The 57,671-nt window shown below is 49.3% G+C and carries 51 protein-coding genes and 2 pseudogenes (2 of these 53 running past the window's edge); 14 read left to right on the top strand and 39 right to left on the bottom strand.

Annotation, left to right across the window (positions count from 1 at the left end):
* From H8S18_RS13440 to H8S18_RS13505, 14 genes and pseudogenes are all read right to left on the bottom strand, one after another.
* A protein-coding gene (locus H8S18_RS13440; protein WP_186858783.1) for a cation:proton antiporter regulatory subunit crosses the window boundary here: on the bottom strand, positions 1 to 477 show its 5' portion. It extends 264 nt beyond the left edge of the window; 477 of the gene's 741 nt are visible here — the first part of the coding sequence; its start codon is at positions 475 to 477; the stop codon falls past the left edge of the window.
* A 13-nt stretch (positions 478 to 490) separates the two neighbouring features.
* Positions 491 to 1,075 carry a flavodoxin family protein gene (locus tag H8S18_RS13445; protein WP_186858784.1) on the bottom strand — a complete coding sequence of 195 codons (585 nt, stop codon included), beginning with the start codon at positions 1,073 to 1,075 and terminating at the stop codon, positions 491 to 493.
* A gap of 134 nt (positions 1,076 to 1,209) precedes the next feature.
* A complete protein-coding gene (locus tag H8S18_RS13450; RefSeq protein WP_186858785.1) occupies positions 1,210 to 1,722 on the bottom strand; it encodes a DNA-deoxyinosine glycosylase in 513 nt (170 codons plus the stop codon).
* A gap of 128 nt (positions 1,723 to 1,850) precedes the next feature.
* On the bottom strand, positions 1,851 to 2,963 hold the full coding sequence (locus tag H8S18_RS13455) for an ABC transporter ATP-binding protein (RefSeq protein ID WP_186858786.1): 1,113 nt from the start codon (positions 2,961 to 2,963) through the stop codon (positions 1,851 to 1,853).
* A 15-nt stretch (positions 2,964 to 2,978) separates the two neighbouring features.
* On the bottom strand, positions 2,979 to 3,659 hold the full coding sequence (locus H8S18_RS13460) for a DUF624 domain-containing protein (RefSeq protein WP_186858787.1): 681 nt from the start codon (positions 3,657 to 3,659) through the stop codon (positions 2,979 to 2,981).
* Positions 3,660 to 3,669: 10 nt separating this feature from the next.
* Positions 3,670 to 4,824 carry a uroporphyrinogen decarboxylase family protein gene (locus H8S18_RS13465; protein WP_186858788.1) on the bottom strand — a complete coding sequence of 385 codons (1,155 nt, stop codon included), beginning with the start codon at positions 4,822 to 4,824 and terminating at the stop codon, positions 3,670 to 3,672.
* Positions 4,821 to 6,977 (bottom strand): DUF6259 domain-containing protein, encoded by a 2,157-nt coding sequence (locus H8S18_RS13470; protein WP_186858789.1) that lies wholly within the window; start codon positions 6,975 to 6,977, stop codon positions 4,821 to 4,823. The genes H8S18_RS13465 and H8S18_RS13470 overlap by 4 nt, the downstream gene beginning before the upstream one ends.
* A gap of 10 nt (positions 6,978 to 6,987) precedes the next feature.
* Positions 6,988 to 8,106, bottom strand: coding sequence for a uroporphyrinogen decarboxylase/cobalamine-independent methonine synthase family protein (locus H8S18_RS13475; RefSeq protein ID WP_186858790.1), 1,119 nt, complete (start codon positions 8,104 to 8,106; stop codon positions 6,988 to 6,990).
* Positions 8,107 to 8,114: 8 nt separating this feature from the next.
* Entirely contained in the window at positions 8,115 to 8,894 is a 780-nt protein-coding gene (locus H8S18_RS13480; RefSeq protein ID WP_186858791.1) for a carbohydrate ABC transporter permease, read from the bottom strand.
* Between the two features lies 1 nt (position 8,895).
* Complete coding sequence (locus H8S18_RS13485) at positions 8,896 to 9,765, bottom strand: carbohydrate ABC transporter permease (protein ID WP_186858792.1); 870 nt, start codon at positions 9,763 to 9,765, stop codon at positions 8,896 to 8,898.
* A gap of 69 nt (positions 9,766 to 9,834) precedes the next feature.
* Positions 9,835 to 11,202 (bottom strand): ABC transporter substrate-binding protein, encoded by a 1,368-nt coding sequence (locus tag H8S18_RS13490; protein ID WP_186858793.1) that lies wholly within the window; start codon positions 11,200 to 11,202, stop codon positions 9,835 to 9,837.
* Between the two features lie 274 nt (positions 11,203 to 11,476).
* Positions 11,477 to 11,773 carry an acetylxylan esterase gene (locus tag H8S18_RS14870; protein ID WP_186858794.1) on the bottom strand — a complete coding sequence of 99 codons (297 nt, stop codon included), beginning with the start codon at positions 11,771 to 11,773 and terminating at the stop codon, positions 11,477 to 11,479.
* Positions 11,774 to 11,841: 68 nt separating this feature from the next.
* Positions 11,842 to 12,132 (bottom strand): annotated as a pseudogene (locus tag H8S18_RS14875) (acetylxylan esterase); the annotation flags it as partial.
* 262 nt (positions 12,133 to 12,394) lie between these two features.
* Positions 12,395 to 13,468, bottom strand: a complete 1,074-nt coding sequence (locus H8S18_RS13505; protein ID WP_186858795.1) for a uroporphyrinogen decarboxylase family protein — start codon at positions 13,466 to 13,468, stop codon at positions 12,395 to 12,397.
* Between the two features lie 405 nt (positions 13,469 to 13,873).
* Between H8S18_RS13505 and H8S18_RS14985 the strand changes: the two genes are divergently transcribed.
* Both H8S18_RS14985 and H8S18_RS13515 read left to right on the top strand, forming a co-directional pair.
* Positions 13,874 to 15,505, top strand: a complete 1,632-nt coding sequence (locus H8S18_RS14985; RefSeq protein WP_186858796.1) for a sensor histidine kinase — start codon at positions 13,874 to 13,876, stop codon at positions 15,503 to 15,505.
* Entirely contained in the window at positions 15,498 to 16,742 is a 1,245-nt protein-coding gene (locus H8S18_RS13515; protein ID WP_186858797.1) for a response regulator, read from the top strand. The genes H8S18_RS14985 and H8S18_RS13515 overlap by 8 nt, the downstream gene beginning before the upstream one ends.
* Here the strand turns inward: H8S18_RS13515 and H8S18_RS13520 are convergent.
* The 6 genes from H8S18_RS13520 to H8S18_RS13545 all read right to left on the bottom strand — a co-directional run bounded on the left by H8S18_RS13520 (position 16,739) and on the right by H8S18_RS13545 (position 25,676).
* A complete protein-coding gene (locus H8S18_RS13520; RefSeq protein WP_186858798.1) occupies positions 16,739 to 17,245 on the bottom strand; it encodes a GNAT family N-acetyltransferase in 507 nt (168 codons plus the stop codon). The genes H8S18_RS13515 and H8S18_RS13520 overlap by 4 nt on opposite strands.
* A gap of 236 nt (positions 17,246 to 17,481) precedes the next feature.
* The gene (xylB, locus tag H8S18_RS13525) at positions 17,482 to 18,981 is read right to left on the bottom strand and encodes a xylulokinase (RefSeq protein WP_186858799.1); all 1,500 of its coding nucleotides are present in this window, start codon (positions 18,979 to 18,981) and stop codon (positions 17,482 to 17,484) included.
* Positions 18,982 to 18,996: 15 nt separating this feature from the next.
* Positions 18,997 to 19,830, bottom strand: a complete 834-nt coding sequence (locus H8S18_RS13530; RefSeq protein WP_186858800.1) for an HAD-IIA family hydrolase — start codon at positions 19,828 to 19,830, stop codon at positions 18,997 to 18,999.
* A complete protein-coding gene (locus H8S18_RS13535; protein ID WP_186858801.1) occupies positions 19,827 to 20,882 on the bottom strand; it encodes an iron-containing alcohol dehydrogenase family protein in 1,056 nt (351 codons plus the stop codon). The genes H8S18_RS13530 and H8S18_RS13535 overlap by 4 nt, the downstream gene beginning before the upstream one ends.
* Positions 20,883 to 20,947: 65 nt before the next feature.
* Positions 20,948 to 21,919, bottom strand: coding sequence for a 6-phosphofructokinase (pfkA, locus tag H8S18_RS13540; RefSeq protein WP_186858802.1), 972 nt, complete (start codon positions 21,917 to 21,919; stop codon positions 20,948 to 20,950).
* 310 nt (positions 21,920 to 22,229) lie between these two features.
* Positions 22,230 to 25,676 carry a DNA polymerase III subunit alpha gene (locus tag H8S18_RS13545; RefSeq protein ID WP_186858803.1) on the bottom strand — a complete coding sequence of 1,149 codons (3,447 nt, stop codon included), beginning with the start codon at positions 25,674 to 25,676 and terminating at the stop codon, positions 22,230 to 22,232.
* A gap of 194 nt (positions 25,677 to 25,870) precedes the next feature.
* On the opposite strand from H8S18_RS13545, the gene H8S18_RS13550 reads away from it, so the two are divergent.
* The 7 genes from H8S18_RS13550 (at position 25,871) to H8S18_RS13580 (ending at position 31,507) form a co-directional block, all read left to right on the top strand.
* Entirely contained in the window at positions 25,871 to 26,674 is an 804-nt protein-coding gene (locus H8S18_RS13550; protein WP_186858804.1) for a Cof-type HAD-IIB family hydrolase, read from the top strand.
* Positions 26,671 to 27,591 (top strand): HPr(Ser) kinase/phosphatase, encoded by a 921-nt coding sequence (hprK, locus tag H8S18_RS13555; RefSeq protein ID WP_186858805.1) that lies wholly within the window; start codon positions 26,671 to 26,673, stop codon positions 27,589 to 27,591. Before H8S18_RS13550 ends, hprK begins: the two co-directional genes overlap by 4 nt.
* Positions 27,588 to 28,502, top strand: coding sequence for a UDP-N-acetylmuramate dehydrogenase (gene murB / locus H8S18_RS13560; RefSeq protein WP_186858862.1), 915 nt, complete (start codon positions 27,588 to 27,590; stop codon positions 28,500 to 28,502). Before hprK ends, murB begins: the two co-directional genes overlap by 4 nt.
* 1 nt (position 28,503) lies before the next feature.
* Complete coding sequence (locus tag H8S18_RS13565) at positions 28,504 to 29,208, top strand: PHP domain-containing protein (RefSeq protein ID WP_186858806.1); 705 nt, start codon at positions 28,504 to 28,506, stop codon at positions 29,206 to 29,208.
* Between the two features lie 202 nt (positions 29,209 to 29,410).
* Positions 29,411 to 30,274 (top strand): RNase adapter RapZ, encoded by an 864-nt coding sequence (gene rapZ / locus H8S18_RS13570; protein WP_186858807.1) that lies wholly within the window; start codon positions 29,411 to 29,413, stop codon positions 30,272 to 30,274.
* 13 nt (positions 30,275 to 30,287) lie between these two features.
* Complete coding sequence (whiA, locus tag H8S18_RS13575; RefSeq protein WP_186858808.1) at positions 30,288 to 31,247, top strand: DNA-binding protein WhiA; 960 nt, start codon at positions 30,288 to 30,290, stop codon at positions 31,245 to 31,247.
* Positions 31,244 to 31,507, top strand: coding sequence for an HPr family phosphocarrier protein (locus tag H8S18_RS13580; RefSeq protein WP_066521753.1), 264 nt, complete (start codon positions 31,244 to 31,246; stop codon positions 31,505 to 31,507). The genes whiA and H8S18_RS13580 overlap by 4 nt, the downstream gene beginning before the upstream one ends.
* 396 nt (positions 31,508 to 31,903) lie before the next feature.
* Here H8S18_RS13580 and H8S18_RS13585 read toward each other — a convergent pair whose 3' ends face one another.
* Positions 31,904 to 33,109, bottom strand: coding sequence for an MFS transporter (locus tag H8S18_RS13585; RefSeq protein WP_186858809.1), 1,206 nt, complete (start codon positions 33,107 to 33,109; stop codon positions 31,904 to 31,906).
* A gap of 210 nt (positions 33,110 to 33,319) precedes the next feature.
* Positions 33,320 to 34,258: a LysR family transcriptional regulator gene (locus H8S18_RS13590; protein ID WP_186858810.1), complete on the bottom strand. Its 939-nt coding sequence runs from the start codon at positions 34,256 to 34,258 to the stop codon at positions 33,320 to 33,322.
* 532 nt (positions 34,259 to 34,790) lie between these two features.
* On the opposite strand from H8S18_RS13590, the gene H8S18_RS13595 reads away from it, so the two are divergent.
* From H8S18_RS13595 to H8S18_RS13605, 3 genes are all read left to right on the top strand, one after another.
* Entirely contained in the window at positions 34,791 to 35,684 is an 894-nt protein-coding gene (locus H8S18_RS13595) for a transketolase (RefSeq protein WP_186858811.1), read from the top strand.
* Position 35,685: 1 nt separating this feature from the next.
* Positions 35,686 to 36,675, top strand: coding sequence for a transketolase family protein (locus H8S18_RS13600; RefSeq protein ID WP_186858812.1), 990 nt, complete (start codon positions 35,686 to 35,688; stop codon positions 36,673 to 36,675).
* 250 nt (positions 36,676 to 36,925) lie between these two features.
* Positions 36,926 to 38,362, top strand: coding sequence for a glycoside-pentoside-hexuronide (GPH):cation symporter (locus H8S18_RS13605; RefSeq protein ID WP_186858813.1), 1,437 nt, complete (start codon positions 36,926 to 36,928; stop codon positions 38,360 to 38,362).
* A 391-nt stretch (positions 38,363 to 38,753) separates the two neighbouring features.
* Here the strand turns inward: H8S18_RS13605 and uvrC are convergent, their stop codons facing one another.
* From uvrC to H8S18_RS13690, 17 genes and pseudogenes are all read right to left on the bottom strand, one after another.
* On the bottom strand, positions 38,754 to 40,598 hold the full coding sequence (gene uvrC / locus H8S18_RS13610) for an excinuclease ABC subunit UvrC (RefSeq protein ID WP_186858814.1): 1,845 nt from the start codon (positions 40,596 to 40,598) through the stop codon (positions 38,754 to 38,756).
* 162 nt (positions 40,599 to 40,760) lie between these two features.
* Positions 40,761 to 40,962, bottom strand: a pseudogene (locus H8S18_RS14730) (IS3 family transposase); the annotation flags it as partial.
* A 541-nt stretch (positions 40,963 to 41,503) separates the two neighbouring features.
* Positions 41,504 to 42,634, bottom strand: coding sequence for a penicillin-binding transpeptidase domain-containing protein (locus H8S18_RS13620; protein WP_407926969.1), 1,131 nt, complete (start codon positions 42,632 to 42,634; stop codon positions 41,504 to 41,506).
* Positions 42,635 to 42,882: 248 nt separating this feature from the next.
* Positions 42,883 to 44,133 (bottom strand): FtsW/RodA/SpoVE family cell cycle protein, encoded by a 1,251-nt coding sequence (locus H8S18_RS13625; protein ID WP_186858817.1) that lies wholly within the window; start codon positions 44,131 to 44,133, stop codon positions 42,883 to 42,885.
* Entirely contained in the window at positions 44,123 to 44,581 is a 459-nt protein-coding gene (locus H8S18_RS13630) for an FHA domain-containing protein (protein ID WP_186858818.1), read from the bottom strand. The genes H8S18_RS13625 and H8S18_RS13630 overlap by 11 nt, the downstream gene beginning before the upstream one ends.
* A 121-nt stretch (positions 44,582 to 44,702) precedes the next feature.
* A complete protein-coding gene (locus tag H8S18_RS13635) occupies positions 44,703 to 45,239 on the bottom strand; it encodes a hypothetical protein (protein ID WP_186858819.1) in 537 nt (178 codons plus the stop codon).
* A 10-nt stretch (positions 45,240 to 45,249) separates the two neighbouring features.
* Positions 45,250 to 45,837: a DnaJ domain-containing protein gene (locus H8S18_RS13640; RefSeq protein WP_186858820.1), complete on the bottom strand. Its 588-nt coding sequence runs from the start codon at positions 45,835 to 45,837 to the stop codon at positions 45,250 to 45,252.
* A 10-nt stretch (positions 45,838 to 45,847) separates the two neighbouring features.
* Positions 45,848 to 46,696: a DUF5685 family protein gene (locus H8S18_RS13645; RefSeq protein WP_186858821.1), complete on the bottom strand. Its 849-nt coding sequence runs from the start codon at positions 46,694 to 46,696 to the stop codon at positions 45,848 to 45,850.
* A 108-nt stretch (positions 46,697 to 46,804) separates the two neighbouring features.
* Positions 46,805 to 47,806 (bottom strand): tryptophan--tRNA ligase, encoded by a 1,002-nt coding sequence (gene trpS / locus H8S18_RS13650; protein ID WP_186858822.1) that lies wholly within the window; start codon positions 47,804 to 47,806, stop codon positions 46,805 to 46,807.
* Between the two features lie 5 nt (positions 47,807 to 47,811).
* Complete coding sequence (gene thrC, locus H8S18_RS13655) at positions 47,812 to 49,302, bottom strand: threonine synthase (protein WP_186858823.1); 1,491 nt, start codon at positions 49,300 to 49,302, stop codon at positions 47,812 to 47,814.
* A gap of 254 nt (positions 49,303 to 49,556) precedes the next feature.
* Positions 49,557 to 49,967: a hypothetical protein gene (locus H8S18_RS13660; protein ID WP_186858824.1), complete on the bottom strand. Its 411-nt coding sequence runs from the start codon at positions 49,965 to 49,967 to the stop codon at positions 49,557 to 49,559.
* A 163-nt stretch (positions 49,968 to 50,130) separates the two neighbouring features.
* Positions 50,131 to 50,346 (bottom strand): hypothetical protein, encoded by a 216-nt coding sequence (locus H8S18_RS13665; RefSeq protein WP_186858825.1) that lies wholly within the window; start codon positions 50,344 to 50,346, stop codon positions 50,131 to 50,133.
* A gap of 119 nt (positions 50,347 to 50,465) precedes the next feature.
* Positions 50,466 to 52,001 (bottom strand): 2,3-bisphosphoglycerate-independent phosphoglycerate mutase, encoded by a 1,536-nt coding sequence (gpmI, locus tag H8S18_RS13670; RefSeq protein ID WP_186858826.1) that lies wholly within the window; start codon positions 51,999 to 52,001, stop codon positions 50,466 to 50,468.
* Between the two features lie 72 nt (positions 52,002 to 52,073).
* Positions 52,074 to 52,817 carry a triose-phosphate isomerase gene (gene tpiA / locus H8S18_RS13675; protein WP_186858827.1) on the bottom strand — a complete coding sequence of 248 codons (744 nt, stop codon included), beginning with the start codon at positions 52,815 to 52,817 and terminating at the stop codon, positions 52,074 to 52,076.
* A gap of 136 nt (positions 52,818 to 52,953) precedes the next feature.
* Complete coding sequence (locus H8S18_RS13680) at positions 52,954 to 54,135, bottom strand: phosphoglycerate kinase (RefSeq protein ID WP_207721774.1); 1,182 nt, start codon at positions 54,133 to 54,135, stop codon at positions 52,954 to 52,956.
* A gap of 148 nt (positions 54,136 to 54,283) precedes the next feature.
* The gene (locus H8S18_RS13685) at positions 54,284 to 55,900 is read right to left on the bottom strand and encodes a Na/Pi cotransporter family protein (protein WP_186858828.1); all 1,617 of its coding nucleotides are present in this window, start codon (positions 55,898 to 55,900) and stop codon (positions 54,284 to 54,286) included.
* Positions 55,901 to 55,925: 25 nt separating this feature from the next.
* Complete coding sequence (locus tag H8S18_RS13690) at positions 55,926 to 56,390, bottom strand: tRNA (cytidine(34)-2'-O)-methyltransferase (RefSeq protein ID WP_186858829.1); 465 nt, start codon at positions 56,388 to 56,390, stop codon at positions 55,926 to 55,928.
* A 371-nt stretch (positions 56,391 to 56,761) separates the two neighbouring features.
* Here H8S18_RS13690 and H8S18_RS13695 point away from each other — a divergent pair, with 371 nt between their 5' ends.
* Together H8S18_RS13695 and H8S18_RS13700 are read left to right on the top strand one after the other, a co-directional pair.
* Positions 56,762 to 57,136, top strand: a complete 375-nt coding sequence (locus H8S18_RS13695) for a BlaI/MecI/CopY family transcriptional regulator (protein ID WP_186858830.1) — start codon at positions 56,762 to 56,764, stop codon at positions 57,134 to 57,136.
* Positions 57,133 to 57,671, top strand: the beginning of a protein-coding gene (locus H8S18_RS13700) for a M56 family metallopeptidase (RefSeq protein WP_186858831.1). Its footprint extends 1,930 nt past the window's final position; 539 of the gene's 2,469 nt are visible here — the first part of the coding sequence; it begins with the start codon at positions 57,133 to 57,135; its stop codon lies off the right edge, out of view. The genes H8S18_RS13695 and H8S18_RS13700 overlap by 4 nt, the downstream gene beginning before the upstream one ends.

The following is a 57,671-nucleotide window of genomic DNA, read 5'->3' on the forward strand; positions in this document are numbered from 1 at the left end:
CACGCCTTTTGCGTATTGATCGATCACACTTACGATATTGACATTCCCGCGAAACATAAGTTTCCTGCCCATTTTTTCGATGATATCATTAAATTTCTGTTTGGCTCCAGGCACCCGCTTGACAATCATAAAAACTACAAAAATGATTGCCAGAATTACGGTAAGCGTCCAAAAATCTTCCCGGATTGCTTTGGGCAGGTTCATTACGACGTTCACAAAGGCCGTGACGATTGTGACGGAAAAAATATAGCCGAACAGCATAATCGTGCGGGCAAGACGCCTGCGTACAAGCTTATCTACCACGAGTTCGCTTTCTTTCGTCGTATAACCGCTGTTCGTGAGCAGCGAAATCACCTGGAATCTCGCTTTTTCCTCTGTCATGCCCGACATCCGGAACAAAATAGTAAATACATCTATAATCAGGATATAGAGGACCGCAACCGCGAAAAATAGCGAAATGGAAATGGAAAGAGTCATAATATTCCCCCTGTTACCCGATGACCTTGCCGCAATATGCGACATATTCGTCGATCGCCCAGAAAATATCATTTCCCGGACGGATATTGGATTGTTCGCCCGTACAGTGCAGAATTCCGTAGGCCGGCATTCCCGCATGCGCTACCGTTGCGGGAACAGAAAGGGAGACCATTCCCATATGCATTGCGCTCATGTGCATGGCTATCATAGAGAGGTCGCCTCCGCCGCAAGACGTAGAGGCGGTCGCAAAAGCTCCGAAATAGGTACCCGCCAGCGAAGCCGGGAGCCAAAAATCGCATAGACTGTCGAGAAATGCCTTAGCCTGCGCAGATACGTTCCCATAATAGGTCGGCGAACCCAAAAAAATAGCGTCATATTCCGGCAGGCGCTTATGCTCAACAACTGGAACGGCCTTGATTTCTTCAGCCATCTCCCGTGCCAACGGAAAAGCCTGCACGGTTTGGTCGAACAGCGGGTCTTCCACGCGAAACAAATCTGCCTTGAAGCCTTCTTTTTCCAACGCACGCACATACTCTTTCGCCATCAGCATTGTATTTCCGCATGCACTGTGAAATATAACCGCCGCTTTTTTTCCCATACTTTTTCACCTCAAGTCATTCATTATCGTATTTAAACCGGCTGCTCAATCCCTGCGCAACCGCAAGCCGCCGCCCCGGCTAAAAAATGCCCGGTTTTTCCTTTTGCAGCGAAGCCGGCGTATAGATTTTCACTTTATTCTCTGTTGAGCCATGGCAATATAACCGCCCATGCAGCAATAAGCTTTTCAAGTGTCATCGCCGCATTTGCCGGGCTTGTGGATGGAAGGCATATACTTTCCATCCCCGTATCCGCCAGGCAGTACTTCGTATAATATTCATACGCTTTTTTCCCGTTTGTAAACACCGCCCGGATATTTGCCGCCTGTAAAATCCCTGAGAAATCATTGGCTTGAGGCCGACGAATCGACGCATCCGCGCTTCCACGGATTTCACACGACTTCAATACGTCAAACACCGCAATTCCATTTTCCAGCAGGAATTCTTTTTTCTGCGGAACGCCCTGCGGGCACGGTGCATCAAGCAGGGCAGCCAGCACCTGCCAGAAGCGGTTGCGCGGGTTTCCATAATAAAACGCTGTTTCCCGTGATTTCACCGAGGGAAATGTTCCCAAGATCAATATTTTGGAGCATTGATTCCAAACCGGTTCAAGGGGATGGCAAAGCTTCTCTATTTTTTTATTTCCCATATTGTTTTATTATATCACGGTAGTTGCAGCCGTTGCAACGCATAGAAAAGCGCCCCTGCAAATGGGGCGCCCTTCACAACGAAACTCCGCAGTGCGGAGCCTATACCGGGAGAAAACCGGCAGCGCGTTTAGCACTCAATCCTTAATTCTGTTTCCCGATCAAAGAAATACAGTTTTTCCGTATCAAATGCAATACGTATAGTCTCTCCACATTGTTTTGCCGATTCCGGCGGCACCTTGGCAATCAGCTTCTCTCCACCGTAATTGAGGTATAAAAAAGTCTCGGCGCCGAGCATTTCCGTCACCTCTAAAAACGCCTCCACACTGCTGTCTTCGCGTTCCTCAGTATCTTGGCCACTGGCCATAATATTTTCAGCCCGAATTCCCATAACAATTTCTTTTCCGAGATATTCCCTAAGTGCCGTACAATCCTGATACCGCTGCCCAAGCTTGATTCGGTCTTTTTCCGTTACCGCATAATAAACGTTATTTTCTTCCTGTAACACGCAAGAAATAAGGTTCATCTGCGGCGATCCAATGAAGGTCGCCACAAAAATATTATTCGGTTCATTATAGACCTCCTGCGGAGAGCCAACTTGTTGAATGATTCCATCCTTCATAACAACGATACGCGTTCCCATAGTCATGGCTTCCGTTTGGTCGTGCGTAACATAAATGAACGTTGTCTTTAACTTATGGTACAGCTTGATGATTTCCGTGCGCATCTGCACGCGCAATTTGGCATCAAGGTTGGAGAGAGGTTCGTCCAGTAGGAACACTTTTGGATTGCGCACGATTGCCCGCCCGAGCGCAACCCTTTGACGTTGTCCGCCGGAGAGCGCTTTCGGTTTTCTGGAAAGCAAATGACTGATGTCCAAAATCTGAGCCGCTTGCTCCACCCTTTGTTTTATCTCTTGCTTGGGTAATTTCCTCAATTTCAGAGAAAAAGCCATATTGTCTGCAACGCTCATATGCGGATAAAGCGCATAACTTTGGAACACCATCGCAATATCCCTGTCCTTGGGCTGCACTTCATTTACGAGTTTGCCGTCAATATATAGTTCTCCATCCGATATCTCTTCAATTCCCGCAATCATACGTAGCGTAGTGGATTTTCCGCAACCCGAAGGACCAACCAAAACTACAAACTCATCGTCCCCGATTTCCATATTGAAATGATCTACAGCGACCACATCACCTGCATATACTTTTTGAATATTCTTTAATACAACGCCTGACATTTCAGTACCCCCCATTTATTTTATAATAGTCCTTTTCATCACAGGAAAAACATTGTGTATGATGATCAACCCCGGGAAAGATGCCCCCAGTGGAATCAAAAATAACGCCGAATACGGGAACACACAATAACATAGCAGTCCGATCGGAATCAGGAACAATAGAATCAGCGCATTGGCTTTCAGGCCAACAATTGCAAGCAGGAGGCTGTTCCTGAACATATCCTTCCATTTAAGTTCCATTGTTCCGATCATACAAAAACCGTAAAATCCTGCAAATACAACGAGCACACCAGCAATCATCAGGATACACATTGGTACAGCCGTAACAGGCATTTCCGCAAGAAAGGAATCGAGGTATTTTACCGTTAGTATAATCGTCAGGAGGCTCCCGCCGTAAAACAAATAATAAAGCGAGGAAGCCTTGAAATTTTCACGGAAGGAATGGAAAAAATCGGAGACCAGAAATATATATTCCCTTTCATCAATTTTTTTAAGAATATAGCTCATTGCGCTCGATGCAGCGCCAATAGTTACTACCGGCAGGCAGCATAACAGGAACAGTAAATTCAGCTTCACGAGGCTACGCCACTCTGTGCCAACAATATGGAAAAAAAGCGCAAACCGGTTCGCGGGCGGCTTAACTTCCCATTCTCCATTCACATTGCTTCCATAATATAACTTTCCATAAACCGACATTTTTCTTTCCTCATTGAATCATTTCTTTTAAACATTTCCTAAAATAGCAATAGTTTTTAAAGCTTACGTCCGGCGGCACCATATGGTCCGTATAAGGGATATATCCGCCAGTCCCCAGTACACGCTCCACCTTATTCATCTCCTGATGGATTGCGGCCTTGCCGTCTGCAAGCGCACGTTTATCAATTCCGCCCATCAGAACCAGCTTTGGATAGCGCTTTCTGATGATTTCCACATTCATATTTGCAGCGGCCTCAAACGGATAAAAGCCTGTTATGCCGCCTTCAAGAAACAAATCGATCAACGCTTCGAAGTTCCCGTCCGTATCCACAAAAAAATTTTCCACGCCGAGCTTCTTCATGCGCCCTGTAAGTTCCTTGTAATACGGAAGGATAAACTTCCTAAAAATATCCGGAGAAATCAGCGGTCCATTTTTGTAGGCAAGATCCTCCCAGATAAGAAGGTAATCCACATCTGTTTTGCCAAGTATCTCCGTATAAATTTCCGTGTAATAGGTGAGAAAAAAATCCAGAATCTCCGTTGCAAAATCCGGATCGTCATAAAATAGGTAAAGGGATTTTTCCAGTCCCACCATCTCACGAATCACGGAATAAAAGCCGGCGATATTTCCGCCCCCCATTTGCAGCGGATAGGTCCGATTCCTGTATGCCGCGTCCCACCCGTGCGCGTAACGCCCGGCGCTGTGAGCGCAAAAGCGCCTTCTGATATCATCAAATTCCTTTCTTCCGTGTACCGGATAATCGAGGAAGCAGGGCATGCTCCCGCCATCTTTCTTAATTTTAACGCGTTTACCATCCGGACAAATTTTCTCGATATTTTCTTTCGTTTCCGATAAAATTTTTTCTTCGAATGGCGGAATCATGCTAATGCAATCTACGCCGACCATGTGGACGCGTTCATCGAACTCAAAAAATGCTTCCACGTCCCGTCCATAATACTTTTCTTCCGTAAAGCCATCGCTTCCCGGGCATGCGCTTCCCGAAATCCACTGCGCGTTTTCCGATGAAAAAGTGCCGTGTTTTCTGGGAAGCCCTTCCGTATACCAACGCTCAATCGTATCCTTCCAGTAAGCGAATTCCCAGTTGGGTGGCGTTGCGCCCGGCTTGAAGGCAATTGTTGCAAGAAACTTTTCCCGGCTTGTCATTTCGGTTTCCTCTGTTCGATAAGCACCGCACCCAGTGCGGGAATGCAAATCCGCTCTTGCCCTGCGCATTGCCATATATCCTGCCCACATACGGTGATAGCTGTTCCTCCATCAATTCGCGCGTCTTTTATCTTTATCTGTCGTTCTTCCCCCGTCCAGTTAGCCAGCACGACTGCCGTCCGTCCATCGGGTGCACTCCACGCGCTATGAAAAACTGCTGGAAGTTCATTGCACCGTTTTCCGTATTGCCACTGCACCGTTTCTGTTTCCAGAAGTTCAGCAGGACGCTGCATTTTTCCATATACAAGCCATGCCTCTGCGACATTTCGCCGCATGGTGTTAACAGTATTGAGCATACCGACTGCCGCAGCCTGTGAACCCGGCTGCGCGTCCCATGGGGCCCAGTTATCCGTATCCCGGTTTTGCAGATTTCCATCATCCATCAATACAGCTCCGGGAATTTGACCTGTTACGAGATTTAACGCATTCTTGATTTCCAAGTGATATGGTTCCGGACCATAGCCAAACCCGCCGTTTAGCAATATATAATCATGATATAAAAATTGATAGAGCGGTACCTGGTTTTTTTCCGTATTCGGATTGCCCCGTGGGTTGACGCGCGAATCGCAGACATCAAGGCAAGGGATGAAATATTCGCAGGATGGTCCTTCTACGGAATAAACAATTTCCCGCTTCTCTTCTTTGTATGCTTGCTCTTTCAGATCCGCCATTTTTCTGAAAAGTTTCTCCAAGCTTCGTGTCATCCATCGTCCGGGCATATTTTCATGCCCATGTTTTTCTGAAAAGCATGGAAACACGCTGCACCCGTTATTCTGGTCGAGAAACTGAATCCAGTCAATTCCGTTTCTAATCATAGTTTTGATGTAGTCTGCCGCTATCTTCCGGGTACGCTCTACATGCATGCAGCTTGTATAGCTCGGTCTCCAGTCCTGATCCCAGTCCTGTTTCCATGGCGTGCCATCCTTTGTCATACATACAGTTTCTTCTCCGCGCTGTTCTTCAAAATACTTTGTACCGTCATATCCATTCCAAGCGTGCGCCACCACCCAGCGCGTTCCGTTGGAATATGTGCCCGCATGATTGCCCTTGCTCTTTTGTTCCCGTGCGAATAATTCCATTTCTTCCGCGCCGCCCACCGGAGGAAAACAATCCGGATAGACCCATGGGCCTCCCTTTTCCCAAGCCATTAGAACAGGGAGCACCGGCCCGGGCACCTGCTCATTGAACTGCATTATTTTCCGGTTTAGCCGTTCATAGGGAAGAAATCCCTGATTGACGGTTGCGGGACCGGCGTCAAGCGCTCCCTGCAGGCGGATCATCAGGAAGGTTGGCGAGTCCGCCATCCAGCGCGGAAGGTCTTTACGCCCGTAAAGCGGCCTCGCCCATGGCTGTTTATCCGACCAAGAACGATAAACCTGTGCTCCATCATACCAGTCCCCTTGAAAATCCCGCAAGCAAATATCATATTCCAGCCTGCGGTTTCCACTCCAGTCTCCCACATGTGAAAATCCGAGCCGGACTCCCTTTGCTGCGGCGACGGGCATAATTTGTTTGACATATCCTTTACTGTCTTGCGCCATCACGGCAAGACCGTTTCCATTCCTGTCATAATACGCCATAAACTGTGCGAAGGTTCGCCCCGTGTAATGGTGAAATGCCCCGTTGCGTTCCTCAAATTGCCATGTACGCGGACTGTCGGGCTTAAAATCCTGCGGCTGTGGATTGTCAAAGAGATATCCAATATTGTATGGCTGCAAAACATGTCCGCCTTCGCCATATGGCACAACGATCCACGGGTATTGTATCTGGCATATTTTATGTTGCGGGCCGTTTTCCAGAGCCAACCGAAAGCGCAGCGCACCATCCTCCATACCAATATACGATAACAGCCTGAGGCCTTCGGCAAAGCAATACGTCCAGCAATGGCTGCCATCCTGCATAGCGTAACGTATCTCGTTCGCCTGTGTTGAATCCAGATAAATAAACCGTTCCCCGTCTAAAAATTCGATGCGGAACACCGGATCCTCCGGCATATTTTTCAGTAATTCCTTGTTGTTTTTTATATAGGAAACAATCTGGCCGGTTTTCTGATCAAAAGCAGCAGTTCCTTCGTTTATTTTGAATATAATCATCTTTTCGCTCTCATACTTCCGATATTTTTTGCATGATATCATTGATTCGTCTCGCACGTTCCCAGTCCTTCTGTGTCCATTCTTCCAAGGAATTCGGATTATAAGGGTCTCCGGGCCACGCGCCTACAATCGTTAGGTCCATACGCAGGCCGTTATCCCGTGCCAGGCGAAACATCGTTTCCGCTTGTTCCACTTTCGATTGCGCGATGACCACCAATCTGCTGTCAAGCCCTGCGGCAAGAAGCTCTTCCACCGTCATCTGTCCTGCGTTGATACCTTTTATCCGTTCGAGTTGATAGAGATTGGGTAAAAGATGCCCAAAATCTCCGCAGGAATGCAGCACAATACCTCCCGTTTCTTTGCTGATACGGTTTAAATACGGTGCATAAAATTCATCAAAAAATTCCGGGGAAACCATAACAATACTATCTGCTGAAACAGCCGCGCCGTTTCCTTCAGGCGCCCAGCTCCACCCAAACAAATGGGTCCCGATAAAGCTTTCCCCGAGTGTTTCTTTTTGGCGGTTCCACAGAATCAGGAAAGCGTCCGTCGCTTTCGTCATAATTACTCCATACTCTTCAGGGTTGGTATAGGCACTGACAAAAAGATTGTCATAGCCCCATAGCTGGCCGCACACGTCGGCTGGCCCCTGCATATCGGTAATATGTATTCCAAGCCGCCCTTCTGTTTCCTCGTAGAGGTATTCCTGCATACGGATCCAATAGTCGGCCACCGATCCATCTTCAATCCGCGGCTCCCCCATCCGATATACGTCCTGCGGTTTAAATATAATTTTTTCGCTACAGTAATCTTCACCGCAAATCAATTCTTCCGCACCAAACATGCTGGGTATGGTGGATTGCTTGCAGCCCGGAAATACGGCAGGAATAAAGTCGTCTTCGAACTGTCCGCGCAAAATCAATTCATCGAGCGTTACAAGTAAACGCTGTTCCGCCGTATGCGCGTCATCATAATAATTAAAACTGATGGGGTAGTATACATAAGGATAACGGTCCTTTGGTTTTTTCCCATTCCATATATCGCTGATCCGTGCTTTTGACGCTTCTACCCGTTCCGGGGGAAAAAGCTCATCAATCCGCGCCAGCTTGTCAGCTATGATTGGTTTCATATATCGTCTTATCCTTTCACGGATCCTGCCGTAAGACCCTGTTCAAATTGTTTTTGCAAGCAGATATAGAGGATAATGATAGGCAACGCAATGATCGTAAGCGCTGCAAACATCCTTGGAAGATCGCTCATGAAAAGCATTGTAAAACTATATGGTATGACCGTCAGCGTTTGGTAAATTGGCTTTTTCAAGAACATAAATGCCAAGAGGAACTCATTCCACGCCGCGAGAAAGGTAAATACCGTTACCGCCGAAACAACGGGTGCGCACAGCGGAAGCAATATTTTCCGGAATGCCTTGAACACGGAACAACCATCCACAATTCCTGATTCGATAAGTTCCGTAGGAAGCTCATCGAAATAATTTTTCATAATGAGCAGGCTGAACGGAACTTGGAGCGCCGCATAAATTCCGATCAGTGAAAGCGGATTATTGATGAGGCCCATTGTTTTTATGAGCTGTGAAAGCGGAACAATCAGCGCCGGGGCAGGTATCATCAGGCCAACCAATACAATGAGGTACAATATATTTTTTCCGCGAAATTTAAGTTTGGAAAATGCAAATCCTGCGAGCAGCGTGACCACGAGCACCACGGCAATCGTACCACCCGTGACGACCACGCTGTTGAGAAAATTCCTCGGCAGGTTTTCCTGCTGGAGGATTGTCGCGTAATTTGCAAAACCGCCATCCTCAAATGATTTCTCGAACATGAACAGCAACGGAACAAACCACAGGAGTCCGATTACCATAAGTATAATATTTTTGCTGATTTTTCCCGCTTTGTTCATTTTATCTCTCCTTCAGATTAATCCTCAGTTGGACCGCCGTAATAATCAGCGCAAGCACTATTACAAATACCGAAATTGCCGATGCATACCCCTGTTTCATGAAATCAAACGCATTCGTGAAAATATAGGTGGAAAATAATTCCGTGGCATGGTTTGGCCCTCCCTTGGTGGTCGCCCATACCAACTCAAAATATTTAAACGAACCAATGATCCCCAAAATGATCAGGCTGAACGTCGTATTTTTGACCATTGGCACAATTACCCGGCCAAAGGTCTGAATCTTGTTGGCGCCATCTACGCGTGCCGCCTCAAGGACATCTGTCGGAATGGTCGTGAGCGCGGCATTGAACATAATCAGGTACCATCCGACGCTTTGCCAGATCTGTGCTACCATGATAGCTCCTAGCGCTGTCTTGCTGTCCCCCAGCCATGCCCGTGCAAGGTCTCCAAGGCCAATTGCCCGCAGGGCCTCGTTGACGAGGCCAGTATTCATCTCATACATCCATGTAAAGATATTGGCTACAATGATTGGCGCGAGCACCACCGGTAGGAACATCAGCGTCTTGCACAGCCGCTGTATGGGCGTATTGCCAAGTGTCGCCACCGCAAGCAACATCCCCGCCACGAGACCTACGCCGACTGTTACAATCGTGAATATTGCCGTATTGGCAAGTGCTTTCAAAAACACTTTGTCAGACATCATATCCACGTAGTTCTGCGCACCGAGAAATTCACGCTCTGCACTGATCCCATCCCATGAATAGAGGCTCGCTTCGATATTATAAGCAATCGGGTAATAGATGAACAACACAACGAGTGCGATGATCGGCACAATATAGAAATAATTGGATATTCTTTTTCTTCCCAGCAACGCAATCCCTCCTGTTTAGGCGGAAGGCAGGGCCGCTCACGCCGCCCTGCCCGCGCCGTTTCTTCCTGTTCAGCGACTAATCGAATCGCTGATTTCCTGCATTTCCTGCGCAGCCTCTTCTGGTGTCATCGTACCTTCCGCAATGGCCGCCAGTACATTCCCAAGCCCTTCCGTAAGTTCCGGATAGGCCATTTCCCGCTCGTCCACCGCTTCGTTTGCCCAGCCCAGATATTGCCCGATAATTTCCTGACAGTTTTCCGGCCAATCGCCTCCAAGCGCCGTCACACCTTGTTTCACAGGCAGATCCATAAGCGTGGTATCAAGATATTCCTGTGCGTAATCATCTGCGAAGAACTTGATGAATTTCCACGCCGCTTCCTTATTTTCACAATCCTTGGAGATGCACAGCACTTGTCCTACCGTATCCCACAACGCCGCAGGCTGGCCGTCGCCGTTCATGTCGGGCATACGCATGACGCCCCAGTTCCCTGCTTCCGCCTGATCCTTTGCGATATTCCAAATATTATACTGCCAGCTTCCAAAAGGAATCATGGCCCCTTCCTGATCGAGGAACAGGGTGTAGGCGTCGTTATAGGCGGGCATCCCAAGCGCGCCGTCTTGGAAGATGCCGTCATCAAAATACTTCTTCCACCATTCGAACGCTTCCACCATTTCCGGATCCGTCCATTTTCCTTCGCCTTTTGAAACAGCCATCATTTTACCCGGCGCAAGGTCATTGACGATCGTATGGTAAAAATCGATATTCGTCCATGCGTCGCGGGCTCCTTGCATCATGGGCATCTTGCCATTTGCGCGAATCGTGTCGCAAGCCGCTTTAAGCTCGTCATAGGTCGTGGGGACTTCGATTCCCATTTCTTCAAACATATCCTTGTTGTACCAAACAGTCCCGCCAAGGCTATACTGCATGGGCATGCCCATTACATCGCCATCCATATTGGTTGCGAGCTCAATTGCACGGGGGGTAAACATCTCCTTCCATCCCTCCCCGTATTCCTCTTCTGCAAACGGGGCGACAGGGGTAAAAAACTGCGTATACTGGTTAATGCTCGCACCTGGCTGAAGTCCGACGATATCCGCCGCCTCGCCTGCCGCAATATCCGATTTCATTAGCGTATAATGATCCGCAAAGGGTACCATTTTGACTTCTACTTTGATATCCGGATATGTCTCGTTAAACCGGGCGATCATATTTTCCATGTCCGCCTCTGTCGGGGTCCAGGATTGAAAGGTCAGTACTGTTTGCCCGCCGGAGCTGGAAGTTTCTCCAGAAGACTCGTCCGTTGCCGCCGCGTTGCTTCCGCTGCTTTCCGCTGCGGCCGCATCTCCCGAAGGCGCTTCCGTAGTAGGTGTGCAGGCTGCAAAGCAAAAAGCCGCCGCCAGCAAAACGCACAAGAGTACCAGTATTTTCTTCTTCATTTTGATACCTCCAATATAGTTTGATAGTTTCATGTAAACGCATGATGAAACGCAATGTCTAAAAATAGCAAGGATTATGACCTGTCCCCTGCTGTATTTTTATCATAAGCTCCCGCGACCCGTCCGTGAATAGAGAAAAGAGACCTGTTTCTTTGGAATTTTTTACCTGCCCCCGTCCCAACCTGTCATTCATGGTAAAAAATTCACTATGTTTGTAGACATTTGACTCTATCCTGCTTGCTGCAGACTGGTTAAAAACTGAAAGATTCTCTCGTTATATCCATGGGATGACAGGTTCGTGGCCAAAATCCGGATAGACGATCATCTCCTTTTTCGATTCTATTTTATTATATACGGCATATACAGCGAATTGCGTTTCCAACGGACAGTTGCAGTCCGCAAGGCAGGCCACAAACATCACTTCCACCCGAATGTTTCCGGCAAAATTCTGTGTATCAATATATCCAAGGCGTAAAAATATTTTCTTCTTCCTTTTGCGCATCGGATCGAACCTTCGAAAAAAATCATTGAGTTCCGCGCATAGGCCTCCGCCTTCCCGAGTAGTTTCCATACGTTTTTATAATCTGCTAAAAACGGAAATACCGCAGCAGCCAATTTAATTTGCGGAACAAGAGCCGCTCACACAAGCGATAGCGTGCCGGCTTGGGAATATTCGTCTACACCCATATGGCTAAGGTCATTTTCTTCCATTTGTGCGATAAGATACATAAGCTGCACTGCATCCAGAAAAACTGAACGATAAAACCATTTCTTGGGAGCCGTTTCAGTAAGGCCGCGAATAAAATGCCCGTGGTAAGTATATCCCCGGACGCCACCAATATCTTCCGATCTCTGGCATTCGGTTGCAGCCACGCTGTAACTCGCCGCAGTATAAGGAAGTATGGCGCTATAGTCTCGTGCACTTTCCGTATAGCCGTGGAAAAAGTACCACTAAAAGTTTGCCACAATTCCTGTCCGGACATAAATATTTTGCATAGACACGCGCCCCTCTGGTTCCCGTAAAATAAAAACATCAGTTATAAGGAACAAAGAAAGCATTCTTTTTCATAATCAATCGGGAATCAATTTCCCGCATTTCACGAAGTCTTTTCTTCTAATCGCGTTCAAAATCCCCATGTTTTGGGCTGACCCCGGCATAACGCAACAGCGCCTGAATATCCCGTTTCATAAATTATACCTCCATACCCGCTTCACGTAGCATGGCGAGAACATTTTCAAGTTTCGCCGTATTTTCCAGCTCTGTCGTCGAACCGATAAAGTAACCCGCTCCCGCTTCCGCAATCGTTTCTTTGCAGATCCTCTTTACCTCCTCCGGCTCCCCGCCGGATAAAAGCTGGCTCATATCAATTCCGCCCGCCAAAAATAAACGGCTGCCATATTGTCGCCGCAGTTCCCGTACCGCCATGCCTGCCGCCGTCTCAATAGGATTAAGACCGTCTATTCCCGTTTCCAGCAAATCGTTCATGACAGGCATCAAATATCCGTCGGAATGAAAGAGGCATTTGATCCCATGCTCGTGGTAGGCCGCGTTCAAAAGCTTTAGTCTGGGAAAAAATTCTTTCCGCAGCCATTCGGGGGAATGCAGCAGAGTTCCTTTCATAGCAATATCTCCATAGGTGAGCGCACAGGGTGAGAGAGACGCGTCCGCAACAGCGTGGATCATCCGTATCTCCATTCGTGTATGCAAATCCAGATATGCTGCAATTAATTCTGGGCGGTCTGCAGACAGGTAGGAGAACAGTTCCAGACCCAACCTGTAACGTAATTCGTCAAGCCCTGTGCCGCTTTGGCGCAGGAGCACGACCGTATCATCTCCGATGTATCTTTGTATCTGCCGGAACCGCGTAAGGAATGCCTCGCATTCAGCGGAAATATCCTCGTTTTTGTAAGTCTGTTCCATACGTTCAATCTTTTGTTCCAGCCACTGCTCCGCTTCCATAACGCAGTCAAACGGCCGTTTCTCTATTCCAAGCTCGATCCATCTTTCATAAAGTTCAACAAATCCATCTTCATCCTCCCGGCGGCCCGGGGTACGCGGCCCAGCATCCGCACTCCGGGTCATATCCAGCATGGAATGGATTGTCTGGCATTTGAGGCGTATTCCCGCTTCCCCTACAGGCGCATATTTTCCGGTAAAATATTTGATGCAGCCATCATGCAAAAACAAGTCGTAGACCGGGGTCCGGTCCGTCTCCTGAAAGGCCATCGTGGCTTCCACGCGCTCCCGTTTACTCATTTTTTCCATATCATTTTCCTCCTAGCCGTTTGATAACCCTATCATAAAAGATACACTCCTCCTTTCCTATAGAGGGATTCGACTCTTTTCTTGCATGTTTTTTACTTCCCGCTTGCTCCCCCCAAAGAACAAGTCAAAAATTTACTACATTTGTAAACTTTTGACCTATTTTCAGATTGCCTGTTTTTTTCGTGATATAATGATACAATAAAGATCAAGATATATTTTTCCGGTAAATAAATGAAATGTAAATGGATTTTCAAGCCGAGACAGCATTCTGTCTCCATCAACTTTTTAATAACTTCGCTTTGTCTTGCGGTTCTTTTGATCCCGCTGATCATCATCAGTTCTTTTTTTGCTGTCTCAATGCGCAAAACGCTCGAAACAAACATCCAAAAAGATCTGGATAACTTTGTGAACCAATCGACCGAAGCCCTGGAAACAGATTTTCGTTCCGTAAAAGAAATGTATTATACCCTGATGAGCGATCCTATTGTAAACACCGAATTATACCGTGAAATTACAGACAAGGAGACCGATCCAGACATTTTATATGAAAATATCAATTCACGGCTGCGGCGGCTTACCTATTACAACAACGCGTGGAACTCGCATTTGCTGCGCTATATTTCCTTGATCTATAACGAAAATGATTACAACAGCATCAATAATTTTTCCGCTGGGAGTATTGACGGAATCCGCACAAATCAAACTGTAGGTTCCTTTTATTCCACATTTCAGGACTTTATTGCGAATGGCACGCGTATCAACACAATTTTGTTCTCTGCCGACTCGACTGATCCCCTAATCTATTTTGCACAGGATTATTACGAAATTGCCGACTATAAGATTAACGGAACTATCGTGATGGGCGTCAGCAGTGAACAGCTTGCACGCGCCTTCAACAGTATCTTGAAATATGATGGAGCGTTGGGCATTGTTTACGATGAGAAAGGCCGGATTTTATGCAGCACTGCACAAATCACTCCGGGAACGCAAATTTTCGACGCCTCTTTCGGAGAGGTACCTGTTTCAAGAATGCTGCAGGATTCCTCTTCATATTTTATCAACACGACTTCCCTTTCCGGCTACAACCTCTATTCCGCGGTTATTATCCCCAACCGGGCGGTGTTTCAGGATCTCGAAACACAAATGGGCGGCTATATCCTGATTATCTTGGTGCTGGCTGCCGCTTTTATTCTCCTGGGGCTGTTTATTTCCCGCAAAATTATTAATTATATTAATTCATTGATTTCACAAATGGAAATGATTCAGGCCGGACACTATGAAATCACTGTCCCAAATTATGGAATTCGTGAACTTGATACGCTTTCCGCCATTTTCAAGAAAACCTCCTCCAAAATTGGTTATCTGATCAACGAGGTATATACTAATGAACTTTTATTGCGTGAGGCTGAATTAAAAGCGCTTCAGGCGCAAATCAATCCTCATTTTTTGTTCAACACATTGCTGTGTATCAGTTGGAACGCAAAATCAAACGGAGATGAAAAAACGTCCCGAATGATTGATGCATTAAGCGAACTTTTGGACTCCAAAATGTCCTTTACCGAAAATTCCAAGGTAACGGTAGCATATGAAATCGAACATGTAAATTTCTACCTTTTCCTACAAAAAACGCGATTCGGAGACAAGCTACGCTTTCATGTGGATATTCCCGAAGATTTTCTTCCGCTCCTGATTCCCAAACTGTGCCTCCAGCCTATTGTGGAGAACGCTGTAGTACACGGCCTGGAAAACAAAACCGGAATGGGTTATGTGACTGTAACGGCGAAAATCAACGCCGGTATGCTTATTTTTACCGTAGCGGATAACGGCGTCGGAATGGATCCATCCAGGATGGACCTCGACGCAGATGAGCCGTGCGGCGCGCGCCCCGAGCATCACAATATAGGCCTCAAAAACACCAATAAGAGAATCCGGCATTTATATGGCGAACCGTATGGAATCACCATTCGCAGCAGCGAAAATTTTGGTACGCTCGTTGTGATTAAGTTGCCGGTCGACAGGGAGAGTGAGCATGTATAACATTATGATCGTTGACGATGAACCTATCCTTCGGAATGGAATCAAAAATTTTATTGACTGGCAGTCCCTCGGCTGTGAGGTGTGCTGTCTTGCTGAAAACGGAGAGGACGCGCTCCGGCAGTTCCCGCAGTATTCTCCTGATATCTTGATTACAGATATTAAAATGCCGGGAATCGACGGGCTTGAGCTTACCCGTCGCTTAAGCGAGCTTTCTCCTAAAACCAAGGTCATTATTCTTACCGGTTATTCCGATTTTTCTTATGCGCAGAAAGCAATTCGCTACAGCGTTGTCGATTTTGTTGTAAAAAACAATCCTGCTCCCAAAATATGTGAAGCTGTGAAAAAAGCAATCTCGCTTATTGAAAAGGAACGGAAAGATCACCAGTTTTTCGGAGAGTTGGAAGAAATCGTGAGTCAAAGCTATGATGATCTGAAAACAAAGTTGTTTCTCGATATCATCAACCAGAATATTCTCCTGCCCGAAACGATTGAAGAAAAGGCCGCCCATCTGGGCGTCAGCCTTTCCGCATACCGTTTAGCGGTGATCGGCATTCCCGACGTGCCGCCTGAAGCAAATCCCCAACAGGTCCGGCAGTCTGTCCGTAACTTTTCCCTTTCTCTTTTGCTTTCCTTCAAGCCTTTTGCTTTCACCCTCAATGCACAGACGTTATGCCTGATTCTTATTCCAACGGAAGAAAGTGGGGATTTGAACAAACTATGCGGACAAATTGTCTCTACTTTATTCGATATCACAGGTTTTCGCGTACGTATCGGCGTCAGCGAAATCAAGGAAAGTATCCTCGACTTTTCCACGGCCTACAGGGAGGCGCTTTCTGTAAAGCGCGACCAGCGCCGGAATATGGCCCCTCGGTTCCTTTATCACCGGGAAGATGCCGATAATGCGCAAAATCCGACAATCAGCGAAGCGCTGCGGTTTATTCACGCACACTACAAGGAGGACATTACCCTTCGCCAGATCTCGGATGAGCTCCATCTGAATGCAAGCTATTTAAGCCGCCTTTTTAAAAAACATATGAAGGAAACTATCGTGGGGTATATTACCCGTTACCGTATTGAATGCTCCAAAAAGCTGCTCCTGCATTCAGATGCACGCCTGTATACGATCGCTATAGAAGCAGGCTTTAACGATGCAGCATATTTTTCAAATATCTTTAAAAAATATACTGGTTATTCTCCATCGGAATATAAAAACAAATTTTCTGAAAAAGAGCATTAGCGGCGGAGCAACGCATACATGCATGAATCCTGTAGCATACCGTTTTTATAAACGCTGCTGCGCAGGACGCCTTCCAGGGTAAACCCGGCCTTTTCGAGTACGCGCCGTGAAGCCCGGTTCCCCGCAAAGGGCTCCGCGAAAATCCGCTCAATATCATATTTTGCAAATACATACCGGCACATGCGGATTACCGCTTCACTCATGATTCCCTGCCCCCAGAACGGTTCCCCCAGCCAATAGCCAAGTTCTGCGCTTTTTTCGTATACGTCAGTTCCAAAAAACATACCGATGCTTCCCGCCGCATGGCCGTTCACAAGGATTGCGCGCGTTACCTGCCTGTCTCCCCCCTTTTCGATACATGCGCGGATATACGCTTTGGCATCCTCCAATGTATACGGATGGGGAAATGCATTCCTTAAAGCAGCCGCAATTTTTTCATTATTCGCGTATTCCAGAATAGACGCGGCATCCTCTGGTTTCCATTTTCTCAATACAAACTCCATTTTTCCGCCTCTTTCCTATTTTTCCCATCGTATCATCCCGCAAGGGAGTGCGTCAATCAAAATATCGGTCCCATTTTTCAGACAAATGCTGCGCTGTTGGCCGACGAATAACCGGGCGCTGCCGTTCTCAGCATAACCGCGGCCGACGGTGCTCCGCCGCCTTAACGAAAAAGACGGAAAGGCCATGGAAAACAAAAAGCTTTCCCTTCCGGAAAAGCTTTTTGTTTTCTTTTTTCTTATTCTGCAGACAGCCTGAACGTATCCTTGAGGTCATAATATAACTTATCATATATCTTCTTGACCTTCTGGTACTTTTCATGGTTTCCCGCAACAGGCTCTACAACCTCTTTCACTGAATGCACCTTTTCCGCATCATCGAGATTCTTATAAATCCCTTCACCTACGCCGGCCACGAGCGCACCGCCATATGCCCCGCCTTCTGCCGCTCCCGCGAGGATCTTCACCGGGAGGTTGAAAATATCAGCCACGATCTGTTTCCACAGCTTCGAATTCGCCCCGCCGCCCGAAAGAATCACTTCCTTGATCTCAAGGTCTGGATTGGTGTTGAGAATCAACTCATACATCTGGTATAAACCGAACGTTACACCTTCCATGACCGCGCGGGCCATATCTCCCTTGTTCGAAAGCAGGGACAACCCATAGAATACGCCCCTCGCATCCGGATCCGGATAAGGACAGCGTTCCCCGGAAAGATAGGGCAGGAAGATGATTCCGTTAGAGCCAATGCTGGATGCCTCCGCACCTTCGTTGATTTCTTTGAACGGCTCTGCGCTTTCCGCATAGAACGTATTTTTATACCATTCCATCGAACCCGCACATGAAAGTTGGCAGCCGAACGCCATGTATTTTCCTGCCGCATTATTGCAGAAGAACTGGAGCTTCCCGCCCTCGTTCTTGCCGAAACTGTTCATCGCCGTTGCTACCACGCCGGAAGTACCCATTACGACGCCAAGCGTGCCTTCCTTGATGATGCCCATCCCCGTATTCTGAATGACCGCGTCTCCGCCGCCGCCATAAACCGGAAGGCCTTCCGGTATTCCCGTTTCTGCTGCCGCCTGTGCCGTCACATGGCCAGTTACTTCATCAGACTCGTATACCTTCGGGAATATGGAGAGGTCGAAACCCAGCTTTTCGATCAGGTCATCCGCCCATTTGCGTTCCTTTACGTCGAAAAGTCCTGTGCCCGAAGCCTCGGAGGCATCCGTTGCGATTTCGCCTGTCAGGCAATAGCGGATGTAGTCCTTAGGCATCACAAATTTTGCGATGCGCGCAAAACTCTCCGGTTCGTGCTTTTTGACCCACAGGAGCTTCCCGCCCGTAAAGCCGGTAAGCATGGTATTGTTGGTATAACCGACGAGCCCGTCCAGCCCGCCTGCCGCTTTGATGATCTCTTCGCATTCTTCGCCTGTACGCTGGTCGTTCCACAGGATTGCATTGCGGACTACTTGATTGTCCTTATCAAGCGCTACAAGGCCGTGCATCTGCCCTGAAAGGCCAATCGCCACAAGGTTTTCTTTTTCCACGCCGTCAAGCAGCTCTTTGAACGCGTCTTTCGTGCCCTTCCACCAGTCTGCCGGTTCCTGCTCCGACCATGCCGGTTTAGGCGTATAAAGCGGGTAAGATTTCGTTACCGAACGAATAACCTTCCCTTCCTCGTCTATGATCAGGCATTTTACGCCGCTCGTGCCTACGTCAATTCCCATTAAATATTTCATCTTGGTATCCCTCCTCTATTTAATTGCCGTATAGATATCATACACGCTGTCCAGGATATAATCCGGGGCAACGTCGCCTTCCTCAATGTCCTGATAGGAAATTTCTCCAGAAAGCACCGCGATGCCCACAATGCCTCCATTTACCGCTGTTTTGACGTCCGTATACAGGCGGTCGCCCACCATTGCCGTTTTTTCCCGCTGGGACCCCGTTTTGGCTAAAATATAATCCACCGTCTCTTTAAACGGCTTACCCACAAATTTGGGTTCAATGCCCGTTGCGTGTGTAATCATGCATGCCATCGACCCGCAATCCGGGCAAAACTTTCCATCCTCGAGCGGGCAAACCCTATCAATATTGGTCGCAAGGAAAGGCACCCCCGCTGTAATGAGCCGCGAAATTGTATCTGCTTTTTCAAAATTAAAAGTCTTGTCAAATCCCAGCACGGCAAAATCCGCCGTTTCCGTATCGGGAGGAAGCAGCGTAAAACCCGCTTCCGCAAATTGCGCCTCAAGTTCAGGCGTTCCCGCGAGGTAGATCCGCTGTCCGCCGTGTGTTTTAAGATAATGGATCATCACATCGCCGGACGTCATGATGTTCCCGCGCGTCATACCCGTAAACCCGAGCCGCTCCAGCTTTTTGACATAATCCTCCGGTGCTTTGGAAGAATTATTTGTAAAAAAGTAAAACGGCACGCCGCTCTGCTGCATATATTCGATGTATTCCTTCGCGCCGGGAATCAGGTTTTCCCCAAGATTGATGGTTCCATCCATATCAAGGACAAAGCACTCGATATCCCGAAGCGCCGTTGCTTTAGGGTTTACCCTGCCCCGCTTTTCACTGCCAGTCATTCCTGTCCTCCGTAAACCGCATCATAAATTTTTTTCAGGTAGGCGTCGTCGTATGGAATCTCGTCAAGGATCGTGTACCTGTTTTTACGTGTCGTGCGCGCCGTGCGCATAACCTGTACATAATCTTCATAGGCAAGGCCCAGTTCCTCAAAGCTCGTCGGCAAGCCTGCCTGCCTGAGGTAACCGCGGATAAATTCATAATTCCCGCCGTAAAGATATTCTACAAGAATGCTCGCCACCGCAGTCTGTATGCCATGCAAGGTTCCTTTTCCGGTTGCGTCGACCGCATGGCTGATAAGATGTTCCGCACCGCTTGACGGCCGTGTGTTTCCCGTGATGTTCATCGCCAGCCCCGAAAGAACGACGGATTCCGCAAGCTGCGTAAGAAATGCCGTATCCCGGATATCCGGATGCGTATACTGCAAAATGGCGCGTACTGCCGTACCCGAAATGATATAGGCAAAATCGTCCATTTTTGCTTTGCCCGCCTGAACCGCCCGCTCCCAGTCCCGCAGGGCCGTAATGTTGGAAACAAGGTCCCCGAGGCCCGCGAGGATCAGCTTTTCGGGCGCTGTTTTGATGATATCAAGGTCCATAATGATATAGGACGGTATTTTGCAGTCAAGACTGCGCACCGAATTGTGGTCGCATTTCAAAACGGCGATCGGCGAGGCGACGCCGTCATGGGAAATAGACGTCGGAATGCTGATGAATGGCCGCTTCGACATAGACGACGCATATTTACCTACGTCCAGCACCTTGCCGCCGCCCATGGCGATAACCGCATCAAAATCGCGGTTTACGATATAATAAGACTTTAAAAACGCCTCCCGCAGGGATCCGGCGTGTACAAATTCCCGTTTGACTTCCCTGCAGTGGTTTTCCAAAAACGCATAAACATCCTGCCCGTAAAGTTCATCGACAATCCGGTCGACAATCAGCATCACACGGTCGGCCGGTTTCAGAAACTCTTTCAGGCGCGGGTACAATATCCCGCTGCCTATTTTTACACTTTCCGGTACTGCGAACGTATTGATGGCACTCCACCTCACAAAAAACTTACATAGTCAAAAAAGGCTTTCAAAAAGCCTTTTTCGATCTATTTCCTAAAACTTGCTTACTGCATATTTTCCGACATGATTTTGAACTCATCGTAGAGGTCTTTCCGGAAAATCAATTCCTTGGAGAGCGCTTCGTCGATATCTTCATCAATAATCCTGTTATCCTGAATCCCTACGACGCGATTGCCGATTCCTTTTTCAAGAAGCTGGACTGCACGCACACCCATACTGGTAGCGCGGAGCCGATCTGCCGCGGACGGCGTACCGCCGCGCTGGATGTAACCAAGCACAATAGCTTTGGCATCCAGTTTCGCTTTTGCCCGCATATAATTCGCAACCGCTTCGCCCTTGCCTGCGCCTTCCGCGATCAGTACGATGCTCGTCATATTCCCTTTGATGCGGTTGCTAATAATTTTATCGCAAATATAATCAATGTCAAATTCGACTTCCGGAATGATGATATGTTCCGCTCCGCCTGCGATGCCCGCGTAAAGCGCAATATCTCCGCACTTATTGCCCATGACTTCGATGACGCCCACACGCTCATGTGAATTCATGGTATCGCGGATTCGTGACATCTCGCCTACTACGCCGTTGACCGCCGTATCGAAACCGATGGTAAAGTCCGTATAGGCAAGGTCGTTGTCTATCGTACCCGGGATGCCGATGGTCGGTACTCCGAGATGCGAAAGCACTTTCGCTCCCTGGAACGAACCGTCGCCGCCGATCACGACCACACCCGAAATATCGAACGCCTTGATGACCTGAAGCGCTTTTTGCTGGCCTTCCTGCGTTTTAAACTCCTCGCAGCGCGCCGTTTTCAGGATTGTACCGCCTTTTTCAACGATACCAGCCACATCTTCCGTTTTTATGCGGTCCACACGGCCTTCAATGAGGCCTGCGTATCCTTTTGTGATCCCCATCACCGAAAATCCTGCCGCATCGGCAGCCATTACCACCGAACGGATTCCCGCGTTCATGCCCGGCGTATCCCCGCCGCTTGTCAGTATTCCAATTCTTCTTTTCATAGCACAGTCACCATTTATTTAAACTTTCTTTTAAAATGCGTTTGCCTTCATGTGCGCGAGCACACGTTTATTCCATCCACCGCGGTTTTCTTTTCCATCCCCTGAAAAAAAACCGGGATTTATGCCGTTTTTTAAAACATCCGCAATCAATACGTATTCTAACAAAAATTTCAGAAAAAAACAATATAAAACGATCGAAATTGTAAAATGTTACATTGGTTTTTCTCCGGACGGCGGCGCGCCTCTTTTTCCTTCAACAAAAAAGCCCTTCCGCCGCGCAAGGCGGAAGGGCCGCAGGTTATTCCCGCTTCTATTTCACAACTACATTTTCTTTGCCAAGATATTGTTCCAATTCTTCTATCAGTTGTGCCCGGTAAGCAATACTCCGTGCGCCGCACAGCTTATATTTCTGCCCGGTCTTTTCCACATAGACCACTGCGCTGCTCCCGCCCGGATAACGGCCCATGATACGCATCAGGCCGTCGATATCACAACTTGTGCCATCTGCAATTTTGACATAAAGCTGCTTACCCGCGAAAAAAGCATCATCCGGCACATACCGCGTGATCCTCCCCGCCAGGAGTTCGATGCCGTTTTGCCCCACCGTCACCTTGCCGCTCACATTGACGATGGCATCCGTTTTCAGGAACGCCTCAGCATCGGCATATACATTCGGGAATGCGATCATATTCATTTGCGCATACAAATCCTCGAGTACAAAATTCGCCATCATCTTTTTTTGCCGGGTAGGGCGTACGCGCACCGAAGTCACGATGCCAAGGAGTTCCACCTCCCGGCCGTCATATTCATACATCGTCATCTCGTCGCCCGCAGTCTGCATGATATCCGCAATGGAAACAGGACGGTTCACCAGTACGCCCGCAAGCTCGTCCAGCGGATGACCGCTGATATAAAGGCCGGTCATTTCCTTTTCATAGGAAAGCTTTTCCGCTTCACCATATTCCGGGATATCCGGAATCTGCACCGTGAGCGGCGCAAATTCCCCTTCCATGCTGTCGAAAAGCGACATCTGTCCGGTCGCCTGCCGCTTTTTGAGCTGTGCCGCATCGGCAAGCACCTGTTCATACACGGCAATAAGCTGTGACCGCCTGACCCCGAAGCAATCAAAACAGCCGGAGAGTATCATACTTTCGAGGCGTTTTTTATTGAGGACATCCGTATTTTTTTCCACAAAATCCGTAAAATCCTGATATCCTGTGCCCCTGCGCGTAATGACCTCATCGATCGCCTCGCCGACATACGAAATAGCCGACAGCCCGAAACGGATGCATCCGTTTTCGGTGGTGAAGTGCATACCCGACTGATTGACGTCCGGCGGCAATATCTTGATCCCCTCGTTTTTGATGGTCTGGATATATTCCCCGAGCTTCTGTTTATTTGCGATAAAGCTGTTGAGAAGCGCCGTCATAAATTCAACGGGATAATAGCACTTGAGATAAGCCGTCTGGTAGGCAACTACCGCGTATGCGCACGCATGGGATTTATTGAAGGCATAGTTGGCAAACGCCATCATCTGGTCAAACAGCTCGTTCGCCGTTTTTTCATCCATGCCACGGCGCACCGCTCCTTCAACCGTAATTTTTCCATCCTGCTCTTCGCCGCGAATAAAAATCTTTCTCTCTTTTTCCAGTACGCTCTGTTGCTTTTTGCTCATAGCGCGGCGTACAAGGTCGCTCCTTGCCATGGAATAGCCCGCCACGTCGCGCACGATACGCATGATTTGTTCCTGATAGACCATGCATCCGTAGGTATCCCGGAGAATAGGCTCGAGCATCGGATGCAGGTAGTGTACGCTTTCGGGATTGTGTTTACTGCGCACATAATCCGGAATACTTTCCATTGGACCCGGACGGAAGAGCGCGTTTGCCGCCATGATATCATCAAGGCATTCCGGCCGGAGTTCTTGCAGCAGCCGGCGCATTCCGCCGCTTTCAAACTGGAAAATACCCAGTGTGTCCCCGGATGCCATGAGCTCATAAACTTTTTTATTGTTCAAATCAAGCTTATCAATGTCGAGTGTAACATCGTGGTTCTCTTCGATCATTCTGACCGCGTCGCGGATCACCGTCAGCGTCCTCAGGCCAAGGAAATCCATTTTCAAAAGCCCCATACTCTCGAGTTTTTTCATGGTATACTGCGTCATAACGCTCTCGTCTTTGGGGTTCTTTTGCAGGGGTACGTAATCCGTGATGGGCGCGTCCGCAATAACTACGCCCGCCGCATGCGTAGATGCGTGCCGCGCCATTCCCTCAAGCCTGCGCGCCACGTCGATCACCTGTTTCGCATCCGGGTTGTTTTCATATTCCGCTTTCAGCTTTGGATTGCGGTCAAGCGCCTTATCGATCGTCATTTTGAGTTCAAACGGCACCATTTTCGCAATGCGGTCTGCATCCGCGATACTCATGTTCATCACGCGCGCCACATCGCGAATCACAAGGCGGGCACCCATTGTGCCAAACGTGATGATCTGGGCTACATGGTCGCTGCCATATTTTTGCGTCACATAGTCGATGACTTCCTGCCGCCGTTCATAACAAAAATCAATATCAATATCCGGCATACTGATTCGCTCCGGATTCAGAAAACGCTCAAACAGAAGATTATATTGGATGGGATCGATGTTCGTAATACCAAGGCTGTACGCAACGATGCTGCCTGCGGCGCTGCCGCGCCCCGGCCCGACCATGATGCCGTTTTTCTTGGCGTAATTGACAAAATCCCACACAATCAGGAAATAATCCGTGAATCCCATGCTGTCAATCGTAGAAAGTTCGTAATCAAAACGCTCCCTGATTTCGGGCGTAAGATCAGGATAGCGCTCGTGCAGGCCATCCTCCGCGAGATGTTTCAGGTATTCCCGGTTGGTATACCCATCCGGCACTTTAAACTCGGGCAGATGGTTATTGCCAAATTCAAATTCAAGGTTGCATTTATCGGCAACCTCCCGCGTATTGCTGACCGCCTCCGGCACATAGGAAAAAAGCTTGTTCATTTCCTTGGGAGATTTCAGGTAGAATTCCTCCGTCTCAAACGCCATTTTGCTTGGCTGGTCAATCGTAGTGACAGTCTGGATGCACATCAGCACCTTTTGCGCGTAGGCGTCTTCCCTGTTTACATAATGTACGTCATTGGTCGCGACTACTTTAACGGAAAGCTCGTCCGCAAGCTTCAGAATCAAAGGGTTAATGCGTTGCTGCTCCGCTATGCCGTGATCCTGCAGTTCAAGGTAAAAATCTTCGCCGAACATATCTTTCAGGCGCTTCGCCATGCGCTTCGCGCCCTGATAATCATTTTGCATCAACAGGCGCTGTACGTCGCCCGCAAGACAAGCTGAAAGGCATACGAGGCCTTCGCTGTGTCCTGCCAGCAATTCATAATCGATGCGCGGTTTATAATAAAATCCTTCGAGCGAGCCTGCTGAAACAAGCTTCATCAGATTCCTGTATCCCGTCATGTCCTTGCACAGCAGCACAAGATGTGCATACTCCCGGGAAAGGGAGGTTTTTTCGAACCGGCTGCCCGGGGCCACATATACCTCGCACCCAATGATCGGCTTGATTCCCGCTTTCTGCGCCGCTTCATAAAAATCAAGCGCACCGTACATCACCCCGTGGTCTGTGATGGCGAGCGCGTCCATGCCTTCCTCTTTTGCGCGGGCTACCAGGTCGCCGATGCGCCCTGCACCGTCGAGCAGGCTGTATTCCGTATGAACATGTAAATGTGTAAAATCAATCATTTTGCGGTTTTCCTCCGTCCGTAAAGCGCCGGATTTTCTTCATTTGTTTTAGTATAACACGCTCCCTTTCCAAATTGTGTAAAAATTTCTTTAATGTTCCCGTACTGGCGCAGCGGGATTTTGCGCTTTCAAATCCCACACGGTTATTGTATAATAGAAATGTGATTTTACGGAAAAAGGAAGGCAGAATTTTTATGGCTTATAAGCTAATCGCACTCGATCTTGACGACACGTTGCTCGACAGTGAGAAACACATTTCCAAAAGGAACCGGGAGGCGCTTGCTTCCGCGCGCGCGAAAGGCGCGCGTATCATTCTCGCGTCCGGCAGGGCTTATCCCGGCGTAAGCGGGTTCAATGAAATCCTCGGCAATAAAGATTACACGATTGTCTGCGGCGGCGGGCAGGTTGCCGATCCGGACGGAAAGGTGATCTATTCCGCATATCTTTCCCCCATCACCACAAAACAGGTGATGCGCTGGGCCGTTACGCATGGGGCGTATTTCCAGGTTTACACGGACGACGGTTATTTTTTCCTCCAGAGGAACGATCATTCGGACTATTACGAAAAACTGTGCGGTTACAGCGGGATCGAAGACCCCGGCCTGATGAATACGGAAATGATACTTGCAGCCAAAATACTGCTGATCGATACGGAGGAAAAGTTGGAAGAATATCGCAGCGAGCTTTCCGCGATGTTCCCGGAACTGGTCATTAAGAAATCCCAGAGTGATTTTCTTGAGATTATGGATCCTGCGGCAACCAAGGGAAACGCCCTTGAATACCTGGCAAAAAAGTTGGGCATAGAGAAGGAGCAGGTGATGGCGGTCGGGGACAGCGAAATCGACGAGAGCATGATCCGTTGGGCCGGCATGGGAATCGCAATGGAAAACGCAGTCGATGCCTGTAAGGAAGCGTCAAATGATATCACCGGTTCGTGCAATGCGGACGGCGTCGCCCTCGCGGTGGAAAAATATATATTAAGGGTGGATACGGAATGAAACGTACGATTAAAATCGAAGACCTCGCAAGGGCGATCAGCCTGAATATCGTCTATATGGGGACGCGCGACACGGCGGAAATTGATTCGAGCGACCTTAACCGTCCAGGCCTCCAGATGAGCGGCTTTTTCGAATACTTTGCGGTCAACAGGATTCAGCTCTTCGGTATGGTGGAGATGACCTATTTGCAAACGCTGGATCCGGCAACACGGATGGAGCGGCTGGATCGTTTCTTTTCCCACCCGATCCCATGCGTGCTCATCGGCCGGAACCTGACGCCTCCGGATGAATTTCTTGATTGCGCGCGCAAATACGACGTTCCGGTATTGATGTCCGGCCTCACCACAACAAAACTTTCCCATAAAACGGCGATTTATCTCGACGCGCTCCTCGCGCCCGTGATTTCTCGTCACGGCGGATTGATGGACGTTTATGGCGTAGGTATGTTTATCACCGGCGACAGCGGCGTAGGTAAGAGCGAAACGGCGCTTGAACTTGTGAAACGCGGCCACCGTTTCGTCGCGGACGATGTAGTGGAAATCCACAAGCTGTCCGACGATACGCTGATTGGCCAGTCGCCCGATATTATCCGGCACATGATGGAAATACGCGGCCTTGGGATCATCGATGTCTCCGTTCTGTACGGAATGGGGTCGATCCGCCGCGAAAAATCAATCGAACTGGCGATTCATCTCGAGCCGGGAGATGTGCGCGATATCGACCGTCTTGGTACGGCGGACAACCACATTACGCTCCTCGGGGTAAAGGTTCCCCAGATTACGCTTCCCGTACGTCCGGGCCGGAATCTCGCGATCGTGATGGAGGTCGCGGCGATGAACTTCCGGCTGAAAAGTATTGGGCAGGGCGGCGGTGAATGGCTTGCCCAGAATATTATGGATGTGATTTCACAGGCATGAATTTAAGACACCTTACCGCTCGCTTTGTCTCCCTGCTGGGCGAAGCGGGCATTCGTGAAAATGAGCCGATGGCCGCGCACACGACTTTTAAAACCGGCGGACTGGCCGACCTGATGCTCCTCCCCCGAACAGAGGAAGGGCTTGTTTCTGTGTTGCGTGTCCTGCGTGAGGAAAATATTCCTTATCACGTGATTGGGCGCGGTTCGAATCTTCTTGTATCCGACGAGGGTCTGCGCGGAGCGGTGGTGAAGCTCGCAGACGGTATGGACAATATTGATATCTGCGGAAACACCGTAACAGCGCAAACAGGCGCGGCGCTCAAGGTTTTGTGTCTTGAAGCGATTCGCGCGGGACTTGCAGGTCTTGAATTTGCCGGTGGGATTCCCGGTGCTTTAGGCGGAGCGGTATGCATGAATGCAGGTGCGTACGGGGGGGAGATGAAAGACTATCTCACGTCTGTGCGGGTAATTGGCCGCGGGCTTGAAATTTGCGAAATTCCTGCCTCAGCGATGGATTTTTCCTACCGTCACAGCGCAATTATGGAAAAGGAATATATTGTGCTTGGCGCAACGTTTTCCCTGCCCTTTGGCGACCCCCGGACCGGGATGGAAAAAATGAACGAATTGAACGCGCGGCGGCGGGAAAAGCAGCCGCTCACCTATCCGAGCGCAGGCAGCACCTTCAAGCGCCCGCAGGGAAACTACGCGGGTACGCTGATTGAATCCTGCGGGCTCAAAGGATTCTCCATCGGCGGCGCGCAGGTTTCAGAGAAACACGCCGGGTTTATCATTAATATGGGGAACGCTTTTTCACGCGATATTTACGAGTTGATCTTGTATGTAAAAGAGGTCGTCTTAAAAGAAACCGGCGTTGTACTTGAGCCGGAAGTGAAAATGCTTGGAGAGTTTTAATGTGAAAATCATTGCGGATACACACACGCATACAGTGCACAGCCACGGCACGGGCACTGTGGAAGACAATATAAAGGCCGCTGTTGCCCTGGGGTTGAAGCGGATTACAATCAGCGACCACGGCCCCCTGCACATGTGTTATAACATTAAAGATGTGGAGGCCTACCTGCAGGATATCGAGCAGATGCGCGAAAAATACAAAGGCAACATCGAGGTGCTCGCAGGTGTGGAGATGAACCTGCTTTCTTCGGAAGGCGACGTGGATTTTCCACAGCAATGGAAAGACCGCTTTGATGTGTTCCTGATGGGCTATCATAAGCTTGTACGCTATAAGACGTTTTCCGACCGTATGAAGATGATGCTTGTAAAGCGCAGTACGGAAAAGGCGGTAGAACGTAATACGCAGGCTTATATAAAGGCTATGGACCGTTACCCGATCGATATTATTGTGCATCCAGGGTATGGTTTGCCCGTTGACCTTTTAAAGCTTGCCGAATATGCGTCCGAAAAAGGCGTTGTGATGGAAATCAATGCCAAACATCCGGAATTTACGCTGGAAGAGCTTTCTGCCTGCGCCAAAACGGGAGTAAAATTTTCAATTGGAAGTGATGCGCATTCGCCCGGACGCGTGGGCGATTTCCTGCCCGCCCTCCAGAAGGCGCAGGCCGCTGGAATCCCCGCAGAACAGATTATCAATGCGGAATAAATAAGGCGTATGTTTCCGCAAGGCGGGAAATTACCCCGTCCATGCCCTAAGGGATGTGGGGACGGGGCAAAGGATAACGGACAGGCGCATGGATTGCGCCTGGATAAACAAAAAAGTGCAGGAGCAGAAAGCCGCACGAACCGGCGGAGTTGCGCACGAGGCGCACAGCGGGCAGGAAGATGGCTTTCGATGTGGAGGTTTTATGAAATTTACAATCGTAACTGGCCTATCCGGAGCTGGGCGTTCTTCCGCGCTTCGGCGGCTTGAGGACCTCGGGTATTATTGCGTGGATAACCTAATGCCTGAATTGATTCCCCAATTTGCAAAATTATGCATGGAAAGCACGCATATCCGGGACAAAGTTGCTGTCACGGTCGATACGCGCATGGGGGATTTTTTTGACTCCATTTATGCCACCATTGACAAACTGAAAACTATGGATCTCGATCTCGATATTCTGTTCCTCGACGCTTCGGATGCTGTCCTTGTCAAGCGCTTCAAGGAAGTACGCCGAAGCCATCCCGTCTCTGGAAGCGGAGAGATCCTCTCCGGCATCCATATGGAACGCCGTAAGCTCCAGCAACTAAAAGATATGGCAAATCATGTGGTTGATACTTCTTCTTATAACGTAATGAAACTCAAGAAGATGATTGACACCATGTATTCGGGCGACCACGATACCCGGTTGCTGATTTCCATCATTTCCTTTGGGTACAAACGCGGAATTCCGCTTGATGCGGATATGGTTTTTGACATGCGCTTTATTGAAAATCCTTTTTATGTGGAAGGAATGCGCCGGCATTCCGGTCTCGACGAGGATGTGCGCGATTTTGTATTATCTTTTGAACAAACGCAGTTTTTCCTCACCGAGTTGGTTAAGATCGTCGAAACGCTTGCCCCAAGCTTTGTCAGCGAGGATAAAAACCAACTTGTGATCGGTATCGGCTGCACGGGCGGCATGCACCGCAGCGTCGCAATCGCGGAGGAATTGTATAAGCGCCTCTCTGAACGGGGTATGCGGGCGACACTTGAACACCGGGACCTTACTTTGGAAAAAAACTGCTGACCGGAGGAAAGCTATGTCGTTTTCAATGGCCGCTAAGGACGAAATCTGTACGCAGGCAGAGGAAAAAGGCTGCTGCATCATTGCGGAGCTCTGCGCAGTCACTTTAATTTGCGGGAACCTTTCCATTACGAGCGGCGGTGTGCGCATTAAATATCATACTGAAAACATGGCGGTTGCAAAGCGCATTTATGATACGGTAACACATATTTTGAAGCTTGATTCCGCCGTTGAAATCAAAGACAATCTTTTGAAAAAGAAACACAGCTATACGATCGTGGTGGAGGATGCCGCGCTTCTTCTGTCCGTACTGGGCCTCGAGGGGAATTTACTTACGGACGCCGTGCCTCCGGGCGAAGCACTCGAAAAGGAATGCTGCCGGACGGCAATTTTGCGCGGCGCCTTTTTAGGAGGCGGAACGGTTTCAAACCCCAAAAAGAATTATCACGCCGAATTTGTCGTAGGATCCGAGGCGTTTGCAAATGTCCTTCTCGGTATTCTCGAAAAAAATAATATTCGTGCAAAAATAATTCACCGCAGGCAAAATTTTGTGGTATACTTGAATGAAGGAGATGGGATTGCCGCATTACTTGCGCTCATAGGCGCTTATTCTTCTATCCTGAATCTTGAAAATGTGCGCGTACTCAAGGAAATGCGCAACAATGTCAACCGGGCTGTAAATTGCGAGACAGCCAATATCAACAAAACCGTTAATGCTGCCATGACGCAGGTTATGAATATTCATAAAATAGAACGCACAATCGGTCTTAAACGTTTGAGCGATCCACTGCGTGAGGCTGCAGAGCTCAGGCTCGCCAACCCGGAGGCGACTCTCGGGGAACTGTGCGAGCTTGGCGGTATGACTAAATCGGGGATGAATCATAGGCTTCGCAAAATCAACGCGATTGCACAGGAGCTTTATGAGGCGCCCCCAAGGCCAACCCACACTAAGCGACAAAGGGAGGATTTGAAATGATTTACAAAGAACTCATCATCAAGAACAATGACGGTCTCAAAGCCAAGGCTGCTGCCAGCTTCGTGCAGGTTGCAAACCAGTTCGATTCGCAGATCCTGATCGAATTTTCCAACAAAAAAATTAACGCCAAAAGTATTATGGGCCTGCTTTCCCTCGGGGTGAAAAAAGGCGAGTCCATTTATGTATTTGCAAACGGGGGCGATGAAAAAGACGCTGTGGAAGCACTTGCGGAGCTTGTGGAAAATAATTTTGGGGAATGAATTTCAATAAGAATCTGAAAAGGTGCGGTAACAGCAGACCGCACCTTTTTTATTGTCAAAAGCTGAACCTGGAGTGATCCGGCTTTGTTTTAAAAGAAGGAGAGCGGCCTTCAAGGATGGTATTTTGGTCAGCCGTCCCCTTCTTTTTCAATTAAACCATGTGACAGAAGGCATAGCATGGATTGGGGATTTTTATCATTCGCATCCACTTATCCGGGTGGTGTTCCCGGCTTCATTTTATGCCGTATCACGCGGAGCAATCTCCCTTTTTCAATACGAAAACTATTGTGTATCGTAGTTAAAAATGTAAATTCGTTCTAAGATTTCAGTATAATCCGCTGGTTATCCTATTGCTTTCCTGCATTCTACTGGCGACCATATCGCTATTTCATGCGTTCAGCTCGCTGGACGTATTTTACTGCGGTATGTAAAAATCGCAATAATAGAGAGGATCATTACCATGCTGAATATGGTCATAGTCGCTTGCATACCGTATTCCGCCTGAAGAAAATCAAATGCTGACGAAGACGCAATCCCAAGCAGACTGCCCGTCCCGATATAGATGGCTGTTGCCCCACCCATCATTTGCGGCAGCATACCCGGCATTTGCATAATAGACGTCACCGCAGCCGCCTGGAATGCATAATAGCCCATACCGATACCAAATACACAAATATACAGGAATGCTCCGGAGGGGATTAGGGATGTTCCAAGGGCGCCGCCAAAGATAATCGCCAGCGCCGCCAACATCAGCCCCTTCGGGGATGCGCCCTTGGTAAACAGTAGTCCCCATAGGAAACTGCCTGCAATTCCGCTGACTTGCATCACGCTCGTAGCGATTCCGGCTGCTTCTGGAGACATCATGCGTTCCTGCGCAAGAAACGTCGGCAAATAAGTAGAGAAGCTATTGTAGACCCAAAGCCCACCCGCCATAGCGATGGCAATAATCCACACGTTTTTGAATTTTGCCGCTGCGATCAGGCTGGGCGCTTTTGCCTTCTCTTGCGGCAAAGATTCCTTTTTTATGTTGTGCGCCTGTTTTCCGTCAAACAGGAAGAAAATAATCGCTATTGCGATGCATAGTGTCCCCCAAAGGAGAAACATACCCTGATAGGAACCAAGTGCTTCCGTCAGCGGTACGGCAACCATGTAAGCAAGCCCCATGCCGAGCGCACTCAAGATTAGGTTCAAGCTGTTCATAAAGCTTTGCAGCTTTGCCTCGAAGCGTTCGGAGATCAGGGCATTCATGGAACCCATACTGAGACCCATGCCAATGCCTGCAAATATACGTCCTATCATCATAATACCGAACGTCGGGGCATAGAAACTGATAATGCCGTCAAGCCCCAGCATCACCGCTGAAATAGCAAGAGTTGCGCTGGCCCCCAGCTTATCGATGATAAAGCTGCCAATAAACAGTGAAACGCCCATCATAACCGTTACAATCAATAGAATCAGGCCGCTCTGCGCATAATTGAGGGACATGTCTTCCATAATCACCATGAGGATCGGAGAAGGACAGAGCCAGACCAGGCATCGCAAAATAGCGATAACGCTGAATAACATCACTAACACGATATTCCTGCTTTTTGAATATTCCATAGCTACCTTCCTCCGGATGTTCAATCAAAATATTTTTTTGTCTTTTGGGAATAGTTCCACTGTATCATATTTTTGTGACCGAAAAAAATAGTTGTTACCTATGGACTATCCATAGCAAACAGGCATGATGTGGTTCCGTAGGAAAATATCTGCTCTACGGCCGGAACATCAGCCAAAGAAAAGCCCGTAAAGGAATTGCGGGCTTTATGGTTAAAATACAGGCGCCTGTTTTCCAAATAATTTATATAAGTTATGGACAAATTGTTTTTCCGGCGTACTTAGAGGCGTTCCCTTCCTTTTCAACAAAGCCAATTCATTTACCGGGACGGGCTCCCGCTCATCCGAGATGACCGGCAACACATGGATATCCGTACCGCTGAAAAAACCACAGATCCATTTACAGGCATAGAGGAGCACATCTGTTTCATGCAGGAAGCGTTTGCAGGCGCTGGCCGTATTGACAAAAATCGTCTTATCCTCATTGAAATGGTTTTCCATCAAATTGAAATAGAGATCCTGTTTGGCCTCACTTTCCATGTCGATAATAATATTAGAGCAATTCTCCGCCTCTTTTACGGAGATCGATTTGCGATTGTAATAAGGGGATTTTGGACCGACACACACATTTGTGGGAGCCGAATCGATGATATAGGTTTCCAGATATTTAGATTCCGTATCCCGGGTGAATTCCTTGGAGTCAACGGATGAGCGGACAATGATGCCAAGATTGGCATTTCCATTCAATATGGCGCGCGTTACTCCGCCGCGGTCTGTCTCAATAATATTAAAATGAATCGCATGCCCTTCATACTGTTGATAAATCTGAATAAGAAGGTCATACAAAAATTCCATTTGCAGCGAAGCAATCGAAAGCAAATATTGCTTCGGCTGGGACTTTTTTAAAAACGTTCTTTCCAGCATATCAGAGGTTGTAATGATCCTTTTGGCATAATGCACAAATTCCTTCCCTTCCGGTGTAAGCTGGATTCCACGCGGCGTACGCACAAAAATCTGTATTCCATATTCCTGTTCCAGATTGATAATCGATTTTGTCAGGCTTGGTTGACTTAAATATAACTTTTGGGCCGCCTGTGAAATAGAGCCGCATTCGACGACCTTAAGAATATATTCCAACTGATGGATTTGCATGCTATACTCCTTTGACCGGCAATTACGGTATAGGTAAATTGAATATCCGGAATTCAATTCCCGTACGAAAAAGCCTTTATCGGTAAAATTGAGAATCTTGTAAATTATAGGATATTTTTATCATAAGAAATATTGAAATGTCTTGTCAATATGGCACGCCATAGCAAATAGCTATATCTTTCAGATAACCAAAGGATATTTGTTGTCCAGCCGAATACGTGATATGGTTGAATTACAGCAAAATCATGTAGTTTTTTTGATATCAATATCTGAAATTTTAACAGGCAGTCCAGAGTGGTAAGGCCCATTCTTTTGGAATATATAAGAGATAAGAGCTTTTTCGGTATGCAGGCACCGTGCCCGCCGAAAAAATGCATAATCACAAAATCAAATGGAATCTAAACATTTATGTACGCAAAACCAAGGCGTATGCACAGGTATTTTTTGTGTACGAAAAATACGGAACGACCAGGAAACAGTTTCTCAATGGGAAATCATGAATAAAATCAAAAAACAGAAAGGAATGAGAACAATGGCAAAAATACGCATTGACAACGTACGGGATCTGGTGCTGAAGGCAAATGAGATCCGCTCCCATCTGATCGACGAGCTGCACAGGATCGGAGGGATCCACATCGGCGGCGCTTTATCCTCGGTAAACATGGCGGTCGCCCTCTATTACAAATATATGGAGTTCGACCCGGAGGAGCTTTTGTCCGACCCGGCGCGCAACCAGTTCCTGCTAAGCAAAGGGCACGCAGGCATCCTGCTGTATGCAATCTACTGCGATATGGGAATTTATACCTACGAATTCCTTGAAACCAAATATAATACCATCGGCAATCCGTTCGGCGGGCATCCGAACCGTCACTACACCAAGGGCGTAGAAGCCTCCACCGGCTCCCTTGGTCACGGCCTTTCGTGGGCGTGCGGATGGGCGATCGCCAACAAGATGAATGGTATCAACTCCCGTCAGTATATCATCATGGGCGACGGCGAGCAAGAAGAGGGCCAGATTTGGGAGGCTGCCCTTTCAGCAGGCTCCAAAAAGCTCGACAGCATCGTCGGCATCGTGGACTTCAACCACTTCTCCGCTGCGTGGGAGACGGGAGAAAATGTGAAATGGGGCGAAAAAGGCGGCGCCGAGGGCCTTGCAGACTGCTACCGTGCCTTTGGCTGGAATGCGGTCGTGATTGACGGCACTAAAATGGCCGAGATCGACAAAGCCCTGTCCGAGCTCCCGCCGGTCACCTATGAAGGCAAGCCGAACGTTATCATTATGAATACGACAAAGGGCGAGGGCGTCGGCTACATGATGGAAAACGGCGCGGCATGGCACATCGGCGGCGTCGACGCCGAGCTGTATGTCAAGACCAAAAAAGAAATCGAAGAGTACAACGCAAAAAGATTACAGGAGGTAGAATAAGATGGCTGAATTTGATACTCAGGGCGGAAAATTTACATTTTGCTGTATCGATTATGCAAAGGCGATCGACGTTAAGGGCACTATTACTGCGGAAATACTGGACATGATAGAAGATGACGACCGCGTTATCTACGTTATGAACGATAGTGTTGCGCGCGGAACCAAGACGCGGGAAATGATGGAAAAGAAGCCCGGCCGTGTCGTAGACTTCGGTATTCAGGAGATGAACACCATCACAGCTGCGGCGGCTTTGGCTTCCAAGGGCTATCTTCCCTATTTTCAGACATACGGGCCGTTCCTCACGCTGCACGCGCTCGATCAGGTGCACAACGACATCTGCTACAATGATTTCCCGGTGCGCCTTATTTCCACGCACGCGGGCGTGTCGTCCGGCTATGGTCCGACGCACAATACAATCCTCGATTTCGCCATGTTTAACGCGATGCCAAACATGACGATGGTCGCGCCGTGCGACGCTATGATGGCGAAGAAAATGCTACGTGCGTCCCTCGACTATCCGCATCCGCTGATGATCCGCATCCCCCGCGGCGAAGAGCCGGACGTTTATACGGACGACAGCTATCAATACGAATTCGGCAAAGCCATCACCATATCCGAAGGACAGGATATCACGCTGATCGCGACCGGATCGATGGTGTTCCATTCCGTGCAGGCGGCGCGTAAGCTCGAAGCGTTAGGCTTCGACGTAGGTGTGATCGATATGCACACCGTAAGCCCGATCGATACGGCTGCGGTCATACATGCGGCAGAGCATTCGCGGGCGATCCTCACGGTAGAGGATCACTGCATTGACGGCGGCCTCGGCACGATCGTCGGCGAGGTGATCGCACGTGCAGGAATCACGACGCGGTTCAAAAAGGCGGCACTCCCAAGTGAATTCTCGCCCTATGCATATCCGGAAGAACTGTATCCGTATTACAAGCTCGATGCGGACGGTATCGCCGATACCGCGCTGAATCTTATGCGGTAAGCAAAGGCGCGCAAGCGATACCGGAGAAACAAAGGAATATTCCGCCCCTACTTTGGGGCGGAACTATTCTTTCATAAAAATAAGCACCTTTGGTTTTATTATATTTCCATCCCATCCAGCAATCAATTATGAACCGTATTTGCCTTGCTGGCGGTACTGCAATCCAACAGCAAGCACGTAATTTTAAACGAAATCTCAAAATAATAAATTCGCTGAAAGGAGTAGGCTGATTTTTCAGCCGACAGAGGATATGGCAGCTAAAAATACGACCCAACCCGCCGCAGCAGCGGCAGAACCGGTTTCAAAACCGATTTATCACGGAAAGGAAGCCGTATGGCGTAAAATGGCATTCGCCTCCGGCGATATCACCTACAACTTCCCATGGATGCTCGTAAGCTCGTTCCTGATGTTTTTCATGACAGACATCGCCCTGATACCAGCGGCGGTCGTTTCCATCCTGTTTCTCGTATGTCGCGTATTCGACGCGGTCAATGACCCGCTGATCGGCATTCTTGCAGACAGGACGCACACAAGGTTCGGACGTTATCGTCCGTGGCTGCTCGCGAGTGGTATTCCGCTTGTGGTGTCGGTCATCCTGCTGTTCTGGGCACACCCGGAATGGCCGGAAATGTCCCGCACGATTTATGGATGCGTGATGTACTGCATCGCAGTCGTATTTGCAACGATGTGGAACATCCCTTACGGCGGCCTGATGGCTTCGCTCACTCCCGACCCAACGGAACGCGCCTCCTTCGCAAGTTATAAAATATTGTTCTCATCCGTGACCTGTGCGATCGCTTCTTCGATTTTCCTGCCGCTGACCAATATGTTTGGTGCAGCAGACGGCGATCCCGTCAACGGATACCTGATCGGGGCGGTCATCGTCTGCGCATTGGCGGTGCCGTTCATCTTTACCTGCTTTTTCGGGACGAAAGAAGTGGTTCACCCGCCGAAAAACCAGAAAATCAAAGCAAAAGCTCTGTTTCAAGTCATCGGAAAGAATCCGCCTCTGCTTATCGTTGTCGTATCTTTCTTCATCTTTGGCTTCATCTCTTACGGCAGGATGACCGTCGCTGTCTATTATTTCCAGTACAACGTCGGTGATCCAACCGGAGGCTTATTTTCGATCTATGCCCTGCTGAATGGTGTATTGGCCGGCATCATGGCTTTCTTCGGTGCACGTCTGATGAAAGTCTTCAAAAGCAAGCGGAATACGATCCTGTTCGGTTATATGGCGATGGCGATCCTCTGCATTATCACATACCTCATGGATCCTGCCACGGTATCTTCCACCACAATCATGGTTCTGCTCCTCGCGAGCGGCCTTGTCAGCGGGATCAGCTCTTCCATGATCTATGCAATGGTACCCGATACAGTAGAATACGGCCAATGGAAGTCCGGTATCCGTGCCGATGGTTTTGTCTATTCGGGCACATCGTTTATGCTGAAGCTGGGCGGGGCAATCGCCCCCACGCTGCTCGCGGCACTTATCGCTATGGCTGGCTATGTCCCGGGGGCAGCGCAGAATGCAGACACTCTGAACGTCATGAACAGCATGATGAACCTGATGCCCGCAATTTTAAGCATTCTCGGTTTTGTTATCTTCCTGTTCTACAAGCTCGACGGTAAGATGCATGCCCGTATCCTTGCAGACCTTGAAGCAAGGGGAGACCAACTGATGGATTGATTATATCAATCCTTGATACCATAATGCCATCTATTTCAAACAAAACGCCCGGAGAATTCTCCGGGCGTTTTGTTTGTGCGGTAAAGCCGTAAAATTATAAATCCAAATCATTAATTTTCCATTTTTCCACAGCTACATGCCTTTCTTTTCCTTCGCTGTGCTTTATCTCCCGTTAAACGTTTTCCCATATTTTTTGCCTGGTACAGAGCTTCTGCCAATATTGCAGCCTTCCGCTCCGAAATGGATATAATAAATATAATCCTTCCAATACAGAACTACGCACAGGACGTCTGCAAAAACACTATTCCGCAATTATACATAAAAACTATTTCCCTTCTGGCATAAATATTTAGAATAACAAATTGCTATCTCTGCTTATCCGGATGGATATTCACTTTTCCGAGTGGAAATATTGGTAAACCGCCTGTGCAACGTTCGCGGGCACACCCTTTGCGGTCATAAGCTCTTCGAGCGTAGCCGCCTTAACGTTCTTTACGCTGCCGAACGCCTTCAAAAGCGCACGCTTGCGCGTTTGCCCGATGCCCTCAATTTTATCCAGTTCTCCCGTATGATGCCGTTTCTCGCGCAATTTGCGGTGATAGGAAATGGCAAAATGGTGCGCCTCGTCGCGGATACCCGTCACAAGCCGGAATTCCGGACTATGCGCCTTCAAAAGGATGCTTTCGTCCCGGCCGGGCACAAAGATTTCCTCCTGTTTTTTCGCAAGGCTGACAATCGGTATTTCTTCGCATCCCAGTGAAAAAAGGGCGTCGCGCGCCGCATGGAGCTGGCCCTTGCCTCCGTCAATAATAATCAGGTCTGGCATGGGCAGAAAGCTCTCGTCGCCTTGCAGGCCACGCAGGAGCCGGCGGGTAAGCGCTTCGTTTAAAGAAGCAAAATCGTCCGCTCCTTCAAACGATTTGATGCGGAAGTGGCGGTTTTTCTTGCGGTCTGGTTTTCCATCCGTGAATACCACCATGGAGGCGACGTTATCCGTCCCCTGGGTGTTTGAAATATCATAGCATTCGATACGGTGGAGATTCGCATCTAAATCGAGCGCCTTCGCAAGATTTCCCGCCGCGGCTTCGCGCTGGGCCTGCATCCCCTCTTTGATCTTGATCGCATCACCCGCGTTTTTCTTCGCAAGCTCCGCAAGTTTACGGTTATCGCCGCGCACCGCCTCTTTGATCTCTACTTTGGATCCCCGCTTTTCACTGAGCCACTCTTGCAGCAGCTCTGCGTCATCCGGCCGGGGCAAGGTATAAATATGTTTAGGGATTCCGCTTTTTTCCGCATAATATTGCTGCAAAAATTCACTCATGAGTTCTGAAAGCGGTTCGCCCTCATATTCAAAATAATACTTCTGTGCATAATTGAGTTTCCCATCCCGGAACAAAAATGCCTGCACAACAGCCGTTTTAAGGCCCTTTTCCACAGCGAACACATCTTTGTCGTCAAGGTTAGGGAATCCCGCGCGTTGTTTTTCCCGAATGCGGTCAATGAGCGCGATGCGGTCGCGCAGCAAAGCCGCCTGCTCATAGTTCATACTCTCGGCAGCTTCGTTCATCTTGGCCACGAGCTCCCTGCGCACCGTGAGATTATTTCCCGATACCACGCTGATAACTTCCTTCACCAGTTCGCCGTATTCTTCTTTGCTGACTTTCCCCGTACATGGCCCGATGCACCGCCCCATCTCGTAATTAAGGCAAGGCCTATCGCCCCGCGCGATCATACGCGGTATATCATTTTTACAGCTTCGCAGCGGATACAGGCGGTATACCTGGTCGAGCACGTCGCGGATGACATGTGCCGCGATAAACGGCCCGTAGTATTTCGCGCCGTCATCCTTCACACTGCGCACCACCGTAACGCGTGGGAACTCCTCGTTCAGGTCCACGCGCACATAGGGAAAGTGTTTATCGTCCTTCAAAAGGATATTATAATATGGGCGGTATTTTTTGATGAGGTTGCACTCAAGGATCAGTGCCTCAAGTTCCGTATCTGTAATGATATACTCAAAATCCGCGATATGCGACACCATTGCCGCGACCTTCGCGTATTTCTGCGCTTCCTTACGGAAATACTGGCTCACGCGGTTTTTCAAGATCCGCGCCTTGCCCACATAGATCACCTTGCCGTCCTTGTCGCGCATGATATACACACCCGGATTCTGGGGCAGATTTTTAATTTTTTTTTGCAGGTTTTCCGTTAATTCCATAATACTATTATAACCCAATTTCTTTTCCCCGTGGAAAAGATTCACATATCCTTCAACAATTTGTGGCAAATGAACAAACGAAAAATATTTTGCCGCTCAAACCGCGCAATGCCGCACAGGAGTAAGTATCCGTATTCAATAACCGCCGCAAATGAACAGACCCCGAAAAGTTAGACGGAATCAAACTGCTAAGGATTGAAGTCTGTATTGTATAGGACTCAATCCTTAGCAGTTTGATTCTGTTATTGTTATAATAGCATAAATATTTTTCAAGTTCTGCTATAAAATGCTCTGCACTTAAAAATTTTTGTATGTAAAGCATTTCCGATTTAAGCAACCCGAAGGAATTTTCAATAACAGCATTCAAATAATTGCCTTTCCGAGGCCCCCGCGCGAACCCATGCGTGAGCCCCCAAGAGCCGAGGGCGGTTAGATGGACGAAGGTATGCACAGCTTTTCTACAAGGCACGCAGCCGAATGGATGAAAGCCACTGTGAAATAGCGCCGCAAGGCGGTATGGAACAAGGAAGGCCGCATTATTCCGGGGCCCCCGCCAAACTCGAATGAAGCGGCAGCGGAATGAGTTTGGAAGGGGAAAAGGAGCGACCGCCTGACCTGTGAAATAGCGCCGCATGGCGGTATGGAGCAAGGAAGGCGGCATTATTCCGGGGCCCCCGCCAAACTCGAATGAAGCGGCAGCGGAATGAGTTTGGAAGGGGAAAAGGAGCGACCGCCTGACCTGTGAAATAGCGCCGCATGGCGGTATGGAGCAAGGAAGGCGGCATTATTCCGGGGCCCCCGCCAAACTCGAATGAAGCGGCAGCGGAATGAGTTTGGAAGGGGAAAAGGAGCGACCGCCTGACCTGTGAAATAGCGCCGCATGGCGGTATGGAGCAAGGAAGGCGGGAAGCGACGCAGCGACGTCAGTATCCCATCTCGATCGCATGCGCAAGTATTTCCCCGGCAAGCGGTGTTGCATACCTCGATCCGAACCCCGCGCCTTCGCCGATCACCGCAATGGCAAGCGGATGTGCCGCGTCTTCTACAAAGCCGACAAACCATGAGTGATTCTTTACTTCGCCGTCTTCCACATATTCGGCCGTACCCGTTTTGCCGCACACTGTCACATTCCCGATATCTGCGCTTGTCGCCGTACCATGATCCACGGTGTTCCTCATATACTCTGTGATCTGCGCCGCAATATTCTGAGGCATAATCGTACGGAATTCACTGGGCGTATAGCGAAAAGAGCTGCTGCCGCCATACCGAACATCCTTTAAGGTATTGGGCTGCATAATGACTCCGCCGTTCGCCACCCCCGCTGAAATCATCATATTGTGCATGGGCGTCACAAGGTCTTCATACTGTCCGATTCCCGCCCATGCAAGGTCTCCTTTGTTGCCGGATACATTGAACTGGCTGTTGTACAGTGTGAAATCCGGGAACTGGAAATTGTAATTATACCCGAATTTATTCGCCGTCTCCAGCATTGCATTGTCGCCAAGCTCTACCGCGAGCTGGCCGAAATAGATATTGCACGATTTCTCAAAGGCCGTCGCAAAATCCACATGGCCGTGTTGCGAGGTGCAAGTAACTTTCTGCCCTTCGATGATCGCCTCGCCCGTGCAATCCACCTCAAGGTCCGTGACCCCGTTCTCAAGCGCCGCAGCGGCTGTGAGTATCTTCATTGTCGAGCCCGGCGGATATAACCCCTGTGTCACGCGGTTGACAAATTTTGCTCCCGATTCCTCCGTATCCTCTTTTGCCGTATACGGGTCGAAGGTCGGCTTGGAAACGCTGGCGAGGATTTCCCCCGTCTCATAATTCATCAGCACCACCGCGCCCGGATCGGCATTCATGTGGTCGTAAATATATTCGCACAGCTCCGCGTCTATGGTGAGGTATACGTCTCCGCCCTTCTGTCCGCTCTGTACGCTATTAAACTTATCTACTACGTTCTGATCGTATCCATAGAGGTACTTTGCAAACAGTGTTTCCGCCCCGAGGGATTTCCCGTAAATATCGCCTACGGTATGGCTGACCGCGCGGCGCATATCTTCGCTTTCCGCATATTTGCGTTCCCCGTTCTCCGTGTAGGCAAGCGGAATCCCGTTCCGGTCATAGATTGTTCCCGCGTTCTCGATGTTTTTGGACGCCGAAATACGCGGATTATACGGCGTAGTAAACCACTGGTCCCCATATGCCACCGTGGAATACAAAAGGTACGAACCGAGCAGTACAAACAGACAGCAAAAAACGCCGAGCATAACGCGCATATTCTTTTTGAGATTCGGTTTCTTCTTCATGCCACACCGCCTCCCATCTCTTCCAGCTCGGCTTCCTCATATTCGCCGTTTTTAAGGGCTACGCCTTCAATGATGCCAAGCTGCATCATGGCGGACAGCATTGAGCTTCCCCCCGAGCTTACGAAGGGCATCGTGATGCCTGTAAGCGGAATCAGCTTAATCACACCGCCAATGATAATGAAACTTTGCAGCGACAGCATTGCCGTCGCGCCAAACACAAGCAGTTTATCAAATTTTGTACGCGCATCCATTGCAATCAGGATCCCCCGTATGATGAACACAAGGTACAGCGCAATAATGCCGATTGCCACGATAATGCCGAATTCCTCGGCGATCGCCGCAAAAATATAGTCGGACGTGCCCACCGGAATGACCTCGGGCATGCCCAGTCCAAGCCCAGTGCCGAGAAGCCCGCCGCTTGCAATCGCGAGCAGGCCCTGCACGATCTGGTAGCCTTTGTCGTTATAGGTCGCCCATGGATCCTGCCACACCTCTACACGCGTCTTTACATGGTCAAACATCTTATAGGAGAGGAACGCGCCGCCCGCGAACGCCGCAGTTGCACCGAGCGTAATGCCTACGCTGCCCGTTCCCACATAGAACACAATCAGGAAGGTTCCCGCGAAAAGCAGCGCCGCACCAAGGTCCCGCGATAAGACGAGCAGGCCGACGCACGCAATGGTAAACACAAAATACGGCCACATATCGCGTTTCCTATCCCGCGAAGAGAGGAAGTATGCGGTCACGATCAAAAACAGTATTTTAGCGAATTCACTCGGCTGGAAGGAAAACGGGCCGATATTGATCCAGTTTTTAGCGCCGCCTACCCTGCTTGCAAAAATCAGGGTCATTCCCAGCATGCCGACCGCAAGAATCATAAACACCCAGTTTAATTTTCCAAAATCATGCGATTTTTTGATGACCAGCATCGCGATCACCATGCATACATTGCCGATCAGGATCCAGATCAGTTGTTTCTGCGCCACCTCCGGATCGATGCGGTACAGGATCACGATACTGATAATGCACAGGAAATCGGCAATCAGGAGCGAAAACCGTTCGAGATGCTTAAAGATACCCTTCAGCACATTGTATTGCACAATGATAAAAACGGCAAAAATAATGCCGAGGACCGCCGCCTCCATGTTGAACGTACCGCCCGCAAACGAAAGCAGGAACATTCCCGACAATAAAAACAATATCATGAACGCAAGGATAATGCCCGCGCCGAATCTCTTAATTATCATGTTCTAACCTCGTTCTCTTAAAATAGATGCGCAGCTCCACATCCCCGAAAGATAGCGCATCACCCGTTTTCAGCTTATGCGCGTTGATGGCCTTCCGCCCGTTAATTTTCGTAGGAGCTTTTGCCGCCGGTTTAAGATAATAGTCGTCTCCATCCTGGAAAATAACCGCGTGGTTTTTTTTCACCGTCCTGTCCGGCAAAACAATATCGCAACGCGAGTCGCTGCCAATGGTATTGTTTTCACGCAGGCCGAAGCGGTCGCCGATAAACTCCTGTGGCCCGCCGATGATTTTCATATAGCCGCCGAATTGGCTGATCTCCGTCATGACAAATTTTTTCTGCTGGTATTCTTTATAGGAAATATAAATTACCGCAATGAGGATTACGAGCACTGCGGCAATAAACCAATACCGCAGGGCATAGGCCGCAACTTCATAAGCCGATTCCATAAAGTACTCCTTCTTCCTGTTTGATTCTTTTTTCTTTGAAAAAAATCACTGAATTAACCACAGCTAAGCCTGTACAGGGAGCAGGCCCGCCACGGTCAACCGACATCCTGCGCATATGCCGTCAGAATTCCCCTGTGTTTAAAAGCTTGTTCCGCAGGGAACCATAATACCACCGCGTAGCCAGAGTGAAAAGCCAATCGTAGAGTAAAAATACAAGCTCACCCGCAATAACAAGCCCCCACCACGGCACTGCAAACGGAAACTGTTCTGTCATCCATCCGCCGGCCTGGAAATAAATCAATGCCGCAAACACGTTGAAATATACCAGTTTTTTCACAAGATTAAGGCTGCCCGCGCGGTCCGCATCCACAAAATATTTGAAAATCCCATAATGCCCGAAAAAGAACAGGTAAGGCAGCACCCCCGTCTTAACCGGCAGGATTAAAAATGCCGCAAACACCACGCACACAAAAGAAATAATCGCCGCGGCCGGCATACGCTCTACCATAATACCCATAACGAATACAGAAGAAATAAAGTACATTGTAATTCGTAAAATGGGCAGCGTATCCGCCAAATACAATGCAAGCAGTGTAAATGCCGCAAACATGACTACAAGGCTTCCCTTATTCGTTCTTTTTCCGTAACCCCTTACCATGGTTTACCCCTTAAAAATAACAACACAGCGCCGGCCGGCAACACATCCCGCCGGCCGCACATCCGAGGCACAGGCACGTCGAGCAAATGCCCCACATTCTTCTCGAATTGCTGTTTCCGTCGCCGTCTCCAAAATCCATATATACCCCCGTTGCCTGCGTCATCGTACGCATTGCCTGCTCGTATTCCGCATTGCCCGGTTCCATCTGGTAGGCGATATTAAAGTGCTCTGCCGCACCGTCATACCATCCGCGCCGAAATAGAATTACACCCATCAGGTAATGCCATTCCGCCGTGCGCTCGGACATGCGGTTCAGCATCGCTTCCGCGTTTGCAAGTTCCCCACGCTGAATCGCCATGCGTACAGCTGCAAACTGCGGGGAAGAACCGCCTGCCTGGGTGTAATTCCCCTGCTTCATTTTGGTGATCATATCGTACGCAGCGTTGACCTGTTTTAGTTTTTCGCTTGCAGCCGCCTGCTTTTCCGGATCGTTTGCGAAACGGTCCGGATGATATTTTTTAACCAGCTTGCGGTATGCCGCCTTGATCTCTTCATCTGTGGCGTCCTGCGAAACGCCGAGCACTTCATATGGATTCATTCCGTATCCTTTATATCTTATTTTCTACCGGAGCGGTCAGTCTGCGCCCTTCTGTTAAAACTGTACGCGTTTGCTCCCTGCACCCCAAATAGACAATATTTTCCAACAATTCCCTGTTTCTTTTAAGCTCAAGGCGGGAAAGCGCTTCCGCCGCCTGGGCCAAAGTATAATATAACCCCTGTTCGATTTGTTTGCGCGCCGTATCGTCCGGCCCGCCGTATTTGCAGGCATATACGTTGTAATTCCCCCGCTTTACGTCTTCTTCCCAGTCCTCCGCTGCGTCGATGAGGTAAATCCAGCGTCCAAGGCTGTATCCGAGGTCGTAAAGGATATGCGATTGCAGCACATCCGCATCCGTCATGACCGTTCCAAGCAGCCGCGCATATGAATCCGCAGCCGCGTCTGTATTGGGGGATTCCTCCCGCTCCAGCTTCATAAGCCCTGCGATGGTCTCGTCCGCAACATGCACTACATTTTCATGCCGCATTTTTGCCTTCGCATATGCTTTTTTCAGGAACAGCCGGGCAAGACGCATGCCCCGCCTGCCGTCGCGCACATGGTCTTCCGCGCTGTAGTACGCCATCAGGATATTAATATCCGCAGCATAACGCGCCGCGGGCGTAATGATCGCCGGATGCTTTTTCACCGGGTGCAGCGCGCACCTTTCCATCTGCGGCGCTATCTCTTCCCCACGCAGGCCGTCCGCGAGCAAATATAAAAAAACGCTGTCGAAATTGAGTACCGCCGTTTTCCTATACTCGTCTTTCAACGCTTTGCACAAACCGCAGTAGTACGCACGGTACACATTCAGCTCACGTACTTTCAGCTCTCCGGTGAGAGGCACGACATATCCAAACATAGGGTTATTATATCATCAAAAAATCGGCGTTTCCACTTTTCACAAAAAAATACGCTGCTTGAGCGTATTTTTTAAAAGATTGTTCATAAATAACGCCGTTCAGACACATTACAGCTTCCTTGGCGCGAGCCCGATTTTGCGCTGTACCTTGGAAAGCGTCTTTCGTGCCGCATAAGCAGCCTTTTCCGCATTTTCCGTCATCACGCTTTCAAGGAACGCCTTATCGCCGCGCACCTCCCCAAAGCGCTTTTGCAGCGGCTCAAGCTCTGCAATGACAGCGTCCGTCACGCCCTGCTTAAGCGTACCGTATCCCTGCCCTGCAAAATCCTTCTCGCTTTCCGCAATTGTCTTGCCCGTGAGCACCGAATAAATGGTCAGCAAGTTGGAAACACCCGGTTTTTCTTCCGCGAAGCGGATCTCCCCATCGCTGTCCGTTACCGCCCGCCGAAGTTTCCGCGCAATCGCGTCAGGCGGATCGAGAAGCGAAATAAACGCATTTTCGTTTTCATCCGATTTAGACATCTTCTTTTCCGGTTCCTGCAGGCTCATGATCTTTGCGCCCGCCTTGGGGATATATGGTTCCGGAACCGTGAACACGTCGCCATAAATATTGTTGAAACGAATGGCGATATCGCGCGTAAGTTCCAGATGCTGTTTCTGGTCTACCCCAACAGGCACAAGGTCTGCTTGGTAGAGCAAAATATCCGCCGCCATCAAAACCGGATAGGTGAACAGGCCGGCATTGATGTTATCGCCCGCTTTCGCACTTTTTTCTTTGAACTGCGTCATGCGCGAAAGTTCGCCCATATAAGTAAAACAATTGAGAAGCCATGCAAGCTCCGCATGGGCGCTCACATGGGACTGCATATAGAGCACATTTTCTTTTGGATCGATCCCTGAAGCAATCAGGATCGACATGGTATCCAAGGTTCGCCTGCGCAGCGTAGCCGGATCCTGCCGCACGGTGATCGCATGCAGGTCCACCACGCAATAATAACAATCGTATTCATTTTGGAGCGCTACCCAATTTTTAACTGCCCCGAGATAATTTCCGAGCGTCAAAATGCCGGAAGGCTGGATGCCGCTAAAAATTGTTTTCTTTCCGTCCATGTGCATTAATCCCCCATTTGATCGATAAACTTTTCAACCGCCGCTTTCAGCCCGGTCCGTTCTACACAGCCCGGATGCAGCACCGGCTTTTCGTGCAGGTCGGCGATTTGCGGCGGAATCTGTGTATTTGTAAGCTGTGACAGCTGCCGGGCCGCCTCAAACGCATCCGGCACGTCCTGCCCGGATACGCAGCGAAGCACATCCTGCGTGAATTTATAGGGATTCGCCGTGGAGACCACGACGGCAAGCGTACCGTCGCCCGTCTGCTTCCTGTATTTTTCACCTACGCACCGCGCCACCGCCGTATGCGGATCGATAAGATACCCATAGGTCTCAAAGACTGTTTTGATCGTCTGCGCCGTCTCCATTTCATCACAGAAGTCCGCCCAGAACGTTTCCCGCAGGCCCGCCTGCGTTCCATTTGGAATTTCATACCTGCCATTTTGCTTCAGAGCGTCCATCCATGCACGCACCTGCACATCATCCCGCCCGGAAACTTCGAACAACAACCGCTCAAGATTACTTGAAATCAGGATATCCATGGACGGCGACATTGTTTTATGAAAAGGCCTGTTCGCATCATATACACTATTGTTGAAGAAATCCGTCAACACGTTGTTGCCGTTGGACGCGCATATCAGTTTTTTTACGGGCAGGCCCATGCGTTTTGCGTAATATCCAGCCAGTATATTTCCAAAATTGCCTGTAGGAACCACAAAGTTGATTGCCTGTCCGTTTTCGATTTTTCCGTCCGCCGCCAGCTTTGCATAGGCGTAAATATAATAGGCCACCTGCGGAATCAGGCGTCCGAAGTTGATGGAATTTGCGGAAGAAAACGTATAACCCGCTTCCTTCAAAAAAGCTTTCAGGCCGCTGTCCGCGAACAGCGCCTTTACGCCTGTCTGCGCATCGTCAAAATTCCCCTGCACGCCGCACACCGCGACATTGCCGCCCTCCTGCGTGACCATCTGCAGCTTTTGCATCGTCGCCACGCCATCCGCCGGGTAAAACACTTCGATCGCCGTGCGCGGAACATCCTTAAACCCTTCGAGCGCGGCTTTTCCCGTATCTCCTGAGGTTGCTGTCAGGATCAACACATTTTCCTGTTGTTTATGAATATCGAGCGCTTTGCGGATCAGGCGCGGCAGCACTTGCAATGCCATATCCTTGAATGCCAGCGTCGGCCCGTGCGTAAGCTCCATCACATAGTCAACCGGGGTGAGCTCCTTTATGGGTACGACCCGCGAGTCGTCAAACGTTCCATAGGCCTGCTGGGTAATCTCCGCAAGGGCTGCTTCATCCATATCAAAGAAATACTGCAATACGCGCGCCGCAAGAATATCATATTCGTGCGCCGCATACGCTTTCATTTCCTCAAGATCGATCTGCGGGAAGAATTCGGGCACAAACAGCCCTCCATCCGCAGCAATTCCCTGAAGCACCGCCTTTGTAGCGGGTATGGAATTCATTTTTCCACGCGTACTTAAAACCTGCATTATCTTTTTTCTCCTTCATGTGAAACGCAAGCCGTGCCTGAAAATCGTCCAATTCCTGCGAGCGGCTTTTCCATGCTGGCTGCGTGCTTTTTGCACATCCTGACGCGAAAAGCGGACAGCCGCACAAATCTGCTGCAAAATGGCATTCCCGCCATCCGCATATGCTGTCCGCCTTAAGCCTTGGCGGCTTAACGCAATTCTTTCCGTATGAATACCGGCCGCCTGGCGCCCGGCTAAACAAAAAAGCGCATTCCTCAGATAATATATTGCTTGAGGAACTCCGGAGCCTGTGCCGGGTCTGCGCTGATGATGATGACAGCCTTGAAGTCGTTCTTTTCGGAGAGCGCTTCAATTTTTCCGAGCAGGTCCTTAAGTTCCGTTACATCCAGCTTTACAATCTTCAGGAATGCGTCGATGAATACTGCTTCTATATCATAATTCTGAGATACCATGCCGCATAACATGCCGTAAAGGGCGTCTCCGGAATCGATCCCAAAGTCTTTCACATCCACAAAACGCGCCTGGTGTGCGACATCGTACATATAACGTTTGTCGTCATCGATGAAAACGACGTCTCCTTTTGTAGAGTTGAGTTCCGTATTCGCAAGATCGATCAGTCTTTTTGTTTTCCCACTGCCCTTTTTTGCATAAATTAATTGTATCATGGTAAAGACCCCCTTGTTTTTTAATAAGTTACGTTTAAACTTATTATAATATATATATCCCGTTTTATCTACATCAAAAAAATTATTTTTGGTAAGAAGCATGCAGCCCGGACGGGAAGATGCGCCTGCACGCTTCTTTTCCTGCCCGGGCTGCGGATTCCGCTCAATCGTTGATATACGTATTCGTCACATTTCCGCATTTTTTGCACTGTATGACCAGCCGCGCATCGTGGACCTCCAGTATCTTGAAGTCCTGTCCTTTGCATTTCTCGCATGCTGCGAAGCTGCTCCATCCCAATTTTCCCGGCTTCGAAATCTGTACCCCACCATTCACCTGCTCCAGTTGTTTTTCAGTCAAAGGCGTTTTGCCGTCCTTCATGATACTTCCTCCTTTTGCCATCCTTTGGATATATATACGGAAATTCCCTTTCCTCTATCCCAATTTTTAAGAATATAGTTACAAAAAGGCTGCTCCGGAAAGACCAGAGCAGCCTTGTTTTATTTTTCAAGCAGGCTTTTTCCTTCCATTTCTACAGGCTGCGGGAGACCCATCAAATCAAGCATGGTTGGGGCGAGATCCGCAAGAATACCGCCCTCTCTCAGCTTATCAAGCTGGTGCCTCTGGGAAACCAGGATGCACGGGACGGGGTTGGTGCTATGCGCCGTGAACGGGCCGCCCGTTTCCGGATCAACCATGATTTCCGCGTTACCGTGATCTGCCGTGATTAGCACTTCGCCGCCCACTTTGAGGATGGCGTCTACAACCTTTCCTACGCATTCGTCCACCGCGCGGACGGCTTTTACCGCTGCCTCGAAAATGCCCGTATGCCCGACCATATCGCAGTTCGCGAAATTCAGGATCATTACGTCATATTTCTGCGATTCGATCAGTTCCACCGCTTTCGCGCAGACCTCAGGCGCGCTCATTTCCGGCTGGAGGTCATATGTCGCTACCTTCGGGGATGGGATCAGCACCCTATCCTCCCCTTCGTTCGGCTGCTCTACGCCGCCGTTAAAGAAGAAGGTAACATGCGCATATTTCTCTGTCTCCGCAATCCGAAACTGTTTTTTGCCCTGTTTCGCCAGATATTCTCCCAGTGTGTTCTGAAGCACCTGCGGCTTATATGCCACGTGGACGTTCCCGAATGTCTTATCATACTGTGTCATGGACACAAAGTAAGTCGGGAAATATTCATGCTCAAATCCCGCAAAATCTTCCTGGGTAATGCTCCGCGTAAGTTCCCGCGCCCTATCCGGCCGGAAGTTGAAGAAGATCACCGAATCGTTCGCCTTAAGCTTTGCCACCGGTTCTCCATTTTCCGTGATAACTGTGGGCTTTACAAATTCATCGTATTCTTCCTTATCATAGGAATCCTGCATCGCTAAGACCGCATCCGGCGCGTCTATACCTTCTCCCTTTACGATTGCGTCATAGGCAAGCTTCACGCGTTCCCAACGGTTATCCCTGTCCATCGCGTAATAGCGTCCCATGACCGTCGCAATTTTTCCCGCGCCAATCTCTTTAATCTTCGCTTCAAGTTGCTCGATAAAGCCTTTGCCGCTGTCCGGCGGGACGTCGCGGCCATCCATCAGGCAGTGTACGTACGTCCTGTCGCCGATTCCGTTCTCCTTCGCCAGCCGAAGGAGCGCGTACAAGTGCTCTTGGTGGCTATGTACTCCGCCATCCGAGATGAGGCCGACAAGATGCAGCGCGCTGCTGTTTTCTTTTACATTTTTGACGGCGTCCATAAATTCCTGCTTGCTGAAAAAATCGCCGTCAGCGATGGACTTTGTGATCCGCGTCAGTTCCTGGTAGACGATCCTGCCCGCGCCGATGTTGAGGTGCCCGACTTCGGAATTGCCCATCTGCCCGTCTGGCAGGCCAACAGACATACCGCTCGCGCCGAGCTGCGTGGTGGGGTACTCTTCCATCAGCTTTTTGATGTTCGGCGTCCCTTCCGCATAGATCGCATTTCCTTCCGTCTGCGACGTAAGGCCAAAGCCATCCATAATAATTAATGCTGTAAATGCCATATAAGTCACCTTTTTCTAATCAAGATTGGATTTTCCCATGTGCGCCTGCGGCAAAAAACGCCGCGCACACCCTCAATAATTTACAACTTTGGAAAAATCTTTCGCCTTCAGTGAAGCGCCGCCAATGAGCCCGCCGTCGATGTCGCTCATCGCCATTAACTCAGACGCATTTTTGGGGTTCATGCTGCCGCCATACTGTATTCTTACCTCGTCCGCCGCGCCGCCAAACACTTCTTTTACCGCTGCACGGATCTCTTTGATGGTGTTGTTGGCATCGTCCGCCGTTGCCGTCTTGCCCGTGCCGATCGCCCAGATCGGTTCATACGCGATCACAACCTTGCGCACGTCGCCTTCCGCCACACCGAGGAGGGCAAGCTTCGTTTGCTTGCGTACCACTTCCGCCGTCACGCCGCTTTCGCGCTCTTCCAGCTTTTCTCCCACGCATACAATGGGGGTAAGGCCTTTTTCGAGGGCTTTTTTGACCTTCAGGTTCACGGTTTCATCCGTTTCCGCATAATATTCACGGCGTTCGGAATGCCCAATGATAACATATTGTACACCGAGATCAAGCAGCATATCCGCTGAAATTTCGCCTGTGAATGCACCGGAATCATGATAATCGAGATTCTGCGCGCCAAGACCGATGCCAGAGCCTTCCAGCGCCTGTGCCGCCGCGGCAAGGTCCGCCGCCGGCGGGCATACCACTACGTCCGCTTTCGCATCCGCCACAAGGGGCTTTAACTCATTAATCAGGGCCACCGCTTCGCTTGCGGTCTTGTTCATTTTCCAATTTCCTGCAATAATCGGTTTTCTCATAATAAAACTCCTTAACTTTAAAATCTTTTTGAAAAGGACGGAGAATCTCCGTCCTTTTGATGTTTCGTTTTCACGCATATATCACGCCCGGAACCAACTGGCTTCATTTGCCAAGCAGGCCGACGCCTCATGCACATTACTTATCGTTCAGCGCAGCCACGCCCGGCAGCTCTTTTCCTTCGAGGAACTCGAGCGAAGCGCCGCCGCCCGTGGAGATATGCGACATTTTGTCCGCATAGCCAAGCTTTTTCACAGCCGCAGCGCTGTCGCCGCCGCCGATGATGGTGATCGCCGAGGAATCCGCAAGCGCTTCCGCGATGGCCTTCGTACCGCCCGCAAATGCAGGCATTTCCGCAACGCCCATCGGTCCGTTCCAGATGACTGTCTTTGCGCTCTTGATTTCGTTTGCAAAGATAATGCGTGTGGAAGGCCCGATATCAAGCGCCATGGCATCCGCCGGAATGTTTTCCGCCGCAACGATCTGTGTCTCCGCATCGGCCTTAAACTCTTTTGCTACAATAAAATCCGAAGGAAGCATGATCTTGATGCCTTTTTTCTTTGCCTGGTCCATCAGGTCGCGCGCGAGATCCAGCCGCTCGTCATCCACAAGGGATTTGCCCATTTCATAGCCCTGTGCCTTAACAAATGTATTGGCCATGCCGCCGCCAATGATCAGCCCGTCTACCTTGGTCAGCAGGTTTTCGATTACGCCGATTTTGTCCGATACTTTGGCACCGCCAAGAATTGCAATAAAGGGACGCGCCGGGTCTTCAAGCGCTTTGCCCATTACCGACAATTCCTTGCCGATCAAAAAGCCCGCAACTGCCGGAAGATAGTCCGCGACGCCTGCCGTGGAAGCGTGCGCGCGGTGTGCCGTACCAAAGGCGTCCAGCACGAAGATATCGCCAAGGCTGGCAAGCTGTTTCGCAAATTCCGGATCATTCGCCGTTTCTTCTTTATGGAAACGAAGGTTTTCAAGCAGTACAACCTGCCCCGCTTCCATGGAATCCACCGCATCCTGCGCCTCTTTGCCGATGCAGTCTTTTGCAAAAATCACCTTGGTGTTCAAAAGCTCGCCCAGCCGTTTTGCAACGGGTGCAAGCGAAAACTCGGGCTTTACTTCCCCCTTCGGACGGCCAAGGTGAGACATCAGGATCACCTTGGCGCCGTGATCCAAAAGATACTGGATGGTCGGAAGCGCCGCTCCAATCCGTGTCTCGTCCGTAATTTCCCCGTTTTCGTTCAGCGGAACGTTAAAATCTACACGTACGAGCACCTTTTTGCCCTGAACATCGATATCTTCAATCGTCTTTTTCATGATCATTACTCCTTTTAGAATGATTATTCACATACCCTTTTATTTTAATCAATAAGCCTTTAATAATCAAGCATAACTTAAAACCGCGCCGATCCCCGTCCAAAACCTTCACTGTCCACGCGGGCGCATCCTGGCCCGCGGGATTTTCTTACTGCATTTCACCGCGCAGGTAAACCGCCGCAATATTGGCCACGTGGTCTGCGACACGCTCGCACATGGTGATTACATCCGTAAAGACGGTACTGGCCTGTGCGCTGCATTCGCCCTTTTTCAGACGCTTAACATGGTTCTTTTTGATCTTTGCTTCGTAACGGTCGACCTCGTCTTCAATTTCAATTACACGCTGCGCACTCTCGAGGTTCCCTTCTTTGAGCGCCTCGCGCAGCAGACGGAATGCTTCGCCGATTTTGTCTGCCATAAACTGAATTTCCACTACGCCCTTTTTCGACATTTTGATTTTCTTATCCAGCCGAATCGCCGCGATATCCGCGATATTTTGAGCAATATCCGAAATCCGCTCAATATCCATAATAACGTGCAGCAGCCCCGTCACCGTACGTGAATCCACCTCGGAGAGGCCTGTCTGGCTGACGTTTGCCAGTGCATCCGTAATTTCGTGGTTCAGATAATTGACTACCTTTTCATTTTCGCCCACTTCGTTGATCAGCTTTTCATCCCGTTCGAGGAAGCTTTTGATCGCCAGATTGAAATTTTCACCGGAAAGGCGTTCCATGCGCGCAACTTCGAGGATGGCCTGCCCGACCGCGACAGGTGAGCTGTCCGCGTTCTTGTCGATATATTTGAGCTTTTTCCCTTCAAGTTGTTTATCCTCGCCGCGGACGAAGAAATAGGATATTTTTGTCAATACCTGTGGAACGCCGATAAAGATAAAGGCGTTGACCACATTGAAAAACGTATGGAAATTCGCGAGCTGGTTGACGGGCGAACCCGGCGTCCATGATTTGATCCAGTCCACAATTGGCAAGAACTGCATTGCAACCATGAAGATAAACGAACCGATAATGTTAAAGAACAGCAGGGCGATTGCCGTACGCTTAGCCGTCTTAGTGCCCGAAATACTTGCCAAAATGGCCGTGACACATGTGCCGATATTAAGGCCTAGAATCACATAAACCGCGGAATCGAGCCCCATGATTCCCTGCATGGCAAAAGCCTGGATGATACCCATCGTCGCCGACGAACTCTGGATAATTGCCGTGACCGCAAGCCCTGCCGCAAGCCCGATCCACGGGTTTTGGAAAGAGGACAGCATGTCAACGAAGGGCTGGTATTCCCTTAAGGGGGCAACCGCTTCCGACATCAGTTCCATACCGAACAAAAGAATACCAAGGCCGCCTATGATTTCCCCGATGCGCCGCACCGAACGTTTCTTTACGAACAGCATGATGATTACGCCCGCAAAAAGCACAATGGGGGCAAACTCTGTTACCTTTAAGGCTACAATCTGCGCAGTGATTGTCGTGCCGATATTGGCGCCGATCCCCACATTAATTGCCTGCGTAAGCGACATCAGTCCCGCGTTTACAAAGCCGACAACCATCACCGTCGTTGCCGACGAACTTTGAATTACCGCCGTTACGCCCGCCCCAAGACCGAGCGCTGAAAAACGGTTCTTCGTCATCAGCTCGAGGCCTGTCCTGAGTTTGTCGCCCGCCGCGGCTTCAAGACCGTCCGACATTAGTTTCATGCCGTAAAGGAAGAGCCCGAGACCTCCGATGAGCATTAAAACACTCCATAAATCCATACAAAATTCCCCCAGTAAGAAATTTTCATTTCATATGAAAATAGCCATTTTGACGCAGTGCCTCATAGACCCCCACGCACACTGCATTGGAAAGGTTCAGGCACCGCTGCCCGCTTTGCATCGGGATTCGAACCGAACGGTTCGCATTGCAGTCCAAAAGCTCCCGTGGAAGCCCCGCCGTTTCCTTACCAAATACCAGAAAGCAGTCCTTTGAATAGTTTGCCTGATCGAAATTTTTCTGTACCTTAGAAGAAAAATACCAAAAATCCCCTTTCGGATATTTTTGGTATAATTCATCAAGAGTTTCATACGTATATAAGGTAAGATCCTTCCAATAGTCGAGGCCGGCCCGGCGCACATGCTTTTCATCGAGCGAGAAACCCATCGGTCCAACAATATGAAGCACACTCCCCGTGACAACACAAGTGCGTGCAATATTTCCCGTATTTTGCGGAATTTCGGGCTCAACCAGAACAACCTGAACTGCCATCTTCAACCTAGCTTTCCGTGCCTTCCAGACCAGAAGCAAGCATTTTCCATACGTTCCCTCTCATCTGAAATTGATATTAATCCGAAGATCAATCCATGATAATTATAAGGTAAAATCCATGTGCGCGCAACGTAAAAATTCAGTAAAATTCCAATTCGTTTTTTTCCGCTTTATTTTCCTGTTTTGGGCTGTTCCTTTTCTGGAAACTGCCTTTTTCCGCCAGGCCTTAGGAGTAATTTCTATTTTCTATTGACAGATCGCGTTTTATGATTATACTTATAATCATAAGCTTGTTATTATAATCATTGGATTATACCTGAACACATTGTCATGCAAATGCAGCTACTGCCGGCAAAACGGAGGATCGAAAAATGACGGAAACTTTAACTTACAGTGAATGGATGGTCATGAATGCGCTCTGGGGCAGGGATCCGCAGCCTCTCTCCGGTGTGATCGAGGCGATGGGGAAAACCGTTGACTGGAGCTACCGCACCTACGCATCCTATTTGAAAAAGCTTTGCGACAAAGGGTTTGTTGGATTCGAAGCCAAGGGGCGCGATAAATTTTATTATCCGCTCGTTCCGCGTGAAGACTGTATCCGCGCGGAAAGCCGCAGTCTTTTAAAAAAGGTCAGCGCCCGGAGCAAAAAGGACCTGCTCGTATGCATGATTGAGGAAAGCGGGCTGACGGATGAAGACCAGAGCGAGCTCAAGACGCTGATTGACCGTTTGGGGGGATCAAAATGAGTATCCTGCGCACTTTGTTTGAGATTACCGTTTATTCCGCAATTTTGTTTGCGCTTATCCTTCTTTTGAAGCGGATTTTCCGGAATCGGTTTTCCCCTTCCCTTCAATACTTCGTATGGTTCCTGCTCATCGCCCGGTTGGCGATTCCCTTTACCTTTGAAAGCGGCATCGGGTTCTTTACCATTTCTCCCGGCGTTTCTTCCGCGGTTTCCGTTTCTGCCGAAGAAACCGCCGCCGCTCCCGCCGGGACAGGGATGCAGGCGCTGGGAAGCGTCGCGCAGCCGCCGCAGGCCGCAGCAGGCGCGCAAAGCGAAACGATGAGCGCGGCATCCCCAGCGCCGGAAACGGAATATCCCGGCAAGTCGGAAACGCCAGTATCTACCGCTGTTCCGAAGGCACAGCCTCCCGCGCCGTACATAGACCCAGCCGCCGTTCTCATTGCCATTTGGCTGTCCGGCATCGCCGCGGCCGCATGGAAAACGACGCGTGACTATATTTCCCTTTCCCGCAGGCTAAAACGTTCCGCTGTTCTTCC

The sequence above is a fragment of the Christensenella tenuis genome, from assembly GCF_014287795.1.
Classification (GTDB): Bacteria; Bacillota; Clostridia; order Christensenellales; family Christensenellaceae; genus Christensenella; species Christensenella tenuis.

What these genes read in the sequence shown, in the direction of transcription:
- H8S18_RS13470 (WP_186858789.1), bottom strand. Translation starts at nt 6,977, where the DNA reads ATGATTATATTCAAAATAAACGAAGGAACTGCTGCTTTTGATCAGAAA.
- H8S18_RS13625 (WP_186858817.1), bottom strand. Translation starts at nt 44,133, where the DNA reads ATGATAATTAAGAGATTCGGCGCGGGCATTATCCTTGCGTTCATGATA.
- H8S18_RS13685 (WP_186858828.1), bottom strand. Translation starts at nt 55,900, where the DNA reads ATGGATTTATGGAGTGTTTTAATGCTCATCGGAGGTCTCGGGCTCTTC.
- thrC (WP_186858823.1), bottom strand. Translation starts at nt 49,302, where the DNA reads ATGCAGGTTTTAAGTACGCGTGGAAAAATGAATTCCATACCCGCTACA.
- H8S18_RS13585 (WP_186858809.1), bottom strand. Translation starts at nt 33,109, where the DNA reads ATGGAATATTCAAAAAGCAGGAATATCGTGTTAGTGATGTTATTCAGC.
- H8S18_RS13450 (WP_186858785.1), bottom strand. Translation starts at nt 1,722, where the DNA reads ATGGGAAATAAAAAAATAGAGAAGCTTTGCCATCCCCTTGAACCGGTT.
- H8S18_RS13620 (WP_407926969.1), bottom strand. Translation starts at nt 42,634, where the DNA reads ATGCGCCGCGCGGTCAGCCATACCGTAGGCGATATTTACGGGAAATCC.
- H8S18_RS13520 (WP_186858798.1), bottom strand. Translation starts at nt 17,245, where the DNA reads ATGGAGTTTGTATTGAGAAAATGGAAACCAGAGGATGCCGCGTCTATT.
- H8S18_RS13680 (WP_207721774.1), bottom strand. Translation starts at nt 54,135, where the DNA reads ATGAAAAAGACGATTGAAGATATCGATGTTCAGGGCAAAAAGGTGCTC.
- H8S18_RS13660 (WP_186858824.1), bottom strand. Translation starts at nt 49,967, where the DNA reads ATGATACAATTAATTTATGCAAAAAAGGGCAGTGGGAAAACAAAAAGA.
- H8S18_RS13550 (WP_186858804.1), top strand. Translation starts at nt 25,871, where the DNA reads ATGGCTTATAAGCTAATCGCACTCGATCTTGACGACACGTTGCTCGAC.
- H8S18_RS13580 (WP_066521753.1), top strand. Translation starts at nt 31,244, where the DNA reads ATGATTTACAAAGAACTCATCATCAAGAACAATGACGGTCTCAAAGCC.
- H8S18_RS13600 (WP_186858812.1), top strand. Translation starts at nt 35,686, where the DNA reads ATGGCTGAATTTGATACTCAGGGCGGAAAATTTACATTTTGCTGTATC.
- H8S18_RS13480 (WP_186858791.1), bottom strand. Translation starts at nt 8,894, where the DNA reads ATGAACAAAGCGGGAAAAATCAGCAAAAATATTATACTTATGGTAATC.
- H8S18_RS13465 (WP_186858788.1), bottom strand. Translation starts at nt 4,824, where the DNA reads ATGACAAGCCGGGAAAAGTTTCTTGCAACAATTGCCTTCAAGCCGGGC.
- xylB (WP_186858799.1), bottom strand. Translation starts at nt 18,981, where the DNA reads ATGAAATATTTAATGGGAATTGACGTAGGCACGAGCGGCGTAAAATGC.
- H8S18_RS13515 (WP_186858797.1), top strand. Translation starts at nt 15,498, where the DNA reads ATGTATAACATTATGATCGTTGACGATGAACCTATCCTTCGGAATGGA.
- gpmI (WP_186858826.1), bottom strand. Translation starts at nt 52,001, where the DNA reads ATGGCATTTACAGCATTAATTATTATGGATGGCTTTGGCCTTACGTCG.
- pfkA (WP_186858802.1), bottom strand. Translation starts at nt 21,919, where the DNA reads ATGAAAAGAAGAATTGGAATACTGACAAGCGGCGGGGATACGCCGGGC.
- H8S18_RS13635 (WP_186858819.1), bottom strand. Translation starts at nt 45,239, where the DNA reads ATGGTAAGGGGTTACGGAAAAAGAACGAATAAGGGAAGCCTTGTAGTC.
- H8S18_RS13530 (WP_186858800.1), bottom strand. Translation starts at nt 19,830, where the DNA reads ATGACTGGCAGTGAAAAGCGGGGCAGGGTAAACCCTAAAGCAACGGCG.
- H8S18_RS13445 (WP_186858784.1), bottom strand. Translation starts at nt 1,075, where the DNA reads ATGGGAAAAAAAGCGGCGGTTATATTTCACAGTGCATGCGGAAATACA.
- trpS (WP_186858822.1), bottom strand. Translation starts at nt 47,806, where the DNA reads ATGGACGGAAAGAAAACAATTTTTAGCGGCATCCAGCCTTCCGGCATT.
- H8S18_RS13505 (WP_186858795.1), bottom strand. Translation starts at nt 13,468, where the DNA reads ATGGAAAAAATGAGTAAACGGGAGCGCGTGGAAGCCACGATGGCCTTT.
- hprK (WP_186858805.1), top strand. Translation starts at nt 26,671, where the DNA reads ATGAAACGTACGATTAAAATCGAAGACCTCGCAAGGGCGATCAGCCTG.
- whiA (WP_186858808.1), top strand. Translation starts at nt 30,288, where the DNA reads ATGTCGTTTTCAATGGCCGCTAAGGACGAAATCTGTACGCAGGCAGAG.
- H8S18_RS13590 (WP_186858810.1), bottom strand. Translation starts at nt 34,258, where the DNA reads ATGCAAATCCATCAGTTGGAATATATTCTTAAGGTCGTCGAATGCGGC.
- H8S18_RS13545 (WP_186858803.1), bottom strand. Translation starts at nt 25,676, where the DNA reads ATGATTGATTTTACACATTTACATGTTCATACGGAATACAGCCTGCTC.
- H8S18_RS13490 (WP_186858793.1), bottom strand. Translation starts at nt 11,202, where the DNA reads ATGAAGAAGAAAATACTGGTACTCTTGTGCGTTTTGCTGGCGGCGGCT.
- murB (WP_186858862.1), top strand. Translation starts at nt 27,588, where the DNA reads ATGAATTTAAGACACCTTACCGCTCGCTTTGTCTCCCTGCTGGGCGAA.
- H8S18_RS13690 (WP_186858829.1), bottom strand. Translation starts at nt 56,390, where the DNA reads ATGGCAGTTCAGGTTGTTCTGGTTGAGCCCGAAATTCCGCAAAATACG.
- H8S18_RS14870 (WP_186858794.1), bottom strand. Translation starts at nt 11,773, where the DNA reads ATGGAAACTACTCGGGAAGGCGGAGGCCTATGCGCGGAACTCAATGAT.
- H8S18_RS13475 (WP_186858790.1), bottom strand. Translation starts at nt 8,106, where the DNA reads ATGAAACCAATCATAGCTGACAAGCTGGCGCGGATTGATGAGCTTTTT.
- H8S18_RS13605 (WP_186858813.1), top strand. Translation starts at nt 36,926, where the DNA reads ATGGCAGCTAAAAATACGACCCAACCCGCCGCAGCAGCGGCAGAACCG.
- rapZ (WP_186858807.1), top strand. Translation starts at nt 29,411, where the DNA reads ATGAAATTTACAATCGTAACTGGCCTATCCGGAGCTGGGCGTTCTTCC.
- tpiA (WP_186858827.1), bottom strand. Translation starts at nt 52,817, where the DNA reads ATGAGAAAACCGATTATTGCAGGAAATTGGAAAATGAACAAGACCGCA.
- H8S18_RS13695 (WP_186858830.1), top strand. Translation starts at nt 56,762, where the DNA reads ATGACGGAAACTTTAACTTACAGTGAATGGATGGTCATGAATGCGCTC.
- H8S18_RS13595 (WP_186858811.1), top strand. Translation starts at nt 34,791, where the DNA reads ATGGCAAAAATACGCATTGACAACGTACGGGATCTGGTGCTGAAGGCA.
- H8S18_RS13455 (WP_186858786.1), bottom strand. Translation starts at nt 2,963, where the DNA reads ATGTCAGGCGTTGTATTAAAGAATATTCAAAAAGTATATGCAGGTGAT.
- H8S18_RS13630 (WP_186858818.1), bottom strand. Translation starts at nt 44,581, where the DNA reads ATGGAATCGGCTTATGAAGTTGCGGCCTATGCCCTGCGGTATTGGTTT.
- H8S18_RS13640 (WP_186858820.1), bottom strand. Translation starts at nt 45,837, where the DNA reads ATGAATCCATATGAAGTGCTCGGCGTTTCGCAGGACGCCACAGATGAA.
- H8S18_RS13645 (WP_186858821.1), bottom strand. Translation starts at nt 46,696, where the DNA reads ATGTTTGGATATGTCGTGCCTCTCACCGGAGAGCTGAAAGTACGTGAG.
- H8S18_RS13665 (WP_186858825.1), bottom strand. Translation starts at nt 50,346, where the DNA reads ATGAAGGACGGCAAAACGCCTTTGACTGAAAAACAACTGGAGCAGGTG.
- H8S18_RS13460 (WP_186858787.1), bottom strand. Translation starts at nt 3,659, where the DNA reads ATGTCGGTTTATGGAAAGTTATATTATGGAAGCAATGTGAATGGAGAA.